The sequence below is a fragment of the Corynebacterium ihumii genome (assembly GCF_028609825.1).
Taxonomy (GTDB): domain Bacteria; phylum Actinomycetota; class Actinomycetes; order Mycobacteriales; family Mycobacteriaceae; genus Corynebacterium; species Corynebacterium afermentans.
On sequence record NZ_CP063190.1, the window covers coordinates 281,904 to 336,548 of the forward strand.

The 54,645-nt window shown below is 66.0% G+C and carries 60 protein-coding genes (2 of these 60 running past the window's edge); 39 read left to right on the forward strand and 21 right to left on the reverse strand.

Annotated features, from left to right (window positions below; translation table 11 throughout):
• The 10 genes from CIHUM_RS01375 to CIHUM_RS01420 all read left to right on the forward strand — a co-directional run.
• Nucleotides 1-955 carry the 3' portion of a glutamyl-tRNA reductase gene (locus tag CIHUM_RS01375; protein ID WP_074431962.1) on the forward strand. Its footprint begins 371 nt before the window's first position, so only the last 955 of its 1,326 coding nucleotides appear in the window; the start codon falls outside the window, past its left edge; it ends in the stop codon at nt 953-955.
• Complete coding sequence (hemC, locus tag CIHUM_RS01380) at nt 956-1,837, forward strand: hydroxymethylbilane synthase (protein WP_034997098.1); 882 nt, start codon at nt 956-958, stop codon at nt 1,835-1,837.
• Nucleotides 1,838-2,148: 311 nt separating this feature from the next.
• Entirely contained in the window at nt 2,149-3,885 is a 1,737-nt protein-coding gene (locus tag CIHUM_RS01385; protein WP_034997100.1) for a uroporphyrinogen-III synthase, read from the forward strand.
• Nucleotides 3,886-3,933: 48 nt separating this feature from the next.
• The gene (gene hemB / locus CIHUM_RS01390) at nt 3,934-4,935 is read left to right on the forward strand and encodes a porphobilinogen synthase (RefSeq protein ID WP_392389854.1); all 1,002 of its coding nucleotides are present in this window, start codon (nt 3,934-3,936) and stop codon (nt 4,933-4,935) included.
• Nucleotides 4,936-4,945: 10 nt separating this feature from the next.
• Entirely contained in the window at nt 4,946-5,542 is a 597-nt protein-coding gene (locus CIHUM_RS01395) for a hypothetical protein (RefSeq protein ID WP_148363820.1), read from the forward strand.
• A gap of 12 nt (nt 5,543-5,554) precedes the next feature.
• Nucleotides 5,555-6,067 (forward strand): DUF7144 family membrane protein, encoded by a 513-nt coding sequence (locus CIHUM_RS01400; RefSeq protein ID WP_051106245.1) that lies wholly within the window; start codon nt 5,555-5,557, stop codon nt 6,065-6,067.
• Nucleotides 6,064-8,670, forward strand: coding sequence for a heavy metal translocating P-type ATPase (locus CIHUM_RS01405; RefSeq protein WP_081634357.1), 2,607 nt, complete (start codon nt 6,064-6,066; stop codon nt 8,668-8,670). Before CIHUM_RS01400 ends, CIHUM_RS01405 begins: the two co-directional genes overlap by 4 nt.
• An 11-nt stretch (nt 8,671-8,681) precedes the next feature.
• Nucleotides 8,682-9,731 carry a uroporphyrinogen decarboxylase gene (hemE, locus tag CIHUM_RS01410; RefSeq protein ID WP_034997104.1) on the forward strand — a complete coding sequence of 350 codons (1,050 nt, stop codon included), beginning with the start codon at nt 8,682-8,684 and terminating at the stop codon, nt 9,729-9,731.
• On the forward strand, nt 9,731-11,164 hold the full coding sequence (locus CIHUM_RS01415) for a protoporphyrinogen oxidase (RefSeq protein WP_034997106.1): 1,434 nt from the start codon (nt 9,731-9,733) through the stop codon (nt 11,162-11,164). Before hemE ends, CIHUM_RS01415 begins: the two co-directional genes overlap by 1 nt.
• A gap of 31 nt (nt 11,165-11,195) precedes the next feature.
• Nucleotides 11,196-11,957: a DedA family protein gene (locus CIHUM_RS01420; protein ID WP_051106246.1), complete on the forward strand. Its 762-nt coding sequence runs from the start codon at nt 11,196-11,198 to the stop codon at nt 11,955-11,957.
• Between the two features lie 201 nt (nt 11,958-12,158).
• Here CIHUM_RS01420 and CIHUM_RS01425 read toward each other — a convergent pair whose 3' ends face one another.
• A complete protein-coding gene (locus tag CIHUM_RS01425) occupies nt 12,159-12,995 on the reverse strand; it encodes an NAD(P)-dependent oxidoreductase (protein WP_034997108.1) in 837 nt (278 codons plus the stop codon).
• 20 nt (nt 12,996-13,015) lie between these two features.
• Here CIHUM_RS01425 and hemL point away from each other — a divergent pair, with 20 nt between their 5' ends.
• The 8 genes from hemL to CIHUM_RS01465 are packed head-to-tail and all read left to right on the forward strand — an operon-like array spanning nt 13,016 to nt 20,230.
• The gene (gene hemL, locus CIHUM_RS01430) at nt 13,016-14,341 is read left to right on the forward strand and encodes a glutamate-1-semialdehyde 2,1-aminomutase (RefSeq protein ID WP_034997110.1); all 1,326 of its coding nucleotides are present in this window, start codon (nt 13,016-13,018) and stop codon (nt 14,339-14,341) included.
• Nucleotides 14,342-14,944, forward strand: a complete 603-nt coding sequence (locus CIHUM_RS01435) for a histidine phosphatase family protein (RefSeq protein WP_034997112.1) — start codon at nt 14,342-14,344, stop codon at nt 14,942-14,944.
• Between the two features lie 8 nt (nt 14,945-14,952).
• Nucleotides 14,953-15,525: a TlpA family protein disulfide reductase gene (locus CIHUM_RS01440; protein WP_034997114.1), complete on the forward strand. Its 573-nt coding sequence runs from the start codon at nt 14,953-14,955 to the stop codon at nt 15,523-15,525.
• Entirely contained in the window at nt 15,526-16,299 is a 774-nt protein-coding gene (locus tag CIHUM_RS01445) for a cytochrome c biogenesis CcdA family protein (protein WP_034997116.1), read from the forward strand.
• Complete coding sequence (gene resB / locus CIHUM_RS01450; RefSeq protein ID WP_034997118.1) at nt 16,300-17,949, forward strand: cytochrome c biogenesis protein ResB; 1,650 nt, start codon at nt 16,300-16,302, stop codon at nt 17,947-17,949.
• Nucleotides 17,950-17,979: 30 nt separating this feature from the next.
• Nucleotides 17,980-18,957, forward strand: coding sequence for a c-type cytochrome biogenesis protein CcsB (gene ccsB, locus CIHUM_RS01455; RefSeq protein WP_034997833.1), 978 nt, complete (start codon nt 17,980-17,982; stop codon nt 18,955-18,957).
• A complete protein-coding gene (galE, locus tag CIHUM_RS01460) occupies nt 18,957-19,976 on the forward strand; it encodes a UDP-glucose 4-epimerase GalE (protein ID WP_034997120.1) in 1,020 nt (339 codons plus the stop codon). The genes ccsB and galE overlap by 1 nt, the downstream gene beginning before the upstream one ends.
• A complete protein-coding gene (locus CIHUM_RS01465) occupies nt 19,973-20,230 on the forward strand; it encodes a helix-turn-helix domain-containing protein (protein ID WP_034997122.1) in 258 nt (85 codons plus the stop codon). Before galE ends, CIHUM_RS01465 begins: the two co-directional genes overlap by 4 nt.
• A 295-nt stretch (nt 20,231-20,525) precedes the next feature.
• On the opposite strand, the gene CIHUM_RS01470 is transcribed toward CIHUM_RS01465, so the two are convergent.
• The 3 genes from CIHUM_RS01470 to CIHUM_RS01480 all read right to left on the reverse strand — a co-directional run bounded on the left by CIHUM_RS01470 (nt 20,526) and on the right by CIHUM_RS01480 (nt 22,576).
• Complete coding sequence (locus tag CIHUM_RS01470) at nt 20,526-21,446, reverse strand: DDE-type integrase/transposase/recombinase (protein WP_187370399.1); 921 nt, start codon at nt 21,444-21,446, stop codon at nt 20,526-20,528.
• 71 nt (nt 21,447-21,517) lie between these two features.
• A complete protein-coding gene (locus CIHUM_RS01475; protein ID WP_148363865.1) occupies nt 21,518-22,204 on the reverse strand; it encodes a hypothetical protein in 687 nt (228 codons plus the stop codon).
• A gap of 105 nt (nt 22,205-22,309) precedes the next feature.
• Nucleotides 22,310-22,576 (reverse strand): hypothetical protein, encoded by a 267-nt coding sequence (locus CIHUM_RS01480; RefSeq protein ID WP_034997834.1) that lies wholly within the window; start codon nt 22,574-22,576, stop codon nt 22,310-22,312.
• A gap of 40 nt (nt 22,577-22,616) precedes the next feature.
• Between CIHUM_RS01480 and CIHUM_RS01485 the strand changes: the two genes are divergently transcribed.
• Nucleotides 22,617-22,928, forward strand: coding sequence for a DUF4229 domain-containing protein (locus CIHUM_RS01485; RefSeq protein WP_074431963.1), 312 nt, complete (start codon nt 22,617-22,619; stop codon nt 22,926-22,928).
• Nucleotide 22,929: 1 nt separating this feature from the next.
• Here the strand turns inward: CIHUM_RS01485 and CIHUM_RS01490 are convergent, their stop codons facing one another.
• The 5 genes from CIHUM_RS01490 to CIHUM_RS01510 form a co-directional block, all read right to left on the reverse strand.
• On the reverse strand, nt 22,930-23,688 hold the full coding sequence (locus CIHUM_RS01490; RefSeq protein ID WP_034997126.1) for an ATP-binding cassette domain-containing protein: 759 nt from the start codon (nt 23,686-23,688) through the stop codon (nt 22,930-22,932).
• On the reverse strand, nt 23,689-24,705 hold the full coding sequence (locus tag CIHUM_RS01495) for an ABC transporter permease (RefSeq protein WP_051106247.1): 1,017 nt from the start codon (nt 24,703-24,705) through the stop codon (nt 23,689-23,691).
• Nucleotides 24,702-25,700 (reverse strand): substrate-binding domain-containing protein, encoded by a 999-nt coding sequence (locus CIHUM_RS01500; RefSeq protein ID WP_034997128.1) that lies wholly within the window; start codon nt 25,698-25,700, stop codon nt 24,702-24,704. Before CIHUM_RS01500 ends, CIHUM_RS01495 begins: the two co-directional genes overlap by 4 nt.
• A gap of 45 nt (nt 25,701-25,745) precedes the next feature.
• Nucleotides 25,746-26,648 (reverse strand): AEC family transporter, encoded by a 903-nt coding sequence (locus tag CIHUM_RS01505; RefSeq protein ID WP_034997130.1) that lies wholly within the window; start codon nt 26,646-26,648, stop codon nt 25,746-25,748.
• Nucleotides 26,649-26,723: 75 nt separating this feature from the next.
• Nucleotides 26,724-27,683, reverse strand: coding sequence for a 1,4-dihydroxy-2-naphthoate polyprenyltransferase (locus tag CIHUM_RS01510; protein WP_126857373.1), 960 nt, complete (start codon nt 27,681-27,683; stop codon nt 26,724-26,726).
• Nucleotides 27,684-27,722: 39 nt separating this feature from the next.
• Between CIHUM_RS01510 and CIHUM_RS01515 the strand changes: the two genes are divergently transcribed.
• The 3 genes from CIHUM_RS01515 to CIHUM_RS01525 are packed head-to-tail and all read left to right on the forward strand — an operon-like array spanning nt 27,723 to nt 30,628.
• Nucleotides 27,723-28,562, forward strand: a complete 840-nt coding sequence (locus CIHUM_RS01515) for a hypothetical protein (RefSeq protein WP_034997132.1) — start codon at nt 27,723-27,725, stop codon at nt 28,560-28,562.
• Between the two features lie 10 nt (nt 28,563-28,572).
• Nucleotides 28,573-29,949, forward strand: coding sequence for a TrkH family potassium uptake protein (locus tag CIHUM_RS01520; RefSeq protein WP_034997134.1), 1,377 nt, complete (start codon nt 28,573-28,575; stop codon nt 29,947-29,949).
• On the forward strand, nt 29,942-30,628 hold the full coding sequence (locus CIHUM_RS01525; RefSeq protein ID WP_034997136.1) for a potassium channel family protein: 687 nt from the start codon (nt 29,942-29,944) through the stop codon (nt 30,626-30,628). The genes CIHUM_RS01520 and CIHUM_RS01525 overlap by 8 nt, the downstream gene beginning before the upstream one ends.
• A 62-nt stretch (nt 30,629-30,690) precedes the next feature.
• Here CIHUM_RS01525 and CIHUM_RS01530 read toward each other — a convergent pair whose 3' ends face one another.
• The gene (locus tag CIHUM_RS01530; protein WP_051106248.1) at nt 30,691-31,038 is read right to left on the reverse strand and encodes an ArsR/SmtB family transcription factor; all 348 of its coding nucleotides are present in this window, start codon (nt 31,036-31,038) and stop codon (nt 30,691-30,693) included.
• An 82-nt stretch (nt 31,039-31,120) separates the two neighbouring features.
• Here CIHUM_RS01530 and arsB point away from each other — a divergent pair, with 82 nt between their 5' ends.
• Together arsB and CIHUM_RS01540 are read left to right on the forward strand one after the other, a co-directional pair.
• The gene (gene arsB, locus CIHUM_RS01535) at nt 31,121-32,209 is read left to right on the forward strand and encodes an ACR3 family arsenite efflux transporter (RefSeq protein WP_034997138.1); all 1,089 of its coding nucleotides are present in this window, start codon (nt 31,121-31,123) and stop codon (nt 32,207-32,209) included.
• Entirely contained in the window at nt 32,206-32,613 is a 408-nt protein-coding gene (locus CIHUM_RS01540) for an arsenate-mycothiol transferase ArsC (RefSeq protein WP_034997140.1), read from the forward strand. Before arsB ends, CIHUM_RS01540 begins: the two co-directional genes overlap by 4 nt.
• Before the next feature lie 4 nt (nt 32,614-32,617).
• On the opposite strand, the gene CIHUM_RS01545 is transcribed toward CIHUM_RS01540, so the two are convergent.
• From CIHUM_RS01545 to CIHUM_RS01555, 3 genes are all read right to left on the reverse strand, one after another.
• The gene (locus CIHUM_RS01545; protein WP_153257560.1) at nt 32,618-32,773 is read right to left on the reverse strand and encodes a hypothetical protein; all 156 of its coding nucleotides are present in this window, start codon (nt 32,771-32,773) and stop codon (nt 32,618-32,620) included.
• Nucleotides 32,774-32,867: 94 nt separating this feature from the next.
• Nucleotides 32,868-33,704: an Abi family protein gene (locus tag CIHUM_RS01550; protein WP_273680250.1), complete on the reverse strand. Its 837-nt coding sequence runs from the start codon at nt 33,702-33,704 to the stop codon at nt 32,868-32,870.
• 60 nt (nt 33,705-33,764) lie between these two features.
• On the reverse strand, nt 33,765-34,943 hold the full coding sequence (locus tag CIHUM_RS01555) for an IS1249 family transposase (RefSeq protein WP_273680227.1): 1,179 nt from the start codon (nt 34,941-34,943) through the stop codon (nt 33,765-33,767).
• A gap of 380 nt (nt 34,944-35,323) precedes the next feature.
• Between CIHUM_RS01555 and CIHUM_RS01560 the strand changes: the two genes are divergently transcribed.
• Nucleotides 35,324-35,584: a hypothetical protein gene (locus tag CIHUM_RS01560; RefSeq protein WP_034997142.1), complete on the forward strand. Its 261-nt coding sequence runs from the start codon at nt 35,324-35,326 to the stop codon at nt 35,582-35,584.
• Between the two features lie 555 nt (nt 35,585-36,139).
• On the opposite strand, the gene CIHUM_RS01565 is transcribed toward CIHUM_RS01560, so the two are convergent.
• Complete coding sequence (locus tag CIHUM_RS01565) at nt 36,140-36,631, reverse strand: hypothetical protein (RefSeq protein ID WP_063937656.1); 492 nt, start codon at nt 36,629-36,631, stop codon at nt 36,140-36,142.
• A 226-nt stretch (nt 36,632-36,857) separates the two neighbouring features.
• On the opposite strand from CIHUM_RS01565, the gene CIHUM_RS01570 reads away from it, so the two are divergent.
• Together CIHUM_RS01570 and CIHUM_RS01575 are read left to right on the forward strand one after the other, a co-directional pair.
• Nucleotides 36,858-37,235 (forward strand): hypothetical protein, encoded by a 378-nt coding sequence (locus CIHUM_RS01570; RefSeq protein WP_034997839.1) that lies wholly within the window; start codon nt 36,858-36,860, stop codon nt 37,233-37,235.
• 18 nt (nt 37,236-37,253) lie between these two features.
• Complete coding sequence (locus tag CIHUM_RS01575) at nt 37,254-37,472, forward strand: hypothetical protein (RefSeq protein ID WP_034997146.1); 219 nt, start codon at nt 37,254-37,256, stop codon at nt 37,470-37,472.
• 13 nt (nt 37,473-37,485) lie between these two features.
• Here the strand turns inward: CIHUM_RS01575 and CIHUM_RS01580 are convergent, their stop codons facing one another.
• Genes CIHUM_RS01580 through CIHUM_RS01590 form a run of 3 tightly spaced genes read right to left on the reverse strand, consistent with a single transcriptional unit; the run spans nt 37,486 to nt 39,582 of the window.
• Nucleotides 37,486-37,626: a hypothetical protein gene (locus CIHUM_RS01580; RefSeq protein ID WP_158293357.1), complete on the reverse strand. Its 141-nt coding sequence runs from the start codon at nt 37,624-37,626 to the stop codon at nt 37,486-37,488.
• Nucleotides 37,627-37,636: 10 nt separating this feature from the next.
• Nucleotides 37,637-38,776, reverse strand: a complete 1,140-nt coding sequence (menE, locus tag CIHUM_RS01585) for an o-succinylbenzoate--CoA ligase (RefSeq protein WP_034997148.1) — start codon at nt 38,774-38,776, stop codon at nt 37,637-37,639.
• A complete protein-coding gene (locus CIHUM_RS01590) occupies nt 38,773-39,582 on the reverse strand; it encodes a YhfC family glutamic-type intramembrane protease (protein WP_034997150.1) in 810 nt (269 codons plus the stop codon). The genes menE and CIHUM_RS01590 overlap by 4 nt, the downstream gene beginning before the upstream one ends.
• A 69-nt stretch (nt 39,583-39,651) precedes the next feature.
• Between CIHUM_RS01590 and CIHUM_RS01595 the strand changes: the two genes are divergently transcribed.
• The 5 genes from CIHUM_RS01595 to CIHUM_RS01615 all read left to right on the forward strand — a co-directional run bounded on the left by CIHUM_RS01595 (nt 39,652) and on the right by CIHUM_RS01615 (nt 44,538).
• Complete coding sequence (locus tag CIHUM_RS01595; RefSeq protein WP_034997152.1) at nt 39,652-40,560, forward strand: hypothetical protein; 909 nt, start codon at nt 39,652-39,654, stop codon at nt 40,558-40,560.
• A 53-nt stretch (nt 40,561-40,613) separates the two neighbouring features.
• Nucleotides 40,614-41,726 (forward strand): sensor histidine kinase, encoded by a 1,113-nt coding sequence (locus CIHUM_RS01600; protein WP_051106249.1) that lies wholly within the window; start codon nt 40,614-40,616, stop codon nt 41,724-41,726.
• Nucleotides 41,723-42,361 (forward strand): response regulator, encoded by a 639-nt coding sequence (locus tag CIHUM_RS01605; RefSeq protein WP_034997154.1) that lies wholly within the window; start codon nt 41,723-41,725, stop codon nt 42,359-42,361. Before CIHUM_RS01600 ends, CIHUM_RS01605 begins: the two co-directional genes overlap by 4 nt.
• A 66-nt stretch (nt 42,362-42,427) precedes the next feature.
• A complete protein-coding gene (locus tag CIHUM_RS01610; RefSeq protein ID WP_034997159.1) occupies nt 42,428-43,129 on the forward strand; it encodes an ATP-binding cassette domain-containing protein in 702 nt (233 codons plus the stop codon).
• Entirely contained in the window at nt 43,129-44,538 is a 1,410-nt protein-coding gene (locus tag CIHUM_RS01615; protein ID WP_034997160.1) for an ABC-2 family transporter permease, read from the forward strand. The genes CIHUM_RS01610 and CIHUM_RS01615 overlap by 1 nt, the downstream gene beginning before the upstream one ends.
• A gap of 6 nt (nt 44,539-44,544) precedes the next feature.
• Here the strand turns inward: CIHUM_RS01615 and CIHUM_RS01620 are convergent, their stop codons facing one another.
• Complete coding sequence (locus CIHUM_RS01620) at nt 44,545-45,537, reverse strand: hypothetical protein (RefSeq protein WP_148363821.1); 993 nt, start codon at nt 45,535-45,537, stop codon at nt 44,545-44,547.
• 63 nt (nt 45,538-45,600) lie between these two features.
• Nucleotides 45,601-46,533, reverse strand: coding sequence for a 1,4-dihydroxy-2-naphthoyl-CoA synthase (locus CIHUM_RS01625; protein WP_034997164.1), 933 nt, complete (start codon nt 46,531-46,533; stop codon nt 45,601-45,603).
• A gap of 16 nt (nt 46,534-46,549) precedes the next feature.
• Between CIHUM_RS01625 and CIHUM_RS01630 the strand changes: the two genes are divergently transcribed.
• From CIHUM_RS01630 to CIHUM_RS01660, 7 genes are all read left to right on the forward strand, one after another.
• On the forward strand, nt 46,550-47,578 hold the full coding sequence (locus tag CIHUM_RS01630) for an o-succinylbenzoate synthase (protein ID WP_273680228.1): 1,029 nt from the start codon (nt 46,550-46,552) through the stop codon (nt 47,576-47,578).
• Entirely contained in the window at nt 47,563-49,143 is a 1,581-nt protein-coding gene (locus tag CIHUM_RS01635) for an SLC13 family permease (RefSeq protein WP_034997166.1), read from the forward strand. Before CIHUM_RS01630 ends, CIHUM_RS01635 begins: the two co-directional genes overlap by 16 nt.
• A 68-nt stretch (nt 49,144-49,211) precedes the next feature.
• Nucleotides 49,212-49,742 (forward strand): hypothetical protein, encoded by a 531-nt coding sequence (locus CIHUM_RS01640; protein WP_051106250.1) that lies wholly within the window; start codon nt 49,212-49,214, stop codon nt 49,740-49,742.
• Nucleotides 49,743-51,380, forward strand: a complete 1,638-nt coding sequence (gene menD, locus CIHUM_RS01645; protein ID WP_034997168.1) for a 2-succinyl-5-enolpyruvyl-6-hydroxy-3-cyclohexene-1-carboxylic-acid synthase — start codon at nt 49,743-49,745, stop codon at nt 51,378-51,380.
• Nucleotides 51,377-51,787, forward strand: coding sequence for a DUF3592 domain-containing protein (locus CIHUM_RS01650; protein WP_034997176.1), 411 nt, complete (start codon nt 51,377-51,379; stop codon nt 51,785-51,787). Before menD ends, CIHUM_RS01650 begins: the two co-directional genes overlap by 4 nt.
• A 64-nt stretch (nt 51,788-51,851) precedes the next feature.
• The gene (locus CIHUM_RS01655) at nt 51,852-53,075 is read left to right on the forward strand and encodes a glycosyltransferase family 4 protein (protein WP_034997177.1); all 1,224 of its coding nucleotides are present in this window, start codon (nt 51,852-51,854) and stop codon (nt 53,073-53,075) included.
• Nucleotides 53,076-53,107: 32 nt separating this feature from the next.
• Entirely contained in the window at nt 53,108-53,785 is a 678-nt protein-coding gene (locus CIHUM_RS01660; RefSeq protein WP_034997178.1) for a metal-dependent transcriptional regulator, read from the forward strand.
• Here CIHUM_RS01660 and CIHUM_RS01665 read toward each other — a convergent pair.
• Together CIHUM_RS01665 and CIHUM_RS01670 are read right to left on the reverse strand one after the other, a co-directional pair.
• Nucleotides 53,686-54,609: a metal ABC transporter permease gene (locus tag CIHUM_RS01665; RefSeq protein ID WP_051106251.1), complete on the reverse strand. Its 924-nt coding sequence runs from the start codon at nt 54,607-54,609 to the stop codon at nt 53,686-53,688. The two genes, CIHUM_RS01660 and CIHUM_RS01665, sit on opposite strands and share 100 nt — an antisense overlap.
• Nucleotides 54,606-54,645, reverse strand: partial view of a metal ABC transporter ATP-binding protein gene (locus tag CIHUM_RS01670; RefSeq protein WP_034997179.1) — the 3' end only. Its footprint extends 686 nt past the window's final position; 40 of the gene's 726 nt are visible here — the last part of the coding sequence; its start codon lies off the right edge, out of view; it ends in the stop codon at nt 54,606-54,608. The genes CIHUM_RS01665 and CIHUM_RS01670 overlap by 4 nt, the downstream gene beginning before the upstream one ends.

Genomic DNA, 54,645 nt, shown 5'->3' on the forward strand with positions numbered 1-54,645 from the left:
CTACGTCGACGCCGTGGAGCGGGGCACCGTGGGCCCGAATCTGCACTCGCTGGCCCAGGCGGCGCTGCACACCGGCAAGCGCGTCCACACCGAAACGGGCATCGACGACTCGGGCGCGTCCATGGTCACCGTCGCGCTCGAGGAGGCGATGGAGCTCATGCGTATCGACGACCTCCGGGGCAAAACCGCACTCGTCCTAGGCGCCGGCGCGATGAGCTCGCTCGCCGCCACGCACCTGGGCAAAAACGGCATTGACAAGCTGGTGCTGGCGAACCGCACCCGCGACCGCGCGGAGCGCCTCGCCGAGCACTCCCGCGAGGCCGGCGTGCCCGCCGAAGTCGTGGACTTCGCCGACCGCGCTTCGGTGCTGGACCACGTGGACCTGGTGGTCTCCGCCACCGCCTCCGACGAGTTCACCATCTCCCCGGCCGACATCCCGGGCCCGCTGGTGCTCGCGGACCTGTCGCTGCCGCGCGACATCGACGACGCCGTCGCAGACATCGAAGGCGTGCACCTGGTCAACATCGAGTCACTCCACGAGAAGATGCGCGGTAGCGACACCGCGGATTCCCGCTCGCTGCGCCGCGCCGAAGCGATCGTGGCCGACGAGGTGGACACGTTCGGCTCGGAACAGCGCGTGCGTGAGGTGGCCCCGGCGGTGACGCGCCTGCGCCGCAACGCCGCGGAGATTTCCGGCCAAGAGCTGCAGCGGCTGAGAACCCGTCTGCCGGAGATGTCCGAGGACGACTTTGATCAGGTCAGCCGCATGGTCAAGCGTGTCGTCGATAAGCTTTTGCACGCGCCGACAGTGAAGATCAAAGAGCTGGCGGCGACGGCGGAGACGGTGAGCGTGGAAGAGGCGGTCACCGAATTGTTCGGGCTGGAAAGCCCCTCCGTGGCGGTGGACGCGCAGAAGCTGCCGCTGCCCGAGGAACTGCACGGCAAGGAGAAGTAGATGTTCAAAATTGGCACACGCGGATCCCACCTGGCCACCACCCAGACCGGGCACGTCCGCGACGCGCTGGGCGAGCACGGCCACGCGGCTGAACTGCAGATCGTGACCACCCCGGGCGACCTGTCTCAAGCACCCGTGGAGCGCATCGGCGTCGGCGTGTTCACCTCCGCGCTGCGCGACGCACTCTTTCACGGCGAGGTGGACATCGCCGTCCACTCGTTCAAGGACCTGCCCACCGCCGACGAGCCGCGCGCCCACATGATTGTCCCCACCCGCGAGGACAGTCGCGAAGCGCTCATCGCCCGCGACGGACTGACCCTGGCTGAGCTGCCCGAAGGCGCGCGCGTGGGCACCTCCGCGCCGCGCCGCGTCTCCCAGCTCAAGGCGACGCGCCCTGACCTGGACATCCGCCCGCTGCGCGGCAACATCGAGCGCCGTATGTCGTATGTGGAAGACGGCGAGCTGGACGGGATCATCCTGGCCTACGCAGGCCTCGTGCGCGGCGGCTACGGCGACCGCGCCACCGAGGTCTTCGCACCCGAGGTGTTCATGCCGGCTCCCGCCCAGGGGGCGCTGGCCGTGGAGTGCCGCTCCGACGATGCTGTGGTGCGCGAAGCAATTGACAAGCTTGTCGACGCCTCCGCCACCGCCGAATCCACCGCCGAGCGCGCCGTGCTGGCCCGTTTGGAAGCGGGCTGCACCGCGCCGGTCGCAGCCTCGGCCGTGTTCGACGGCGCGGGCGTGACCCTGCGCGCGGGCGTGTTCGCCCTGGACGGCTCCCGCCAGCTGGTGGAGGAAGCGCAGGGGGCAGACCCGGCCGAGCTGGGCCGCAAGGTCGCCGAGGCGCTGCTGGAGCGCGGCGCCGCCGACCTGATCGAGTAGCGCTGGGCCGCGCTTTCATCGTTTCGCCTGTCTCTACCTGCGGATCTGCTAGTTCGTGCTTGATGGGTGTCCGGGGGAACTAGCAGATCCGGTGGAGTGGGTGTGCATCGGTGGCCGGGGCGGCGGGGAAGCGCCAAGAAGCGCTGGAATGTAGCGCTGGTTTTGTTCTTGGGCTGAAGCATTTTATGGTGGAGATACCATACGTTCGATACCCTCCGCGCAATCGGGTCGGTGGGCCACTTTCAGGCCGATCAACACCGCGAACCCAGCCGCGCGGGGGCGGTTTATTTGTGCCTAGAAGAGATTTCTCCATGACAGAGCCCACTCACACCCCCCAGCCGGGGAAGGTGATCTTCGTTGGCGCTGGACCGGGCAACCCAGAGTTGCTCACGGTTCGCGCCCGCGAGGTAATGGAATCCAATTCTATCGCCCTCGTGGACCCTGAGGTGTCAGCGGGGGTCCGAAGCGTCATCGGGTCGGCGCTGCCAGTGCCGAAAGCCAAGATGGACGCGGCGAACCAGCGATACGAGCAGATGTGCGCCGAGGCGAAGGCTGCCGGTGCGAGGCGTAAACCGCCCCGCCCCGAGGACCCGACTGCTGCAGAGCTGCAGGAGGTTGGGCTGGACGGCGGCGTGATCGTCGAGAAGCTGAAGCTCGCGCTGACAGAAGCCGCGGACATCGTGGAGCGCGGCGAGGCTGGCGACGGCGACGTGATCCGCCTGGTGTCCGGCAACCCGCTGACGCGCGACAACGTGATGGAGGAGATCTCCGCGGTCGCGGCCGAGGGCATGGAGTTCCAGGTCGTGCCGGGGATGTCGCTGCCGTCGACGGTGCCGTCGTTCGCCGGTATCGCGCTGGGCTCGACCTACACGGAAGCCGACCTAAACAACGGCGACGTGGACTGGGACCAGCTCGCCGCCGCCCCGCAGCCGCTGGTGCTGCAGGCGAACCAGGAGCACCTGGCGGATATGGTGGAGCAGCTCACGCAGCGGGGCCTCCAGGCGTCTACGCCCGTGACGGTGACCACGCGTGGCACCACCCGCCTGCAGCGCACGTTCGACGCGACGCTGGGCACCGTGGGCAAGCTCGACGCCGAGCTGGAGGGGCCGCTGGTTGTCACCCTCGGCACCGCGGCGGACGACCGCTCGAAGTACTCGTGGTGGGAAAACCGACCGCTATACGGCTGGCGCGTGCTCGTGCCGCGTGCGAAGTCCCAGGCGGGGCCGATGAACGCCCGCCTGTCGCAGCACGGCGCGATCCCGCAGTCCGTGCCCACGATCTCGCTGGAGCCGCCGCGTAACCCCGCGCAGATGGACCGCGCGATCAAGGGCATCGTGGAGGGCCGCTACCAGTGGATCCTGTTTACGTCGGTCAACGCCGTCGACGCGGTGTGGTCGAAGTTTGAGGAGCTGGGCCTGGACGCCCGCTCGTTCGCCGGCGTGCACCTGGGCGCGGTGGGGCAGAAGACCGCCGATGCGCTGATCGCCCGCGGCATGCAGCCGGAGCTTCTGCCGCACCGCACGAAGCAGAACGCGGCTGGCCTGGCGGAGGCGTTCCCGGAGTACGTCGAGGACATCGACCCGGTCTCGCGCGTGCTGCTGCCGCGCGCGGACCTCGGCTCCGACGTGTTGGTGGACGGCCTGCGGGAAAAGGGCTGGGAGGTCGACGACGTAGTCGCTTACCGCACCGTGCGCGCCGCCCCGCCGCCGCCGGAGACGCGCGACATGATCAAGACCGGCGGCTTCGACGCCGTGTGCTTCACATCGCCGTCGACGGTGAAGAACCTCGTGGGTATTGCGGGCAAGCCGCATTCGCGCACGATCATCGCCTGCATTGGCCCGGTCACCGAGGCGGAGGCGCGCGAGCAGGGCTTGCGTGTCGACGTCGTCCCGGAGGTCGCCGACATCCCCAACCTCGTCGACGCCCTGGCGGAGCACGTGGCTGGCCTGCGCGCGTCGGGGCAGCTGCCGCCGCCGCGCAAGAAGCGTCGGAAGGCAGCGAAGGCTGACAAGAGCACCGGCGGGGATACCGCGGCTGCGGCTGGCTAACAACGCGCCAGCTGGGTCGTGTCGGGTGCGCGTTCTAAGATGTGGCGCATGGCTGATTACGACTTGACTCGACGCCCCCGCCGCTTGCGGCAAACCCCCGCTATCCGTGAGTTTGTCACGGAGACGCGACTGCACCCGGCAGACTTCATCCTCCCGCTGTTCATCGCTGACGGCATCGACGCCCCGCGGGAGATTCCGTCCATGCCGGGCGTGTACCAGCACACCCCGGAATCGCTGGTTGAGATCTGCCGCGAGGCACTCGACGCCGGCGTGAAGTGCGTGGATCTGTTCGGCGTGCCGCGCGATGAGGACAAGGACGCCACCGGTTCCGTTGCGGTTGCTAACGACGGCGTGCTCAACCGCGCGATTGCGCTGCTGCGTAAGGAGTTCGGCGACGAACTGATCATCATGGCGGACACCTGCCTGGACGAGTTCACCGACCACGGCCACTGCGGCGTGCTCACCACCGACGCACACGGCAGGGAGGTGGTGGACAACGACCCCACCGTGGAGATCTACTGCGAGATGGCGGTGGCCCAGGCGCGCGCGGGCGCGCACATTGTCAGCCCGTCCGGCATGATGGACGGCCAGATTGAAAAGATTCGCGGGGCGCTTGATCGCGCAGGCTTCGCCGATGTCGCCATCATGGCCTACTCCGCGAAGTACGCCTCCAAGTTCTTCGGCCCGTTCCGCGACGCGGTCGGCTCCTCGCTGAAGGGCGATCGACGCACCTACCAGCAGGACCCGGCGAACGTGCGCGAGTCGCTTTTGGAAACGGAGCTGGACATCGCCGAAGGCGCGGACTTTGTCATGGTCAAGCCCGCGCTTCCGTACCTGGACGTGCTGGCCAAGATCGCGGAGATGTCCCCGGTTCCGGTGGCCGCCTACCAAGTCTCGGGCGAGTACGCCATGCTCAACGCCGCTGGCCAGCACGGCTGGATCGACTATGAGGACACGATGATGGAAGCGTTGGTATCCATCAAGCGCGCCGGCGCAGACCAGATTTTCACCTACTACGCCATCGAGGCAGCAAAGAGGCTCAATGGTTAGCTTGCCGCCAATGAATCCGGGGTCGCCGAGCAGGGTGGAACCGGAGGCCGTCGAGAAGCAAAAAGTCTCCATGCCAGAAGCCGTGCGCTACATGCTCGCGGCCTGGACCGTGATGATCGGCGGGGAACTGCTGCACCAGATTCTTGCTGTGGCGGCGAGCGTGATCGACCCGTCCGCGCTGCGCGAGGTGGCCAAGGAACGCGCCACAAAAGGCGACGGCGAGGTCTCCGAGGCGCTGATGAATGCCAGCGTGTACGGCTCCATCTTCATCATGGCGCTGTTGCAACTCGGCATAATCCTGCTGTTCGTCTTCGCGCTGCGGGCGGTGCAAAAACAGGCGAAGTGGGCGGAAAACGCCCGTCGGCTGCTACAGATCTTCTCCGTGTTTTTCGCGCTGCGCATGCTCACGCTGTTCATGATGGTCCCGGCCTCCACCACGGTGCCGACGGCACTGTTCGGCGTGGACGGGGTTATCCAGATCGTCCTTGGTGTTGCGGGCGTGATGGGCGTGATCTATTCAGTGGATAAGGACTCCGTGGCGTGGACCAAACCGCCCAAGGACAAAGACAGCAACGCTGCGGAGCCGGCGGAGAAAAAGGAGCACTAAACCGTGGCAGGGATGTTCCCGACGATGGTGTCGGACCCGAACGACAGGAACCGGCGCTTTACCGGCGAGGTCGGGCAGGCGTGGCCGAAGCCGCTGAAGATCGGCTACTACCTGATCCTGGCGGCTGCCGTGCTCATGCTTGTCATCGGGTTCGTGTCCCTGGCCAACGGTGTGCCGGACAGGCTCCCGGACACCTGGATGATTGAAGGGGCCGACGAGGAGCTGTACGACCGCTTCGCGTTTAACCTGCGTATTTTCGCCTGGGGCAGCATCATCCTCGGCTCCCTCATCACATCGTGCTGCGCCTACTTGCCAAAAGGCTCGAAAGTCGCGCGCCGCTGGCTGGCCGGATTCATTGGCCTGGCGGTGTTTTTGCAGCTGGCCAGCTTCTTCGTCGGCGTGGCGGGGCTGGCGTCCGTCGTCGTGGTTGTCGTTCTGGTCTTCGCCCTGTTTTTCGTGTTCCGCCCGGCCGCAAACGCGTTTGTGGATAAGCGCAGCGGCGATGTTTGGGAAGGGGTGGAATGAGCAAGTACGAGGGCGAGGACCTGGAAAAGCTCAGCGCCACCGGGCGCGAAGGCGCCAAGCTGGAGGAGCTGAGCGGAGAAGAGCTCGACGACTACATTGAGGCCGCCCGCGACGCAGCCAGGGAAGCCGGGGTCGACCCGGCCACTGCCCGTCGCGACCTGGACGGCGAGCTCGTGCGCCCCAATGCGTCCTACGCCTTTGAACTGCGAGGGCTGGAGGACGGCCCGCAGCTGACAGAGATCGAAGACGCCCTCGAATCCCTCGACGGCGTTTCCGCCCGCCTGGTGTACCCCACCCGCATGGCGTGGGTGACGGCGCCGGCGACCATGCCGCTGCCGCAGCTGATCAAGACCATTGAAGAGTTCGGCGTGACCCCCGTGGTCACGGACTCCACTCTGCAGCGCCGCGCCCACGGTCGCTACTGGACGGAACACCCCATGCCGCGGCGCGCCAAACACCACCGGAAAGAAGAAGCGGCGCACCTTTTGGCCCGCGCCCAGGGGTTCGTGCAGAACAAAACCCGCGCGGAGCGCCGCAGCGGCGACGTCCTGTTTACCGCCCGCGACCTGGTCACCCCGGGCAGGCTGTGGCTGGCGGTAGTGCTGACCATCCCGGTGCTGCTGCTGACCTACGTGCCTGCCCTCGGGTTCCCCGGCTGGCAGTGGGTGGCGTTCGCGCTGACCACCCCGGTGGCGCTGTGGTGCGCCTCCCCGTTCCACCGCGCGATGGCCGGTGGCGTGCGCCGCGGGCTCTCGGCGCTGGACGGTGCGAGTTCCATCGCCATTTTGGCGTCCTACTTGTGGTCCTTTGCCATGCTGTTGTTCACCGACGCCGGGCGCATCGGTTACCAATCCAGCGGCACCTGGGTGCCGTTGGAGATCGGCCGCGGCCCAGAGCTCTACCTGGAAGTCTCCTGCACCGTGACGACGTTGCTGCTGCTCGGCCGCTTCTTTTCTATGCGGGTGCGCACCAACCTGCTGGACGAGCTGGAGGCGCGCCGCCCCGGCGCCGAGTCGACCTACGAGGTCACTCACCGCAAGAAGGGCGGCGGCTGCGAGCAGCTCCCAGCGACCGAGATCATGCGTGGCGACGACGTCCGCGTCCGCGCAGGCCAGGTCATCCCCGTCGACGGGGAAGTGGTCGGCGGATCCGGCACGATCGGCTGGGAGCTGGTGAACACCCATGACAGCCCTCAGTTGAAGGTGGGCAAGCGCGTCGTGGCGGGCTCTGTGCTGCGCGAGGGCGACATCAAGGTCCGCACGATCCGCGTCGGCCACACCACGCTACTGACGGCAGTGCACCGATGGCTGGAGGATGCCTCGCGCCACCAGAACGCCGCCACGATGGTCTCCACCCGCTCCGCCAGCATGCTCATCCCGGCCGCGTACGCGATTGCGGTGCTGGACTTCGGTCTGTGGTTGTTGTTTACCGGAAACGTCAACACGGCGGCGTCGACAGCATTGGCGATTTTGGTGGTGGTTGCCCCGTTTAGCCTTGCCATCTCGCCGGCGCTGGCGATCCGCCAGGGCATCGAGGCCGCCGTGCGCAACGGCGTGCTCATGAGAGACGGCAACGCTTTGAGAGTCCTGTCCAAGGTGGACACCGCCGTGTTCAACCGTGTGGGCACCCTGGTGCTGCCGGAAATGCACGTGGAAACGGTCACCGCCGCAGACGGGGAAAGCAGCGAACTGGTAGTCCGCATCGCCGGTGTGCTTTCTGCGGATTCGGACCACCCGGCCTCGCGCGCCATTGTGAAGGCAGCCCGCGAGGTGCGCGACGCCCGCTCCGGAGACCCGCGCCTGCCGGATTGGATTGAGGTCGGCGACGACACAGTCACCCCCGACGGCGAATTCGGCGGCCGCCTCACCGCCACCTGGGGCTCCGGGGAGAACGCCCGCACCCATACTTTCGACGCCTCCCTGTGGCGGCCCACCAACCTGTCCCAGCTCAATGGCAAGTTGTTGGTGGCCGCCACTAATGGCGGCACCCCGGTGGTGGTGCGCTGGGACGGCAAAGACCGCGGCGTGATCACACTTTTCGACCCCGCCAAGGAAGACGCTATCCAGGCGGTGGACACCCTGGAATCCATGGGTGTGGAAACGGTGATGCTCTCGCGCGACACCTATCCGGTAGCGCGCCGCTTCGCCGACTTTTTGGGCATCTCCCAGGTGCTCGCGGGCATCCGCTCCCACCAGAAACCCGCCTCGGTGCGCGCCCTGCACACCCAGGGCGGCATTGTGGCGATGGTGGGCGATTCCAGCGTGCTGCCGGTGCTGCGCGTGGCGGACTCCGGCATCCTGTACGCCGGCGAGGACCTCTATGGCACCAAGGCGCCGAGTTGGAACAACGTCAGCGACGTGGTGCTCGTGCGCAACAACGTCATGGCCGTGCCCCAAGCTATCGAGCACGCCCGCCGCGTCAACCGGATCGCCGACAGGAACCTGTGGTTCGCCGGCGTCTACAACGCGACCGCCATCGTTCTCGCTGCCGCAGGCGTGCTGCCCCCGGTGGGCGCAACCCTGCTCATGCTGGGAAGTTCCCTGCTCGTGGAGTACAGCTCGCGCCGCGCCAGCCGGTTCCGGGTTCAGGGTCTGCGCCGGTAGGCTTGGGTGCCATGACCAGACGCGATCTCACCAACGCACCCCTGCTCGAGGCGGCCTGTGGCCGTACCCCCTCGCGCACCCCGGTGTGGTTCATGCGCCAGGCCGGCCGCTCCTTGCCCGAATACCGCGAAGTGCGCGAAGGCATCCCCATGCTGGACTCGTGCTTCAAGCCGGAACTTCTTGCGGAGATCACGCTGCAGCCGGTGCGCCGCCACGACGTCGACGCCGCGATCCTGTTCTCCGACATCGTGGTCCCGCTCAAGGCGGCGGGCGTGGACGTGGAGATCGTGCCCGGCCGCGGCCCGGTGATGGCGGAGGCGGTGCGCACGCGCAGTGATGTGGAGAAGCTGCCTGTGCTGGATAGCGAGGTCGCCGCCGTCGCCGACGGCATCCGCATCATCCTGGACGAGCTGAGCGATACCCAAGCCCTGATCGGCTTCGTCGGCGCGCCGTTTACCCTGGCCAGCTACCTCATCGAGGGCGGTCCGAGCAAGAACCACGAAAAGACCAAGGCGATGATGCACGCCGAGCCGGAAACCTGGCACGCGCTGATGCGCCGCCTGGTGCCCACGATCATCGCGTTCCTGCGCACGCAAGTCGAAGCCGGCATCGACGCGATGCAGCTGTTCGACTCCTGGGCGGGCTTCCTCACCGAAGCCGACTACCGCGAATTTGTTCTGCCGTACTCGGTGGAGATCCTCGAATCCGTCGCAGGCGAGATCCCACGCATCCACTTCGGGGTGAGCACCGGCGAGCTGCTCGGCGCGATGTCCGAGGCCGGCGGCGAAGTCATGGGCGTGGACTGGCGCGTGCCGCTGGACACGGCCGCGACCCGGTTTGCCACCCCGCGCGTGCTGCAGGGCAACCTGGACCCGGCCATGCTGTTCGCCGGCACCGACGTCGTGCGCGACGAGGTCGCGCGCATCAAGGCGGAAGCCGCCCGCGCAATCGCAGCGGGCGACGCCACTGGACACATCTTCAACCTCGGCCACGGCGTGCTGCCCACCACCGACGCGGACGCGATCACCGAGGCTGTGCGCATCATCCACGAGGAGAGCTAATGAACATCGCCATCATCGGTGCCGGCCTGGCGGGCCTGACCGCCGCGTACGAACTTCGCAGCACGGGCTCCGCCCGCGCCGGGGCAGAGGACGACCTGAAGGTCGACGTCTACGAGGCCACCGACCGGCTCGGCGGCAAATTGCACACCGTCGCTTTTGAAGCCGGCCCCACCGACATGGGCGCCGAGGCGTTCATGGCGCGGCGCCAAGACGCTGTGGACTTCTTCACCGAGCTCGGCCTTGCCGGCTCACTGGTGGAACCGTCCGGCCTGCGCTCCCTGGTGTGGGTGGACGGCGAGACGCGGGGGCTGCCCACCGGCGGCGTGATGGGCATCCCGTCGACGTCCGAGACTGTCGCACACCTGGTCAGCGAGGACACTGCCCAGCGCATCGACACCGAGGCCGACCGCGAAGGATTCGCCTGGGAGGTCGGCGGTGACGTCAACGTGGGCGCGCTCGTGCGCGAACGCTACGGCGACGAGGTGGTGGACAACATCGTCTCCTCCCTGCTCGGCGGGGTGTACTCCTGCACCGCCGACGACCTCGGTGTGCGCGCGACCATCCCGCAGCTGGCCGAGGAGCTCGACCGCCTCGCCGCCGCAGACGCAGACGGCAAGGTCCACCTGTCCACCGCCGTGGCCAACCTGGAGCGCTCCCGCCGCGAGATGCCCACCGGCCAGGGTGCGGTGTTCAAGACCTTCCGGGACGGCTACCAGGAGGTCTACGAAACGCTCGCCGAGAAATCCGGCGCGGACATCTACATCGACGCGTTCATCTCCGCCATCGAGCTCGAGGGCTCGAAGTACCGCCTCAAAGGCGGCGAGGACACCGCCTACGACCACGTCATCCTCGCCGTGCCCGCCCCGACTGCGGCGCTGTTGCTCAAAGAGGTTGCTCCTGAGGCATCCGGGGCGCTGAAAACTGTGAAGCTGGCCAACTCCGCGGTGGTGGGCATGCGGTTTGCCACCGACGAGGGCTTGCCGCAGAACTCCGGCGTCCTCGTGTCCACCGGCGCGGAGGACGTCCACGCGAAGGCGTTCACGTTCTCCTCGCGCAAGTGGCCGCACCTTGCCGAGCGCGGCGGCGCACTCGTGCGCGCCAGCTTCGGCCGCTTCGGCGACAACGTCGCCATCACCGCCACCGAGGACGATCTCGTGGACTGGGCCCTCGACGACCTCAAAACCATCACCGGCTTCGACGGTCGCGCTGCCGGCCTCGAGGAGATCTACGTCCAGCGCTGGCTCGGCGGCCTGCCCCGCTTCGACGAGAACCACCTCGCCACCGTGGCCAAGGTGCGCAGCCTGCTTCTCGACGAACCAAAGGCATCCCACATCTCCCTCACCGGCGCGTGGGCCGGTGGGGTCGGCGTGCCGGCAGTGATCGCCGATGCGAGGGCCGCGGCGGCAGCTGCCGTCGATAAGCAAAAGCCCTAAACCCACGGGGCGTGCGCTAGGTTGATCACCTATGGAAGAACACGCGGATCCACGCGAGACCACCGCCGAGAAGGAGTGGTGGGAAGAAGACGGCCTGCCGTGGAACGGCAAACCCACCAAGGCTGACTACTGGTGCCTGGGCTGGTTCGGCTTCGTCGGCATCTTCGGCCTGGCCATGATCCCGCTGCGGGCCTGGCTTCTGGGCCTGGACCCGCCGATCCTTTTGGCGCTGACCGGCTCGCGCATCGGCGCGGCTTCCACCGGCGCGCTCGCCGCGGTGGGGGAGGCACCGAACTGGCTGTGGTTCTTGCTCATCGGCTCGATCGTGAACATCAAGTTCGATTGGATCTACTGGTGGGCTGGCAAACTCTGGGGCCGCGGCATCCTAGACGTGCAGGCCGCCAACTCACCTCGCGCCGCGAAAAACATCGCGCGGGTGGAGCAGTGGGCTATCAAGCTGGGCTGGCTGGGCATTTTCGTCGCCTACGTGCCAATCCCGCTGCCGATCGCGTTCGTGGTGTTCGTGCTCATGGGAATGACCGGGATGCCGCTGTGGAAGTTCATGGTCCTGGACTTCATCTCCAAGACGCTGTGGTCGTTCCTCTACCTGGGGCTGGGTTGGTGGATCGGCGAGCCGGTGGTGATGGTGCTGGAGCAGTACGCCAAGGTGGCCAACTGGATCGCCATCGTTCTGCTGGTGGTGGTGTTTTTCGGCATCTTCCGCAACCAGAACAAGAAGAAGCCGGCGGTGCAGCCCGAGGTCGTGGGCAACGAGTTCGAGGCCGGGCGTTAGGCCGGCCGGGCGGCGCCAAAAGTCGAGCGGCGGAGGTCGAGTACGCCCTGTTTTAGGCCCGGACTCGACCTCCCGTACTCGACTTTCGCGTCGGTGGGCGAAGGGGGGCCTGACAGATTCCGCCAGGCGTCTGCGTCGACCTGGGGGGGTAGGGCCGTCTGACAGATTCTGCCGCGAAGTGTCGGACCCCAGGGCCCGCCGCTAGCGGTTGACCACGACGGTGGAGAAGTCCTCGTCGCCGCGGCCGGCGTCCTGCTGGGCCTCCAGCGACGCCAGGGCGGCGGAGACGGCGGGCAGGTCCTTGTCCGAAGACGCGAGCATCAACCGGGCGTCCTTGGCGATGGCGTCGGCGGTGAAGTCGCCGGGCGAGGTAGAGCGCTCGCCCAAAAGGAACGGCGACTTCATGTTCACGATGAACTCCAGGCCGGTGGAGCCGAGCATGTCCACCACCTGCTCCGGCGACAACCCCTGGGATTCGCCCAGGTAGAGCGCCTCCTTGAACCCTTCGATGGTGACGGCCAAGGCGAGGTTGGCAAGCAGTTTGCCCACGGCGGCGCCGGTGGCGGTGTCCACTTCCTTGAGCCGTGAAGGGTTGGCGGCGGCCCAGGGGGAGACGACGTCGGCGACTTGAGAACGTCGAGAGGCATCGGCGCCTCCGACGTAGACGCCGAGCTTGCCGGCGCGGGCGGGCGGGAGCGACCCGACGACCGGGGTGTGCACGTAGCCGGGCACGGCGTCGGCGAAGGCGGCGGCGTCGGCGGGGGAGATGGTGGTGGCATCGGCCCAGGTCACGCCGTCGGGGATCAGCCCGGGCTCGATCACCACCTCCCGGACGACGTCGGGGCCGAACAGGCAGGTGATCACCAGCTCGGCGCCTTCGACCGCCTCCGCGGGCGTCGAGGCGGCGGCAGCCCCGCGTGAGACCAACGGCTCGGTCTTCTCGGCGGTGCGGTTCCATACGGTGAGTTCGTGGTCGTCGACAAGCTTGAGCGCGAGCTCAGTGCCCATGCGACCGAGGCCTAAAAACGCGATTTTCATATGGCCTAGGATAGACAATCATGACTGCGGAAAAGCCGACTTCAGCTAATACCCAGCGCTCGCACGAACTGTTCGAGCGGGCGCAGAAAACCACCCCGGGCGGCGTGAACTCGCCGGTGCGCGGTTTCGGCTCGGTGGGCGGGCAGACCCGCTTCATCCAGAGCGCGCACGGCTCGCAACTCATCGACGTGGACGGCAACTCGTACGTGGACCTGGTGTGCTCCTGGGGCCCGATGGTGCACGGCAATGCCCACCCCAAGATCGTCGAGGCGGTGGAGAAAGCCCTGCGCAACGGCCTGAGCTTCGGTGCGCCCACGGAGGCGGAGATCCAGATCGCGGAGCACATCGTCAAGCGCACGTCGGTGGAGGAGGTGCGCATGGTCAACTCCGGCACGGAGGCCACCATGTCCGCCGTGCGTCTGGCACGCGGGTTCACGGGCCGGCCGAAGATCATCAAATTTGAGGGCTGCTACCACGGCCACGTGGACGCGCTGCTGGCGTCCGCGGGCTCCGGCATCGCCACGTTCTCCCTGCCGGATTCCCCGGGCGTGACTGGCGCGCAGGCGCAGGACACCATCGTGGTGCCGTACAACGACATTGAGGCGGTGGAGCGCGCGTTCCGCGAGAACGAGGGCCAGATCGCCGCGGTGATCACCGAGGCGGCCGCGGGCAACATGGGCACCGTCGCCCCGCGCAACGACTTCAACGCCAAGCTCAAGGAGCTCGCGCATCTCGACGGCGCGCTGTTGATCCTGGACGAGGTGATGACGGGCTTCCGCACCTCGTATGCCGGCTGGTATGGCGTGGATAACGTCGCGGGCGACCTGACCACTTTTGGCAAGGTCGTCTCCGGCGGCCTGCCGGCGGCGGCGTTCGGCGGCCGCCGCGACATCATGGAGCACCTCGCGCCGAACGGCCCCGTCTACCAGGCGGGCACCCTGTCCGGTAACCCGGTGGCGATGGCATCCGGCCTGGCTTCGCTGGAGCTGGCGAGCGAGGACATCTACCCCACGCTGAACAAAAACGCGGATTTGCTGGAGCGTTTGCTTCACGACGCCCTCACGGCCGAAGGGGTCACCCACCACATCCAACGCGCGGCGACCATGCTGTCCATCCGTTTCGGCGAGGGCGAGGGCCACAACTTCGCCGACATGCAGGCCGCCGACACGTTCCGCTACGCCCCGTTCTTCCACGCCCTGCTGGACGCTGGCGTGTACGCGCCGCCGAGCGCGTTCGAGACCTGGTTCGTCTCCACCGCGCTGACGGACGAGGACTTCGGCCGCATCGAGGACGCGCTGCGCGGCGCCGCGAAGGCCGCCGCGGCGGCGCAACCCGCGGAGGCCTAGATGACGAAGACGACGGTGCACCTGGTGCGCCACGGCGAGGTGTACAACCCGAAGAAGATCCTCTACGGGCGCATGCCGGGCTACCACCTGTCTTCACGTGGCAACTCCATGGCCGTGGCCACCTCGAAGTTCTTCCGCGGCCGCGACGTGGTCTACCTGGCGGCGAGCCCGCTGGAGCGCGCGCAGGAAACGGCGCGCCCGATCGCTGAGGTCACCGGCTGCGAGGTGGACACCCGCGAGGACATCCTGGAGGCCGGCAACACGTTCGAGGGCTTGCGCACGAAGGGGTGGCGCTCGCAGCTGATCAACCCGATCCGCTGGCGGCACATGACCAACCCGCTCGAGCCGAGCTGGGGCGAGCCCTACCAGGAGATCTTCGAGCGCATGTGGTCCGCGGTCGAGGCCGCCCGCAGCAAGGCCGAGGGCCACGAGGCTGTGATGGTCAGCCACCAGCTGCCGATTGTGATGGTGCAGCGCCACGTGCAGGGCAAGCGTCTGGCGCACGCGAGCCGCAACTGCGACCTGGCGAGTGTGACCTCACTTGTGTTTGACGGCGGCAGTGTTGTTGACTGGGCCTACAGCACTCCTGCCCAGCACATTTGAGAGGTACTATGCGCAAGCTTTTCGCCGCGCCGCTTTGCGCGGCCGCGCTTTTGCTGGCTTCCTGCTCCGGCGCGGAAACCGGCGGCAACTTCGCGTTCCACTCGCCGGGCGGGCAGACTGAAATCTTCTACGAGGAGGCGGACCGCAAGCCCCTGGCCGGCTTCGAGGGCGAGTCGCTTCTCGACGAAGGCCAGACCATCGCCCTGAGTGATTTCGAGGGCGAGATCGTTGTGCTCAACGCGTGGGGACAGTGGTGCGCGCCGTGCCGCGCGGAGGTGGACGACCTGCAGCACGTGCACGAGCACCTCCAAGCGCAGGGAAACGGCACCGTGCTGGGCATCAACGTCCGCGACCCGAACCCGCAGATCGCGCGGGATTTCCTGGCGGATAACGGGGTGACGTACCCGTCCATCTACGACCCGCCGTTTAAGACCGCCGCCTACTTGGGCGGCGTGCCGTCCTCGGTGATCCCGACGACGATCGTGCTGGACAAGCAGCACCGCCCGGCCGCGGTGTTCCTCCGTGAGATCACCGCGGACGATCTGCTCGAGGTCGTCGACCGTCTCGCCGGGGAGGCATAGGTGGGCTTCGCCGATCTTGTCGCCGACGGCCCGCTGCTGCTCGGCCTGTTCGCCGCAGCGATTGCCGGGTTAGTCTCTTTCGCTTCGCCGTGCGTGATCCCGCTCGTGCCTGGCTACATCTCGTACCTCACCGGTGTGGTTGGCGGTGAGATGACACTCGACGAGGACGGGCCCCGCGTGTCCCGCAAACACTGGGCGGTCGCCGGTGCCGCCCTGCTGTTCATTATCGGGTTCACCGTGGTGTTCCTGCTGGCCACCGTCACCGTGTTCGGCGCGGTCAGCGCCATCGCGCTCAACGCGCAGACGCTCACCCGCATAGGCGGGGTAGTCACCATCCTCATGGGCCTGGTGTTCATGGGCGCCGTGCCCGCGCTGCAAAAAGACACCCGCATGAGCCCGAAGAAGTGGACCACCATCATCGGCGCGCCGCTGCTCGGCGGGATCTTCGCACTCGGCTGGACACCGTGCCTGGGGCCCACGCTGGCCGCCATCATCTCGGTGTCCGTGGGCACCGAGGGCTTCACCGCGGCGCGCGGCGTGGTGCTCGTCATCGCGTACTGCATCGGGCTGGGCTTGCCGTTTCTGCTTGTCGCATTCGGCTCGGCGAAGGCCGTGCGCAGCATCGACGTGCTGCGCCGCCACTCCCGCGCCATCCAGATCGCCGGCGGTGTCGCCATGATCGTTGTCGGCATCATGCTGCTCACCGGCGCCTGGGACGTGTTTATCGGTTGGTCGCGCCAACTCGTCGACGGATTCGGAGGGACGATCATCTAAATGCGCACCGCTTCGACTTGGCTGAAAAAGGCGTGGCACTGGCTCACCAGCATGCGCACCGCCTTGATGCTGCTGTTCGTGCTGGCGGTCGCCTCCATCCCGGGCGCATTGTTGCCGCAGCGCACCGTGTCGTCCTCGCTGGTGGACGACTACCTCAAGGCCAACCCCACCACCGGACCGATCTACGACAAGCTGCAGCTTTTCGACGTCTTCCAGTCCACCTGGTTCCTCGCCATCATCCTGCTGCTGACCATCTCCCTGGTCGGCTGCATCATCCCGCGCTCCATCGACCACTGGCGCGCGTACAAGGCCAAGCCGACGCGCGCGCCCAAGTACCTGGGCCGCATGCCGCACCACGTGGAGGGGGAGGTCGCGGGGACACCGGAGGACGTCGAGAAGCAGTTGCGCAAGCAGCTGAAACGCTGGCACGTGGCGTCCTACGAACCGGACGAGGACCGCGCCGGGGCGTACTCCATTTCGGCCGAGCGCGGCTACACGCGAGAGCTGATGAACCTGATTTTCCACATCGGCATCGTCGCCATGATCCTCACCTTCGTGGCCGGCCGCATGGTGTTTTACGAAGGCCAGGTCATCGTGGTCACCAACTCGGAGGCCGAATCCGCGGTGCCGGTGGAGCAATCGCGGGTGTTCTGCAACACCAGCCCCGCCAACTTCGACGTGTTCCGCGCAGGCCCGCTTTTCGACGGCACCGGCCTGACCCCGTTCTGCTTCGAATCCCAGAACTTCTCGGCCGCCTACCTGAATAACGGGCAGGCCAACGAGTTCTCCTCCGACATCACCTACACCGACGACCTGACGGTCCCGCAGGACCAGTGGAAGCCGGCGAGCCTGGCGGTGAACCACCCGCTGCGCGTGGGCGGCGACCGTGTCTACCTGCAGGGCCACGGCTTCGCCCCGCAGATCACCCTGACGTGGCCGAACGGGGAAACCCGCACGCAGATGATGCAGTTCCGGCCCACGGACGTGTTCACGTTCCTGTCCTCCGGCGTGATGCGCTTTGACCCGCCCGCCGGCATGTACCCGGACCTGACGGAGCGTCGCCAGCACCAGATCGCCATCGAGGGCAACTTCGCGCCCACCGCCCGCTGGGCCGGGCCGAACGGCGACCAGCTGCAGTCCGCGTTCCCCTCCATGGACGACCCGGCAGTGTCCGTGGACGTCTACGTCGGCGACGCCGGCCTGGACACTGGCCGCCCCCAGAACATCTTCGTGCTGGACCAGTCCCTGGTGGCCGACGGGCGCCTGGAAAAAGTCTCCCGCGTCCAGCTCACCCCCGGCTCCGTAGCCACGGTGGACACCGGCGACGGCGAGGTGAAGGTGCGCTTCGACGGCGCCGCCGAATACGCCAACTACCAAATCTCCCGCGACCCGACGCAGGTGTGGGCGCTGGTCTCCACCGCGATCATGCTCGGTGCGCTCGCCGGCTCGTTGGCCATCAAGCGCCGTCGCGTGTGGGTAAGAATTCGCCCGGGTACCTCGGGCCACACCCGAGTCGAAATCGCCGGGCTCGCCCGCACCGACCGCGCCGGGTGGGGCCGCGAATTCGACGACATTGCCGCCGCTATCCTCGGTCTCGAACCCGACGACGAAGAGGGCGAGCAGGGGGAGTTCAACCCCTATGACCTTTGATAACGCCTGCTAGTGGGGTAGGTTATGGGCATGCTCGTCAACACAACCATGGCGGAGCTGTCTGACCTGACGTTCCGCACCGCATTCATCGTCTACATCGTGGCGCTGATTCTGGCGTTCATCTACTACGGCCGCGTCAACAGCATCATCGAGGCGCGACGCGAGGCCCTGGCAGAGCAGAAGGTGCTGGTTGGCGCGGGGGGACCGGAGGTCGTCGAGAAGCAAAAGTCCGACGAGGACATGATCGCCAACGCCCGCAAATGGGCAGGCATGACCCAAGCTCTCGTTTGGGTCGGCGTGGCGCTGCACCTGGTGGCGTTTGTCACCCGCGGGCTCGCCGCGGGGCGGTTCCCGCTGGGCAACCTGTACGAGTACATCCTGTTCATGACCGCCGTGATCATGGTCGTCGCCGCCGTAGTGGTGCAGCGCAAGAACTGGCACACCGTCTGGCCGTGGCTGCTGTTTCCTATGGTCATCGCGATGTTTTTGAACTCCACGGTGTTCCATATGCAGGCCGCGCCCGTGGTGCCGGCGCTGCAGTCCTACTGGCTGCCGGTGCACGTTTCCTCGGTGTCCATCGGCGCGTCCGTGGGACTGGTCTCCGGCGCGTTCGCGCTGCTGTACCTGCTGCGTATGCACCAGCCGCGCGGTAAAGAGCACGGTGTCCTGGGTGCGATTGCCCGCCCGCTGCCGGACGCGAAAACGCTGGACCAGATCGCGTATAAAACCGCGGTGGTGACCCTGCCGCTGTTCGGCATCGGCATCGTCTTCGGCGCCATTTGGGCCGAGGTGGCCTGGGGCCGTTTCTGGGGCTGGGACGCCAAAGAAACCGTCTCCATGGTCACCTGGATCCTCTACGCCGCCTACCTCCACGCGCGTGCGACGGCCGGCTGGAAGTCCACCGCCGCCGCCTGGATCAACGTGTTCGCCATGGCCATGACGATCTTTAACATGACTTACGTCAACACCGTGATCGCTGGCCTGCACTCCTACGCGGGGCTGAACTAGTGAAAGTCCTGATCACCGGCGGGGCCGGCTACATCGGCTCCACTATTGCGTCCTGCTGCGCGGACGCCGGGTTCACCCCGGTGATTGTGGACGATTTTTCCACCGGCCTGCGCGTCTTTGGCCAGCGCTTCGCCTGCTACGAGGGCGACGTCGCCGAGGTTGATCTGCTGGAGCGGGTGTTTACCGAGCACCCGGACATCGACGCGGTGATCCACTGCGCCGCCAAAATCGTCGTGCCCGAGTCCGTGGAGCAGCCCTTGATGTACTACGACAACAACGTGGGCAAGGCCATCACGCTGTTGTCGGTGATGGAGCGCTTCGGAGTGCGCCGGTTCGTGCTGTCCTCCACCGCGTCCATGTACGAGCCGGGCGAGGACTACATGGTGGACGAAACCAGCGCGGTGAACCCGCAGAGCCCGTACGCGGCGTCGAAGTGGCTGCTGGAGCGTGTGCTTCGCGACGAAGCCGCCACCGGCCGCCTCGGCGTCGTCGCGCTGCGCTACTTCAACCCGATCGGCGCTGACCCGGCGCTGCGCACCGGCCTGCAGAACCCGCACCCCACCCACGCCATGGGCAAGATGATCGAAGCTCACGCCGCCGGCGAGCCCTTCACCGTCACCGGCGTGGACTGGCCCACCCGCGACGGCTCTGGTCTGCGCGATTACATCCACGTCTGGGACCTTGCCCGCGCGCACGTCGCGGTGCTTCAGCGCTTCGACTCTGTGGTGGGGGAATCCGGCTACGACGTGATCAACCTCGGCACCGGCCAGGGCACCACCGTCTTCGAGCTCGCAGAGGCGTTCGGCGAAGCCACCGGCACCCCGCTTGAGGTTCGCACTGGCCCCGCCCGCCCCGGCGACGTGGTCGGCAGCGCGTCGCGCACCGACAAGGCCCAGTCGGTGCTGGGGTGGTCCGCGGAGCTCTCGCTTGTCGACGGCGTCCGCCACGCCCTCGCCTGGTCCAAGAAACTGCCCGCAGTGCTCACCGAGGAAGCCGGACGGAAGGAGGCGGGCCGATGAGCGACGCCCACCACAAACCCCGCAACAAGCAGGGCAAACCCGCCAGCGACGACCCGGTGCTGATCGCGCTGGGGGAGCAGATCGCCTCCCGGCGCCGCGCCGTCGGCCGCCTCCAGCAAGACGTCGCCGACGCCGCCGGGGTGTCCCGCTCCACCCTGCACACCATCGAGCACGGCGGCGCCGGCGTGCGCTGGGAGAAGGTCATCGCCGTGGCCGAGGCTCTGGGGCTGCGGATGGGGTTCACGGAGGCGTAGGTCGGGCTTCTTCCACTCGTCGCGGCCGTGTCCCGCCCCCGCCGCTGACAGATCGCGGCGCATCTGTCAGGCAGCCGGAAACCCCCAGGTCGGGGCAAGCGTCCGTCGTAATCTGTCAGGGATCCGGCGCCGGTGTGGAATAGTTCACCCGCTGAGGTGCTTCCGATGAACTATTCCGCAGCCGGATTTCGACGACCTGGGCAAATGTGGGCTATGCGGCCGTCCAACTGCAAGAAAGTTCACGAGCTGGGTCTGCGGACTTCCTGTGAACCACTCGTTGCCGTTGTGTTGTTGGCTAGGTGGTTTTGGCTAGGTTTCTTTGCTTAGCCAGGGTTGTGTATTGCCCGTCTGGTCCGGTGGTGAGTCTGTCAAAGACGAACCAGTCCAGGTAGTCGTCAAGATACTCCATAAACTCCTCGGTCGTGAGCTTTTCAGGTCGAATCCCATTGGCATAAAGTTCGCGCTTGACGGTGCCGAAGAAGCCCTCGACTCGGGCGTTGTCGCCGCTGTTGCCAAGCCGCGATAGGGACGGCACCATCAACCAGGCGTTATCGCAGGGTTTTTCCTGCGTGCATTGTTCGCATTGTTGCCTGTCGTGGCTGGTGTCGGTGAGTCGATCGACCCAGTCGGCGTGGCGGTAGTGCCAGCCGCGGTCGGTGTGCAAGCCGGGGCGTTGCCCCGGTTGTAGTTGCTCGAGCCCCGCTTCAAGCATGGTGTTGGTCAGCAACGCCGCTGGTCGTGTTGCGCAGGTGTATGCGATGGGCATGTTGTCGTGGAAGTCGATTAGCGGGCTAAAAAAGACCTTGCCGTCAGCGCATTGAAACTCGGTGATGTCGGTGCCGAGTTTTTGGTTTGGTGCGTCGGCGTAAAAGTCGTGCACCAGATCCTTCCTGCCCGCCTGCCTGCGACGATCCGCTTGCGAACGATATCTTTGCGAGACGTGGGTGCCATTTTTGACGACAGTATCGATATCTCCAACCAGACATCGATTCGCTGGACGATGGGCAGTTTCACCCTTATATGAGCTGTAGCGCTTTGTGTGTTTTGTCTTCGGCTGCAGGTGTTCCTGGCTCATGATCGTGCGAATCGATTTTTCACCGAGTGAAAGACCGTTCGCTTTGCATACTTCAGTCACGCGGCGGTAGCCGTAGGTCATGCGATTGTCCTCACAAACAGCCGAAACCAATGCCTTGGCCTGGGCTTTGCGGTCGACCAAAGGGTGATCCAACCGTCGGCATGCCGACTTGTACGTGCTGTAGTTCAATCCGTAGTAGGCGCAGCAATGTGTTACTTGGTATCCGACGTCCCGGAGTCGTCTGACAGCCGTAGCGACGACCACGCTGTCGAGCGTCTCCGGGTTTGCGCTTTTCCCTCAGATTCCATCACCGCCTCAAACAGCGCTTTATCCGCCAGACGCATAAACCGCTCTTGACGCAACAGGTCTTTGAGGGCCTCAACATCATCCGGCAACGCTGCCTCATCAAACGGAGTTGTTGGCTGCTCATGGTTGCGCAAATGCGCACTCTCATCGCGCGGGGTGCGTTGTGATTGACGCTGTGTCTCGGTCTGCTTGCGCTTGCGTTTTTGGGTTTCGTGGTGTTCTTTCACACGCGCCAGTGTCGCCTGTTCTATCTCCTGCGGCGTCATCCCACGCCGCGAACCCGCATCCGGAGCGAACTTGTGCGTCCACGCCGCCACGGAACTCGCAGCGACTCGAAAACGCCATCCAATCTCGCGGGTGGATGCCGACGTTGTCACATTCACCCGGACGACCTCAGCGATCAACTCGGCGCAACGCCAACCCTTATCGACGCCGTTGCCATGACGGGCGTTGCGTACCCATCCCGAAATTGAAGCTGCAGAAGGAACAGACCTACAGTCCTCCCGAATCAACTGCGCACGAATCTGCGAAGCAGCAAGCCCTTGCTCTGAAAGCTCAACGGCACGCTGCCTCACCTCCGGTGGATAACTCATCCTCGAACTCCGATCCCGACAACCGGTGGTTCACAGGAAGTCCGCACAGCCAGCTTGTGAACTTTCTTGCACGGGGCAGCCCCCAACCGCAGATCCACCCGCCCGTCAGCTGTCACCGCGGCGTCGGCGGCGTTCCTCTTCCTCCCGGCGCTTGCGCTCGGCCTCTTCACGGGCGCGGCGCTCCTTGAACCGGTTCTTCTCAATGTTCCAGAGGAACTCTTCGTCGTCGTCAGGGCCTTTGATCTCCGGCTTCTGACCGGGCTGCGGCCCGCCGCGCAGCGACCCGTAGCGCTCGGCGGAGCCGGGGCCGAACGCGCGCCAGAGCAGCGCGACGGCCAGGACAACCAATGCGAGGAGTAACAACCTTCCCATGGTTTTAAACATACTTGGCCACCGGATAGGCTGAACAACCGTGACTGATCAAGTTTCCCCGCAGGTAGACCCGGAGGCGAAATCCCGGGCGAACAAGGCCGTGGCGATCTACGGGCTGGACCGCCTGCTGTTGTTCATCGCGCTGACGGTGGTGATCCAGCTGCTTGCAGTGCTCATCGGCGCGCCGGTGCCGGTGATCATGTCGGCGCTGTTGGCGCTGATTGTGGCGTTTCCGCTGTCGATGCTGCTGTTTAAGCGCCACCGCCTGGAGGCCAATGAGGCGGTCGCGGAGCTGAAGCGCCAGCGGGCGGCGCGCAAGGAGTGGATCCAGGCGGAGCTCGCGGAGCGTTAGCTTATCGACGCAACTCGTGGCTGAGCGCTTCCAGCTCTCCACCCCCGGCCATCTGGTGGGTCAGCTCCTCGAGGGTGACCTGGGACCGCGGTGCGTCGAGTTCTTGGTGGCCGAGCTTCAGGATGGTGAAGTGGTCGCCCACCAAGAAGGCGTGGTGGGGGTTGTGGGTGACTAACACGACGGCGATGCCGCGCTCGCGGGCGGTGGCGACCATGCGCAACACTGCGCCGGACTGTTTCACGCCGAGGGCGGCGGTGGGCTCGTCAAGGACCAGCACCCGGGCACCGAAGTAGACGGCACGGGCGATGGCGATGACCTGGCGTTGGCCGCCGGAGAGGTTGCCGGCTTCGACGTCCACGTCGGGGATGTCTATGCCCATCTTTAGAAGCTGCTCGGAGCAGATCCGCTTCATCTCGGCCTGGCGCAGCACACCGAACGCGCCGGTGAGTTCTTGGCCGAGGAAGAAGTTGCGCCACACGCTGAGCTCGTCGACGATCGCCAGCGTCTGGTGGACGGTGGCGATGCCGGCGCTGATGGCGTCGCGGGGGGAGGCGAGGGTGGAGGCGGAGCCGTCGATAAGCATGGTGCCCGAAGTGGGTTGATGCAGGCCCGACAGGATTTTGATCAGGGTGGATTTGCCGGCGCCATTGTCGCCGAGCACGCAGGTGACTTCGCCTTCGCGCACGGCGAGGTTGACGCCGCGCAGCGCCTCGAAGCTGCCGTAGGACTTGGTGATGTTTTCCAGTTCGATGACAGCCACTTAGCGCCCCTTGGTGTATTTGGCGAAGGAGGTGTTTGCGAGCACCGCCACCAGCAGTGTCACGCCGAGGAAAAACTTGAACCAGTCCGGGTTCCAGCCGGCGTAGACGATGCCCTGGTTGGTCATGCCGAAGATCAGCGCGCCAATCGCGGTGCCGACGGCGGTGCCGCGCCCGCCCGTCATGGCGCAGCCGCCGATGACCGCGGCGATGATGTAGAGGAACTCGTTGCCCACGCCCTGGCCCGCCTGGATGGAGTCGAAGGCGAACAGGGTGTGCATGCCGACGAACCACGCGGCGAAGCCGACGCCCATGAACAGCAGAATCTTCACGCGGCGCACCGGCACGCCGACAGCGCGGGCGGCGTCGGCGTTGCCGCCGACCGCGGTGATCCAGCCACCGAACTTGGTGCGGAACAGCACGAACGATGCCACGGCGACGAAAAGGATCCACCACAGCACCGTCACGGAGATGCGCACGTTGCCGATGTGGAACTCGCCGGCGAACACGGCGTGGGCGGACGGGAAGCCCTCCATGTCCGCGATGGTGGGGGTGGCCACCTGGCCGGTGACCAGCTTCGTCACCGCCAGGTTGAGGCCTTGGAGCATGAGGAAGGCCGCCAGGGTGATCAGGAAGGAATCGATGCCGGTGCGCGTGACCAAAAAGCCGTTGAGCGCGCCGATGGCCAGCGAGATCCCCAGCGCGAGGAATGCGCCCACCCACGAGTTTAAGTGCAGGTTGTAGTTCAGCATCGTCGCGGCGAGCGCGGCGGTGGTCACGGCGACACCGGAGGAGAGGTCGAACTCCCCGCCGATCATGAGCATGCCCACCGCAAGCGCCACAATGCCCAAGGTGGAGCTGGCGTACAACGTGGTAGCCAGCGCTTCAAACGAGCGGAACGCCGACGCCACAGAGAGAAAGAATACGAAGATGGCGATGAAGCCGAGGAGGCTGGCAAACTCCGGGCGGCGGATCAGGCGTGCGAACCCGGTGCGGGTTTTCAGGCGGTCGTCCCTCATCGCATGCCCGCCTTCGCGGCGTCTTCGACCTTGTCCACGTTGCTTTGGTCCACGAAGCTCGGGCCCGTGTAAACGGGGCGGCCGCCGCCGAGGGTGCCGCCGTTACGTTTTGCAATCCACAGCGAGTCCACCGCCAGGTAGCCCTGCAGGTACGGCTGCTGGTCCACGGCCCACGCCACGCGGCCGTCCGCGATGGCGCCAACGAGCTCCGCGTTGGTGTCGAAGGTGGACACCTGCGCCTGCGCGCCGGACTGGTTCACGGATTCCACGGCGCGCATCGCCACCGGCGCCTGCAGCGCAAACACGGTGTCGAAGGAGCGGTCCTGGGAAAGCTTCGAGGTGATGGTGGACTGCACGGCGGTGAGGTCTTGGCCGTTGACGTACAGCAGCTCCACCGCGTTTGCGCCGCCGCCGAGGCCGTCGCGCACGCCGTCGCAGCGCGCCTCCTGCGAGGAGTTGCCCTGCTCATGGATCACACACAGCACCTTCTTCTTGCCTTCCTCCTTGAGGCGCTCGCCGGCGGCGCGGCCGGCCACGGTCTCGTCCTGGCCGAAGAAGCCGGTCAACCCGTAGTCCTGGTACGCGGTCATGCCGGCGTTCAGGCCGACCACGGGGATGCCGTGGTCCACGGCGTCGCGCGCCGCTGGGCCGATCGCCTCGGCGTTGGGCATGGTCACAGCGATTCCGTCCACGCCCGCGTCCACCGCGGAGCGCACGAGGTTCGCCTGGTTGGGCGCCTGCGGGTCGGAGGAGTAGCGCAGCTCGATGTTGTCCTTCTTCGCAGCGTCCTCGGCGCCCTTGCGCACGAGGTCCCAGTAGGTGTCGCCGGGCGCTCCGTGGGTGACCATCGCCACCACGTACCGCGGGGTGTCCACGCCGCCCGCCGTGCCGCCGCCGTTTTCGTTGCGGGGGGCGCCGCCTGTTTGCGAGCATCCGCCCAACACCGCCACCACCGCAAGCAACACGGCGGCCACCGTTTTCCGCGCCTTGTTCATTGCCAAAGTGTGAACCACTCCACTCGCTCCGTCAAGCGAAGGCACCTAGAACACCCCGGCGATGAGCAGCATCGCGGGCAGCGCCAGGAACGTGGTGAGGAAGACCGTGTCGCGGCAGATCACCTCACCGGAGCGGTACGTCGCCGCGTAGTTGTACACGTTCTGCGCCGTGGGCAGTGCGCACAGGATCAGCGCGGCGTACATCTCTTGGCCGTCAAGGCCCAGCAGCGTGGCGACGAGCCACGCCACCGCCGGCATGCCCACCAGCTTCAACGCGGCGGCGGTGAGCGTGGGGCCGCGGTGGCTTTGCAGCACTTTTTCGCCGGTCAGCGAGGCGCCGAAGCTCATGAGGATCAGTGGGATGGAGGCCCCGCCCAAGATCTCCAGCGGCGCGAGCACCGGCTCCGGCACCGTCCACGAGGCCGCGGAGACGGCAAACCCCGCGAACGCCGCCACCACCACGGGCGCGGTCAGGCCGGCCACCACGGACTTGCCGACGCCCTTCGCGCCCCGGTCCAGCCCCGCGATGACGATGGGGGAGAGCACCGCCATCTGGAGGACGAGGGCGGGCACGACGAAGGTGGCGTCGCCAAGCACATAGGTCGCGATGGGCAGGCCGATGTTGACGGAGTTGTAGTAGCTCGAGGACGCCGCGCCCGCCATCGTCTCCGCGGCGTCCTGGTGGAAGAAGACCGCACTGATCGCCCAGTAGATGAGCATGGTCACCACCGTGGCGACGGCGATGACCAGGATGACCGGGGAGAAGAACGCGTCCGTGTCCGAGACCGCCACCGAGGAGAAGATCAGCGACGGGGTGGCCACGTAGAACGCTATGCGGTTGAGCTGCAGGCGCTCCTCGCCCGGCCCGATGACGCGCTTGTGCGCGAGCCACCACCCCGCCGCGATGACGGTGAAGATGATGGCAAAACCGGTGAGGACGTCAAGCATGCGGCTGAGTGTATCGCTGGGGGTGGTCGCGTTTGGGAATGCGGCAAATATTTGCCACATTCCCAAACGCAACACTTAGGACAACGGCGCGTACGGCACGGCCTCGCCCATACCGCCGCCCCAGAACGACCAGCCGAACCACGTGAACGCCACCGCGGTGACCACGGCCCACAAAAGCATCGTCTTGCCGTTAAACCCCAGCACCGGGATCAGCTCCTTGCCCGACGCCCCGCCGCGCACCTTCTGCACGCTCGCCACCGCCAGCGGCAGCGCCACCAGTGCCGCAAGCGCAGACACGGTGGTCATCGACAGCACCACGGAAATGAAGAACGGGAACAAAGTCAGGACGGTGAAGAGGGTGCGCGCTTTATCGTCGCCAAGCCGCACCGCGAGTGTGCGCTTGCCGGCGGCCGCATCGGTGGGGATGTCGCGGATGTTGTTGGCCAGGTTCACCGACGCGGAGATCGCGCCGACGGCCAGCGCGCACAGGAAGCCTTCCCACGACACCATCCCGGACTGGGTGTACTCGGTGCCCATCACGGCGACGAGGCCGAAGAACACGAACACCGACACTTCGCCGAAGCCGGAGTAGCCGTAGGGGCTGTCGCCGCCGGTGTAGAACCACGCCGCGGCGATGCACAGCGCGCCCACCAGCACGAGCCACATCGCGCCCGCCACCGCGGACAGGATCACGCCGAACACCGCGGCGGCGCCGAACGCGATAAACGCCGCCAGCTTCACCTGCTCCGGCGCGGCCAGCCCGGAGGCGGTCAGGCGCGTCGGGCCGGTGCGGTCGTCGTCGGTGCCACGGATGCCGTCGGAGTAATCGTTGGCGTAGTTCACGCCGATGATCAGCGCCCACGCCACCAGAAGCGCCAGCACGGCGCGTCCGGGGTGGGCCTGCAGGGTCAGGGCCGCCACGCCGGTACCGGCGATGACGGGGGCGAATGCGTTGGGCCAGGTGTGGGGGCGGGCGGCTTCCCACCAGTCGCGGGGTGTGGCGGTGTGAGTCCCAGTGTCAGTCATGCCCTCCATCATGCACCCTCCCGGGCCGGTGGGCTAGGGTAATGCGCCATGTGGATTGACTACGCCGTGCGCCAGGGGTTCGTGGCTACCGGCGCATTCGTCCGTCTTCCGTTGCTGCTCAACGCGGCGCACAACTCGGATAAGCGTTTCCCGGAGGACAGCGAAACCGTCATTTCTTTGACCACCCACGGCACCCGTTTGCGCTCCGCGTCCGCTGCGATCGCGTCGCTGCTGGTGGGCACGGTGCGCCTGCCGGTGCACCTGTGGCTGGATCCCGTAGATTTTCACGCCCGGTGGCCGGACGCGCTGAGGGCGTTGGCGGATCGCGGCCTGCAGGTGCACGAATCCACCGGCGGCCTGGGCCCGCACACCAAGTACTACGGCACGTTCCAGCAGTATCCGGACTGCAACGTCATCACCGTCGATGACGATGTGCTTTACCCGCGCACCTTCGCGCAGAAGCTAATCTGCGCCCCTTCGGCCACCACTATCACCGCCTACCGTGCTCACAGAGTCGTGCTGGATGACGAGGGTATTGCCCCGTATAAGAAGTGGAAGCCGGTGCGCAGCGCCGAGCCGTCGATTCTGCACTTCGCCACCGGCGTGGACGGTGTGCGCTACCCGAAGGAGATGGTGCGCTACGTCGCCGAGCGCGGCACGGAGTTTTTGGACCTCGCCCCGCGCGCCGACGACGTGTGGCTGAACCACTGCGCCCTGCGCGCCGGGTTCCCGGTGAAGCAGGTTTCGGAGCGCTCCGCGAACTTCCCGCTGGTGCCGGGCTCGCAGCGTGTGCGCCTGTCGCGGGTGAACCTCTCCGGCGGCAACGACGTCCAGATCGCGGCGACGTATTCAGCAGAAGACGTAGCCAAGCTGCGCGCCGCGGAGTAGCGTTTGGCCGGTGAATGACACAGCCTCCTCGAGGTGGTTCGGCCCCGCGCAACTGACTGCGCTGGGCTTTATAGCCCTGATCCTCACCGGCACAGCGCTGCTTTCCATGCCGTTCGCTTCCGCTGACGGCGCGCCGACAGCGCTGATGAGCGCGCTGTTTACCGCCACGTCCGCGACCACTTTGACCGGCCTGGTCACCGAGGACACCGGCAGCCACTGGAGTCTGGCCGGACAGCTCATTGTGTTGGCGCTGATCCAGGCTGGCGGCCTGGGCATCATGAGCATTACCTCGCTAACCGGCATGTTGCTCACCGGCCGGGTGAAGCTGCGTTCGCGGTATGCCACGGCAGCCGAGGGGCGGCCGATTTTGGAAGGTGGGGTGAGACGGACGCTCGTGGCAACGCTGCTGCTCACCTTCTTCTTTGAGGGGGTGGTAGCGGTGATCTTGGGCATCCGCTTCGGCACCGTCTACGGCATGGCGCCGGGGCGCGCCGCATACGAGGGCGTGTTCCACGCCATCTCCGGGTTCAACAACGCCGGCTTCGGACTGCGTCCGGACAGCCTGGTCTCCTACAACACGGACGGGTGGATCCTCATCCCGTTGGCGGGTGCGCTGATGATTGGAGGGCTGGGCTACCCGGTGCTCTCCGAGCTGGTGCGCCGCGGCCGCGAGCGGGCGCGCGGCCTGGTCCACGGCGCGCCGGTGAGCTCGCGGCGGCTGTCCATCACCACCCGCATGACGCTGAAGGCGACCACGTTTCTGGTGGTCAGCGCCACGCTCATCATCGCGCTGCTGGAGTGGCGCGGCTTCCTCGCCGGCATGACAACCAGCGCCAAGTGCCTCAACGCGTTCTTCTCCGGGGTGACGCCGCGCACCGCGGGGTTCAACTCTGTCGACTACGCCGAGGCACACCCGATCACGCTGATGGTCACTGACATTTACATGTTCATCGGCGGCGGGTCCGCGGGCACGGCCGGCGGCATCAAGATCACCACCGCGACCGTGCTGCTAGCGGCCATGCTCGCAGAATTCAAAGGCCGCGACGCCACCACCGTGGGCCACCGCACCGTGCCAAAAAGCGTGGTGCGACAGGCGATGACGGTGGCCGCGGCGGGGCTGGTAGCGGTGACCGCAGGCGTGGCCACGCTGCGTATTTGCGACCCCCAGTTCACCGCCGACCAGGTCAACTTCGAGGTCATTTCGGCGTTTGCCACCACGGGGCTTTCCACTGGCATCACCGCGGACTTGTCCGCCCCGTCCCAGCTCGCGCTGTGCCTGCTGATGTACCTCGGGCGCATCGGTCCATTCACACTCGTCGCGGCGCTGGCGCTGCGCACCGTTTCCCGCAGGTTCGACTACCCCACAGAAAGGCCGTTCATTGGTTAACTTCCCTCGTTTCACGTCCACGCAGCGTTTGAATATCCCGCCCGTGGTGGTCATTGGCCTGGGCCGTTTCGGCGGCGCGATTGCCCAGGAGCTCACCCGGTACGGCGTGGAGGTCTTAGGCGTCGATGCGGATGAGCGGTTGGTACGCGAGCATGCGCCTTTGCTTACCGACGCCACCGTCGCCGACACCACCGACCCCGAAGCCTTACGCCAGCTCGGTGTACACGACGTCAAACGCGTGGTGATCGGCATCGGCTCCGCGTTGGAGGCGTCCATCCTGACCGCCTCCAACCTGGTGGATCTGGGGGTGCCCGACATTTGGGCGAAGGCAGATTCGGAGTCCCACGCCCGCATTTTGCAACGCATCGGCGTGCACCACGTGGTGCGCCCGGAGCACGACACCGGCCGCCGGGTGGCGCATCTGCTCGGCGGGAGGTTCCAGGATTTCGCAGAGCTGGCGGAGAACTACGGCGTGATCAAGATGGCCCCACCGCGTGCGCTGCTGTCCGGCCCCTGCGACGCGGAAAAGCTGTGGGACAAGCACCGCGTGCAGGTGGTCTCCGTGCGCAACAGCAACGGCGAGTGGCAGCCGTTTGTGCCGGGCCAGGAGCTCTCCCCGTCGGACCTGATTGTGATGGCGGGTGCGCCGGACGACTTGGAGCGTTTCTCCCAGCAGTAGGGGGCATGTGGCAGTCTTTGGACCAGTTCTGCTGGGAGTGGTTCTGTTTCAGCTGGTGAGTCTCAGTCCATCTGCAGCACGGTGCGAAGTTCCGCGAACAGCTCCGGGCGCAGCCGGTGGAGGACCGACCTGCCCAGGCGGCTCTTTTCTAGGAGACCGGCCTCGGTAAGTTTTTTGAGGTGGTGGGAAACCGTCGGTTGGCTTAGTCCAGAGCGTTGCGTCAGTTCGCTCACGCTCATCGGCTCGCAGCCCTCTTCGGCGAGCCAGGAGAGTAGTTGCAGCCGGCCGGGGTCCGCCAAAACTTTGAACAGGGCCGCGTAACGCGTCGCGTCGTCTGCGGAGAGCAAGCCGGAGCCCAGCGAGCAGCAGTCGAGGCCAGCGTCTGCTGTCGTGGCGACAGAATCTTTCATGCTTCCTACCTTTTCATATTGACAGCGATAAATGTGCCTTTTAGTGTTCGTATTGATAATCGTCAATAGATAAGGATTCCACATGGAAGACACAACCTCTCAGCCAGTAGAGCGCATGTCATTTCTTGACCGCTTCCTACCGGTGTGGATCATGCTCGCCATGGCGGCGGGCCTCGCCATCGGCCGAGCGGTGCCGGGGCTTTCGGGCGCACTCGAGCGCCTTGAAGTCGGCGGGATCTCGCTGCCGATCGCGCTCGGCCTGCTGGTGATGATGTACCCGCCGCTGGCCAAGGTGCGCTACGACAAGACCCGCGAGATCGCCACCGACAAACGGCTCATGACCGTGTCCATCATCTTGAACTGGATTGTCGGCCCCGCGTTCATGTTCGCGCTCGCCTGGATCTTCCTGCCCAACGAGCCCGAGCTGCGCACCGGCTTAATCATCGTCGGCTTGGCGCGCTGCATTGCCATGGTGCTGGTGTGGTCCGACCTCGCTTGCGCCGACCGGGAAGCCACCGCCGTGCTGGTGGCCATCAACTCGGTGTTCCAGGTGCTCATGTTCGGTGTGCTCGGCTGGTTCTACCTGCAGGTCCTGCCGTCCTGGCTGGGCTTGGAGACCACCTCGGTGGAGTTCTCCTTCTGGGCGATCGTCTCCTCCGTGCTCGTCTTTTTGGGCATCCCCCTGCTGGCCGGGCTGCTGTCCCGCATCATCGGCGAGCGCACCAAGGGCCGCGACTGGTACGAGAACACGTTCCTGCCCCGGATCTCCCCGCTGGCGCTGGTCGGCCTGCTGTACACGATCGTGCTGCTGTTTTCCCTGCAGGGCGACCAGATCCTGTCCAGGCCGTTGACCGTGGCCACGGTGGCGCTGCCGCTGCTGTGCTACTTCGTGGGCATGTTCGCCGTGGCTCTTGTGGTGGCCAAACTCTCCGGCATGGATTACGCCCAGTCGGCCTCGGTGGCATTCACTGCCGCCGGCAACAACTTCGAGCTCGCCATCGCGGTGGCGATCGGCACCTTCGGCGCCACCTCCGCCCAGGCGCTGGCGGGCACGATCGGCCCGCTCGTTGAGATCCCGGTCCTCGTCGGTCTCGTGTACGTCATGCGTGCGCTCGGCCCGAAACTCTTCCCATCAGACCCGACCCTGCCTAACCAAAGGAGCCTTACATGAAGCCCTCAGTCCTGTTCGTGTGCGTCGGCAACGGCGGCAAGTCCCAGATGGCGGCGGCGCTCGCCGAGAAGCACGCGGGTAGCCAGCTCGGCATCCACTCCGCGGGTACCAACCCCGGCACGAAGCTGAACCAGGAATCGGTCGAGGCGATCGCAGAGGCTGGCGCCGACATGGCGCACGGAACGCCCAAACCCATCGATCCGGAACTGCTGCGCAGCGTTGATCGCGTCGTGGTGCTCGGCGAAGACGCGCAGGTGGAAATGCCTGACGGCGCCCGCGGCACGCTGGAGCGCTGGCGCACCGACGAACCCTCGCACCGCGGCATCGAGGGCATGGAGCGCATGCGCCTGGTGCGCGACGACATTGACACCCGCGTGCGTTCGCTTATCGACGAACTCCTGTAGCGCTTTAATACGCCGGGATCATCGGGATTCGCTGTTTGTTGCGGAACCGCGACGCCTGCAAGCGCGCCGGCGACGTGCCGCGGTAGTGGGTGGTGGAGGGGGAGGTTGCGTACTTCGGATTCGTGGACGGTTTGCGGGAGCGTAGCTTCTCGTGCCTCACACCACCGCATTGTGGCACGAATTACACGATTGTGCTTTGCGAGCGGTTGGCTATCGACGGACCTTCGGTAGCAGTCCTTATTCTGGCTGCATGCTTAAGAATGGCTAGGGCGGGCAATGCCGTCTCGGTACGGGAGTGAAGAAGCCGAAACTGCAAGGTAGTCCTTCAGGAAACCCTCCCAAACTCCGGCTCGGTAGAGAAAGTTATCCAAAGCGACGATGACCGATAGCACTGAATTGCTGTCGTACTCCCCGCCAAGCATGCGCTCCGCTCGCCGACGCACGCCGTCTGCAACTGCTGGTTGGTCAAGTACAAAACAGTTCCACAGCCGTGCGGAGTGCGCGCATTTGTTTCTCACGAAGGTGAAAGATCGCAGCTGGCTGGTGAGAAACTGTTTCTTCGTTCCGAGAATCGAGCAGGTCCTGCTGTACACCGCGTTGCCGTCGTTGCGAAAGCTGATCGCCTTCGACAGTGTGCCGAGTGAAAGAGCTTCAACCGCTGCCCAAACCGGTACGTCATAGATCCATTCCCGGCCTTCATCGGATGCGTCCCGACGGTACTTAGCAAGATATGGCTCCTTAGAGCGCCTCAATTCACTGATGATCAATTCATTTGTCGCTTTTACCGACGGGAGCTTGGGAACTTTGTAGGCAGTCGGCTCTAAGTACTCTTCATACGGAGAATGGAGAGCACCTTCGCTGAGGGCGAACGCTGCTCGGGCCGCGATTTCGGCTGCTTGAATGCCCCGCAGAAGGAGAGCTCGAACTGCTATGTCGGTGTTGTAGATTTCAACAATGTCGTCCCAATGAGCGTCTGGCTTAAAGCGCGGGTCACCGTTTGAGGGGGCGTTTTGAAAGTAGCGCGCATACCCAGAAAAACGGTAGTAGTTCTGTCGCTTTAGAAAATTTGCGGCATCTTCTCTGGTTGGAATACTGAGGCCGCGAGCGGGTTAAGGGTCAAAAAGTGTGTCTGGACCGGCGTGTCGTGGGGGTTAGATTTGGCCTTTTTGGATGCCGATTGAGTGGGTGTAGTCGGTGTCGATAGCGTTGTCGTAGAGGGCTGGTCGTCCGGTTTCTTGGTCGGCTTGGTTCTCGTTTCGGGTGAGGGTGGATACTTTGGCGAGTTGGCCCTGGCCCCAGTCGGACTGCCTGGCGATTCGTACTGGATCGTCAGGCAGCTCCGTTTTGAGGTAGAGCCACCAGTCCAGCATGCGGCGTTGTCGTTCACCGGACCTGCCGCGGTGGGTTCTGGCGAGCAGTTTGATCTGGGCGTTGATCCCGCCTTCCAGGCTGTTGGTGGTGGATTTGATCCGCTCGGGCGCAAGGACTGCTGCTGGTGGGGTGAGATAGACAAACAGCAGCTCGGACCGGAATAGGTGGTTGAGGCTGTTGTAGGCCTTGCGCACGTTGTGATGCGTCCACACCCGTGTCCATGCACCGGTTTTGGGGTCTTTGACCATGGTTTTCTCGTCCATCCATGACCGGTAGATCGTGGAGAACTCGTGCAGTTGCGCACCCCATGCGGCGGCTTCATCCAGCGTGGTGATCCGGGTCAGCTTCAGCGCAAGTCGGTAGATGGTGCGCCCGGCATCGGTGCGTGGGTTGCTGGTGGTGTAGCGGCGTACCACGCGTTGGGCGTGGACGAGGCAGCGTTGGATTTTCGTGGTCGGCCAGCATTYTTTGATTGCGCTGTATGYKCCTTGGCCGCCGTCGATGACGGCGATGRGTGGGGCTTCGATGCGTTCAAGCAGCAGTTGGTAGTCGCGGGTGGTTTCGTGTTTGCACCAGTGCCAGGCAATCACGTGGTCGATGGTCGCCGCGACGATCAAGCAGCCGCCAGCGGTGTAGGTGCCGTCAAGGAAGATCTGGTCGTAGACCCGCTTGTCGTGGCCGGCGGTGGGGTCAGGCACATCAACGAACCAGCACCACTTGAAGCGCCGCTTCATGGTGGCGCGGCTAACACCGTTTCGTTTGGCTAGGTCGTCGAGTGATGTCGCGGTGGTGCAATGCTCGATGAACTGGGTGAACACTGCCGCGTTGGTGATGTCGCCGCGGTGTTTCACGCTGGAGGCGCCGCATTGTTTGCAGCGCCATCTGGTGGTGCCTTTGCTGGTAGTGCCGTTGCGTTTCATTTCACCGCCGCAGTAGCAGCGAGGTTGGTTCTTTGACATTGCGACACCACACCACGCCGCACATAGCACACCACCGCTGCCACACCGAGGATTTCCCGTCGGGGGCTAGATATATGCTTCCGGAGCATATACTTTCCGGAAACCTACAGGTCAATCCGTGAAAATCCGCGATTCCGGACACACATTTTGACCCTTAACCCCCGCGAGCAACCAACAGGTCCACCTGTTGTCCGATTGTGAGAAAATTTTTCCGGCGATTTATTGAAGTCAAAGTAACAAAGCCCCCCTCTCATATGACGCTGATCTTACGGGAAGCTTGGAGGGGGTCTCGATTGATTCCAATATAACCAAAGTTGCGTAACTTAGGCAACGGTAGGTGCGGTCCAAGAAACCAGGCAATTCCGGAGGAAGGGGCAACGATGAACGAGCAGCAGTTGGAAAAACTACGTTCCTATTACGACAACACCGACACCTCCGATCTCATGGAAGATGCCCAACCAGGCGACCTGGGCAATGTCGCAGACCCCGAAGCTAGCGTTGCGTTTACTGTCACCATGCCCAATCGCATGCTCCGCGCCGCGCGGGGAATGGCCGCAGCCGAGGGGATCTCTACCAACGATGTGCTCCGGCGGTTCATTAAAGCCGGAGTGAATGATCGGGCTGGGGCCCCGGGCGCGTAACCTCGAGCGCCTGCCACAGGGACTTGTGCTTATCGACGACCCTTCGGTTCCCGCCGCAAACCGGCACAGGTTCGTAAAAGTTAACGAGCCAAAAATCTGACCTGGGGTTTTAGAGCCCAAGAATCGGAGGATCGTCAACTTCTGCGAATCGCGGTCTTCTAGCCCGCGCAACCACCAGTGGAACCACTCACTCGGCGAGATCGCCACCGCGCTCATCGACGCCGGCCTGACCATCACCGCCCTCGAAGAAACCCCCTACTCCGCGTGGTGCTCGTGGCTCGAGCTGATGGTGGAAGACTCCCGCGGATTCATCCTCCGCTGCAACCCCGAGCGCCTGCCGCTCCAATTCGCCATCACCGCAACGAAGCCCTGGGGGGCCTTTGACTATCGACGGGCCTTCGGTGGGCCACGCAAAGCGCAAGGCCCGGAACGCGATGGTCCAGATCGGGATCCGAGCCTTAGGCGGGCTACTGAGCTGGCCAGATAGCTAGTCTCGTCAAGCCCCCGCAAATGGCATTGCAGTGTCGCGGGGGCATTCTCTTTTTGCTTACCCGGCTACTTTCCTCGGAACAAGTTAAACAGCGCCATCACTCCAGAAATCGCTGCGGTGAGGCCTCCGAAGAAGAAGCCGATTGCGAACACCCCGGCGATGAACGACTCGGCGTCTGGGTCGAAGGTCTCGATGCACAGGCCGAACAGGAAGAAGCACAGCACGCCGAGGCCCGCAGACCACTTGAACACCTTGGCGGCCTTCGGGCGTTTGACCGGCGCGGGAGCGGGTTCAGTCGGGGCTGGTGTGCTCCAGGACGACGGCACTGGCGCCGGGGTGTAGGGCGGAGTTTGCGCGGAGGTGAGGAACTCTTCCGGGGCTGGGTCGGAAGCTGCGGATTGTTGCGGTTCCGAGACGGGCGTTGCCGCTGCGGGCTGGAGAGGTTGTGTAGTGAGGTCCAGCTGGATGCCGTGGGGAGGCAGGGGTTCCGGAACTCGGCTGAACACGCTGCCCTGCGGATCGCCCGGCTGCCCCGTGCGCGTCGTCTCCTGGTTCATTCCTGCTCCCTCCGGTGGTGGGTTGTGATTCTTCTCCGAGAGTAGGGCAGTAAGCGGCCTACTGCGCTGCTTCTTTGGCAGTGGTCGAGCTGGAGTGGCTGGACCGTTAACCGTTTGTCAATCTCGCATTGACAAACAAACGCCGTATGGGGTTGAACCATCCTGCGCCATGCAGTAATCAAGAAGCTGCGAACGGAAGCGCGTGAATTAGGAAAGGGTGGTGGCGATGAAAGCGTTCACGGTGACCGCAGAGCGTGGGCGCAGCGGCGCATGGGTGCTGGAATGCGACGAACTAGGGGTGGTTTCGCAGACCCGGAGGCTCGACCGCGCGGACGGTGAGGTCGCTGAGGCGATCGCATTTCAATCTGGGGTGCAACCGGGCGAGTTTAAGATCGAGGTCGTGCCTATCCTGCCTGCTGAGGTTGAGTCGTTGCGTAAGCGTGCCGACGAACTCGGCGTGAAGGCGAAAGCCGCATCGGATGAGGCTGCGGCGGCGAGGTCTGCGTTGGCCCGCAAAATGAAGGACGAGGGGTTCACGCTCCGTGAGATGGGGCAGGTGCTCGGAGTGTCGTACCAGCGGGCGTCGGAGTTGGCGGCGGGGTAAGGAAAAGGAGCGGCGAAGATGCGGTATAGCTACAAGGAAATCAAGTCTCTCGACGGACTGCGCCTCAAGCGTCCGCCGCACCAGGGGGAGATCGCGGCTGCGCACTTAGTGATCAAGCAGATCAACGAAGGGAAGCGCCCGGGCGAAGAGATCACGCCGTTTCTCCGGTGGGTGGCTGACTACGGCTCGCCGGGCTTCCAGGTTGCGCCCGTGGTCATTGAGAACCCGAACGGCTAGGGGTGTGAGAGCATCATTCTTCCCAACCTGGGATCAGGTCCAGGGGGAGATCCGCGGGCTCTTCAAGCTGGTCAGCCCAACCATCTGGTAAGCCGTTTGTAATCGAGTCGAGCACGTCCTTGGCTGACTTTGGAACGTCGGCGGGGTCTTTCATACCAGTCACCCTAAAACAGCTCCTTGACGGTCGCGCGGTCCACCTTGCCCGGGCCGAGCTGCGGCAACGCCGCCACCACCTTGAGTTCTTTGGGGATCTGCCAGTGGGCGATGCGGCCGGCGTCCTCCGCGTCGGCGAGCGCGTCCAGGATGTCCGGCACCGACGCGGAGCCGGTGTAGGCGGCGCAGATGCGCTGGCCGAAGCGGTCGTCGTGTTTGCCGATGACGGTGGCGGCGGTGACGCCGTCGATAAGCAAAAGCTCCTCTTCCAACACCTCGGGGTGGAGTTTGAGGCCGCCGGAAGAAATCACGTTGTCCGTGCGGCCGAGGACCGTGAGCACGCCGCCGTCGAGCTCGCCGGCATCGGAGGTGCGGAACCAGCCGCCTTGGAGATCGGGGGAGTCGAAGTTGTGGTAGCCACGGGCGACCATGGGGCCGCCGAGGCGGATGCGGCCGTCCTGGACTTTCACGCGGGCGCCGGCGATGGGGCGGCCGTTGTAGATGCAACCGCCGGAGGTTTCGCTGGAGCCGTAGGTGGTGACCACGTTGATGCGCAGCTTGCGGGCGGAGTCGAGCAGGCGCGGGTTGGTCGCGGCGCCGCCGACGAGGACTGCGGAGAACGTGCGCAGCGCGTCGATGCCCTTGAGGGTGGAGGTGGCCTTGGCCAGCTGCATCGGGGTTAAGGCGGTGTAGGTGCGCTCGCCCGTTTGCGCGAGCTCGTGGGCGCGGGCGGCGAACTCGGCGACGTTGAAACCGCGGGTCAGATCGACGTATGCCGGTTCGACCCCGGCGACCATGCTGCGGACGAGCACCTGGATCCCGGCGATGTAGGCGGCCGGCATGGCCAGCAGCCACTGGCCCTCGCCGCCGAGCGCCTGGTGGGTGGCGTCCGCGCTGGAGATCAGGTTCGCCGGGGTGAGCATCGCGCCCTTCGGCTTTCCTGTGGAGCCGGAGGTGGAGACCACCAGGGCGATGCCTTCGTCGATGGGCGCGCCGGGTTTGAGAGTGTTGCGCAGCAGGTTCGTGCGCGCCGGGTCGTTGGCGGGCACGGGCAACAGCGTGCGCTGGCCGGTCAGGGCCTCCTCGAGCGCGGGCATGATAGCCAGCGGGTTCGCGGGGTCGACGGGGAGAAGTTCCAGCAGGTGGGTCACTTGGTGGGCGTTTCGTTCTCGAGAGGGTTCGTAGGGGCGGTGCGGGCGAAGGCCTTGCGGGACAGTGGGCCGTCGATAGCCGCCCAAAGCCCCGCGGCGGTGAGTGCGGTGAGCAGCACGTACATCACCGGCACGCTGTGGGGTGCGACAAGCACGGCGACGGCGTTGAATCCGATGTGGCACACCACAGCCAGCGCCCAGAGCTGCCAGCGGCGCTCGCGCACCGCGCGCAGCACGATCAGTGTGAACACGACGTGTGCGGCGATTGCAAGCACGCGCTCGTACCAGCTTGTGGCGATCATGCCGACTCCGATGTTCTGCAGCGCCTCAATCTGTTCGGTAATGGCTTGCGCGGTGGCGGGGTCGTCGTTCCCAGTGGCCTGCGCTGTGATTGCGTCGCCGGTGGTCAACAGCATGACGTTGCCGACAAACAGGTTGGCAAAAAGCAGCAGCGCCTCTATGCCACCGTGGCCCAGGCCGAAGCCGACGCCGTCGTTCCACTCGCGGGTGTTCTTGTCCCAGAAACGCAGCACGATCCAGCGGGCGGTCTCCTCGAATAGCCCTGAGGTGACCAGGAACAGCGCAGTGGTCAGGGCGGTGGCCGTCGCTGGATCGAATGTTTTGCTGAACAGAAACTGCAGCGGGATCACCAACGCGAACCTGGCCACCTGGGACAGTGGGAACGCCAGTGTGCCCCAGCCGAGCGACGCCCACCTGAAGCCGAGCCTGCGCCTCCCTACGAACCACGCGGCCAGCACGAGGGCGACCATGCCCACGAACTGCAGAATGAGAAGGCCCATCGTCATGGCCACGACGATACCGCTGCGGCGACCGCCCTTTCACTCACCGTCCCTGCCACTGCTACCGCCGCCACCTTGACCCCGTTTACCAAGGACGGCACCAACTACTGTCGCGTCACGCTCAACGACGTCGAGCGCGGCCCCGCCAACCAAGCCGAGCGCGCCGCGAAAACGCTCACGCACGGTATGTACGCAACCTCGGTCACCGAGGCGTTCGAGGCAACGTTCCCGGAGCTGAAGAAGCTTGGCGACGATTACGTGGCTGACCCAGCCGTCATCAAGCATCTGCACCTGCTGCTGGACGACAAAATGTCCCAGGAAGATGTCCGCGCCGACACCCGCGCCGCCACGAAAGAGAAGCTGGCGCCGCTCGGCCTGCACACCACCGACGCTGACTTCTACCTGGACATGAAGGAAATCTCCCAGGTGCCGCTCAGCCCCGCGGCCAAGGCGCTCAAAGGCACCGCGGACTGGTTCGTGGGTATCGACGGTGGGGTACCCAAGGTGCAGCCGCTTGGGGACGACTACGCGTTCGGCCGCAACGGCGACAACACCGCACGTTGGCTGCGCCACGTAGAAGGCTGGCAGCGCAGCGAGTTCGCCCGGAACATGAGCAAGACCTACTTCGCCCAGGTGCAGGACACACTCGAGAGCTCGTACTACTACGCACTCGAGGAGGCCAAGACTTGCCACGACGGCACCACGCACGTCATCTTCCCCACGCAGGATCTGAAGCTGCCGAAGGCGCCGGAACTGGCCAACGCCGATCTGGGCGATACCGCTCCTGAGCCGGATCCAGCCCCGAAAGACCCGGAGGAGAAGCCCGACACCAACGCCCCGGAGACCTTCGACGCCAAGCTGGCCAAGATCTTGGGCATCGTCGCCGCGGTGTTGACGGCACTGGGCGCGCTGTTCGGCCTTCTACAGAACATGGGCGTCAAGGGCCTGCCCGCCATTCCGCAGATCCCGGGGTTGACCAAGTAGGTCCTCCTCGAGGAGGAGGTGGGGGCGCGGAGCCGCGAATAAGCTAGGCGCCCGTGCATATCAAACCGAGCGACGCGGTGCTCGCGGTGGCTGCGGCGGTGCTCGCCGCTTTCTACACCGTGAGCGCGATCGGTGACCCCACCAACGTTTACGGTTGGGTGCAGGCCGTGTTGTCCTGGGGGTTTGCGGTCTCGTTTGGTGTGCTGACCAGCCGGCCGAAAACCGCTGCCGCGGCATTGATTGCGCTGAACGCGGCGTGGGCGGCGGCGTGGTTGGCAGCGCCGGTAAACATCGGCTACACCTTTTGGGTCCTCGCGGTGCCGGTGGCCGTGTTTGTGGCCAGCCGTTACGCGGACAAACGCTTCGCGCTGGGGGTGCTGGCGGCTGCGTGCGCGTGGGCGTTTGTGTCGCCGTTTATGTGGACATGGGATGAGCAATTCACGCTGTTTTACCGCCAGGGCTCCGACAAGGCGGTCTCATTAGGACTGCACTGGGCGGTAGCAACGGTGGCGTACCTGTTGGGCGCGAACCTTGCGGCCGAGCACGGCGCCCGTGCCCGCGAAGCGGAGGCGAAAGAGACCCGCCGCGCCGCCGCCCGCCAGCAAGAGCGCCAAGATATCGCGCGCGAGATCCACGACGTGCTCGGGCACTCGCTCACCTTGATAAAGGCGCAGGCGAACGCCGGGTTGGCATCCGGCCGCGAGCAAGAGGCGCTGCGGCAAATCAACGCGGCTGCGGGGGAGTCGTTGGCGGAGATACGCATGCTGGTTCGGGGCCTGCGCGACAGCGACCTTGGGTTCGCGCCGGTGGCCGGGGTGGGCGATGTGCCTGCGCTGGTGCAGCGTTTCCGCGCTGCGGAACTTGAGGTCACACTTGATGCCATGCCCATCGACGTCCCTCCGGTCACCTCCCACGCCATCCACCGTATTGTCGCCGAGGCATTGACTAACGCCACGCGCCACCAGATAGACCCGCAGGTGGATGTGCGGATTGCGGGTGGCGACCCCGTCGTGGTGGAGGTAGCTTCTACCGGTCGGGTGCGCCCGCAGCCGGGCACCGGAGTGGGGCTGGAGGGGTTGCGAGAACGCGCTATAAGTGCCGGCGGCACGCTCGAAACCTCGCTGACAGGCCAGACGTTTACGGTCAGGGCGGAGCTGGCCGCATGATTAAAATTCTCCTCGCAGATGACCAACCGCTGTTGCTGAGCGCCCTGGAGACGATCCTGGGAGCCCAGGCGGACCTCACCGTGGCGGCCACGGCCGCCAACGGAGCGGAAGCGGTTGAGAAAGCCCGGGCGCACCGCATCGACGTGGCAGTGCTGGATATTCGCATGCCGGTACTGGACGGTATCGCCGCAGCCACGCAGATCATGGAGCTCGGCCCGAAAGTGATCATGCTGACCACCTTTGACGACGACACCCTCGTCCGTGCCGCTATTGACGCCGGTGTGGATGGCTTTCTGCTCAAAGACGCCGAGCCGGAGGTGCTCGCCGGTGCCGTACGCGCCGTCGCCCGTGGTGAATCCGTGCTGGCCCCCGGCGTGACCGGGCGGGTGATGGCATGGGTGCGTGGCAGCACGGGCTCCACCGAGGCGGCTGCAGAGTTGGAGGGGCTTACCTCCCGGGAGCTGGAGGTGCTGGCGGAGATCGGCCGCGGCGCTACCAACGCCGAGATCGCAAGGGCACTGTTCATCGCGGAGACCACGGTGAAAACGCACGTGTCCAGCCTGCTTACCAAGCTCGGGGTGCGCGACCGGGTGGCGCTGGCGCTGACGGCGCAGCGCGCCGGGCTCTCCTCCTAAGGGAGGATGCGGAATTGGTCCCGTCGGCCGATCCGCAACGAAGGCGGTGGCGGAACAATTGGGTGCATGACTGCAACCCAACTCGCATGCCGCTCCGTGGCCGTGTCCTTCGGCGGCCACCAGGTGCTGCGCGACATCACGCTGACTACCACCCCCGGGCGCGTCCACGCCTTACTGGGGCCAAACGGTGCAGGTAAATCGACCTTGATGTCGGTACTGCTGGGCCTTGTCGCTCCCGACGCTGGAGAGGTCACGCTGATGGGGCGCCCGTTCGAGCGGGCTGCGCTGCACCACGTGGGTGCCTCCATCAACGACCCGGCCTTCTACGCGCACTTGAGCGCGCGAAGCAACCTGCGGGTGCACACTGCGCTGTTGGGCCTGCCGGATGCGGAAGCGGACCGGGTGCTTGAACTTGTCGGCCTCGCTGGGGCAGGACGCAAGAAGGCGGGCAGCTTCTCCACCGGTATGAAGGGCCGTCTCGCCCTGGCTCAGGCTCTGCTTGGTGAGCCGGAGGTGCTTATCTTGGACGAGCCGCAAAACGGACTCGACCCTGAGGGCATCGCCCACCTGCGTGCCTACCTGCGCGAGTACGCCCGCGCCGGGCGCACCGTCTTGGTCAGCTCCCACCAGCTCGGTGAGGTGCTGCACATGGCTGACGACGCCACCGTTATCGCCGGTGGCCGCGTCCGCTTCACCGGCGAACTCGCAGAGCTTGGGCCAAACCTGGAAGAGTCTTTCTTCCGCCTCACCTCGGGGGTGGACGTCTAATGGCAGCGTTGCGCGCCGAATGGATCCGCGCCCGTGGCTCCACGCTGTGGTGGCTCGCCAGCGCCGGGCTGTTAGTTGGCCTTGTGCTGACCGCGTTTTCCCTGATGGGGAGAGCAAACGATGCGTCCGGTCTGCTCCATCCTCAGGGCGTGCTTCTGACCGGCATGTCAGCGCCAATCGCCGCGATCTTTGCAGGTGTTGCCGAACACCGCGAGCGTGACGCCCGCTCCGGCGGCACGCTGTGGCGCCCCGCCGCACCTATAGCCGCCCGGGCGGCCCGCCTGGTGGTGGTCTGGGTGGCGTTGGCGGCATTTGTCATCCTCGACTTCGCGGTGCCGCTTGCGGCCACGGTTGCGTTCGGGGTGGACGGTGCCGGCCGGGTTGCGCTCGTCGGCCTGTTCATGTTGCTCGGCATGCTTGGCCCAGCAGGCTTAGCTGCGGCTGCGACTCGCCGCGTTGGGTTGCTTCCCACGCTCTTGGTCGCATTCGCTTTCACTATCGAGTTGGGGTACTTCGCCGAGCGCGACTGGTGGTGGGCCAACCCCGGCGCCTGGCCCGCCCGCCTGGCTTTGCCTTCGTTGGGGTTGCACTTCAACCTGCTTCCGCTTGAGCCGGATTCGCCACTAGCCGACGAGTCTCCCGTGCCCGCACTCGCCCTCACCCTCCTGTTGGCCGCTGTCGGGTTCGCCGCCGGTGTGCTCACCCCGCGGCGCACCACACCGCTGTGGCGCCGCCTGACCGTCCACGCCGTGACCGCGCCAATCGAAGCGGGGCCTGCCGCGTCGCGGCCTGGGACAGCTGGCTACGCGTTACAGGGTGTGGTCAGGGCGGCGCGGATGCCGTCGATAGGCGTGCTGCTTGTACTCACCGCACTGGTGTTGGCGTTTGCAACCCGGTATCCGGAAGATGTGCGTCAAGCGCTTTTCGCGTACGCGATCCTCCCGGTCGGTGCGGGCGTGTTGCCCACGCTAGTGTGGCCGCGGATCCGCCCGGCATGGGCGTTGATGCAGGTGGAGCACCCGCGAGTTGGTGCCGCGTTGATGGGCTGGTTTACCAGCATTGTTGCGCTGGTTTGCCTGTTCGCAGGTGTCGTGACGGCAAGTGCGAGGTTCGGCGCGCTCTCCCTTGTTGCCGGTACCGTTCTTGCCTTGGCGGCGTTAGCTGTGACCGTGCGCTTCGGCGTGATGTGGACGTTGGCGGCGACCGTTTTGGTCACGATTGTTTCCGCCACGATCGGCGGCGACGTGTTGGCGGAGTCCTGCCTGTGGATCGCCGCAGTGCCCGCTTGGCCGGTGACAGCTACCGGCCCGCGCGTCTGGGTCGCGCTAGCGGTTGGCGCAGTCTTGTTAGCCGCGCTGTTGGTTGAGCTGCACCGGGGACTGCGGGGAATACGCCCGGTTCGTCGCTGATCCGTGCTAACCGGAGCGGTTCAGCGGCCCCTCCGCGTGGTAGCGCCCGGTGGGGGCGTTGTAGGTGGCGCGCTCGCGGGAGTCGTTGATGGCAAAGTGCCACGTGCCGCCGTTGTCGCAGGTACCTTCCGTGATGGTCTCGCGGAAACCGTCCTGGATCTCCTCGCCGGCGGAGGCGTTCACCGGCTCGAGGAAACCGGTGCAGCCGAGGTCCGGGTAGGTCACCGGGACGCGGCCTTCGCCGTGGCGGGCGCCGAACTGCACGCGGTAGGACTGCCCGTTGAGCTCCGGGATGTCGGAGACTTGCTTCATGGAGCCTTCGCGCGGGACGGTGAGCGGGTCGGGCTGGTCCAGCTCCGCCAGCTGCGCGGCGTCCGTGGTTGGGGTCCAGTGGATCAAGGTCACGCCGCTCAGCGGGTTGCCCACGACGGTCTCCTCCGGGCCGTAGACCTTGACTAGGCGGTTGCCGTGCAGCTCGAACTGGGTCGCGGTCAGCCGCGCGCCGTCCGACTCGTACTGCGTCAGTCCCGGCTGCATACCGGCGGTGAACACGGTGGGGTAGGTGTCGTCCGCCGAATCGACCAGGTAGTCGGTGGTGGCCGTGAGGGTGCCGTCGACAAGCTGCAGCACGCGCACAGGCGCCGGGCCCTGTGTGCCGGCGCGCAGAAGTAGCTCGAGCTCGGTGTCGCCGTCGACGTCGACGAGGTCGTAGGCGAAGGTGCCGTCGAGGCCGTCGATGTCGGCGAAGTATTGCGCCGGGTCCGCGAGAGCCGCGGTGTAGGCGTCGCGCGAGGAGGCCGGCGGTGCGGGGAGGTTCTCTTGCTCCGCCACCGGCGCGACGTCGTCGCCAGCGGGCGGGGCCGCGGAATCGGCGGGCGGTGGCACCTCCTCCTCGGAGGCGGCGTCAGCGGTGGTCGGGGTGTCTGGAGTGTTTCCGTCGCACGCGGCCAGAGTCAGCGAGGCGGCGACGATTGTTGCTGTCATCGTGCGTCTCAACATGCCTGGAGCGTAACCCGCGGACCTGGCAGAGCCGTGAAAATTCCGTACAGATGTCTAGCAAACCTAGTAGTAGAAGGGGAACTCGTCCCAGCGCGGCGGGCGCTTCTCCAGGAACGAGTCGCGGCCCTCCACAGCCTCGTCGGTCATGTATGCCAGACGGGTGGCCTCGCCGGCGAAGACTTGCTGGCCCATCAGACCGTCATCCACAAGGTTGAACGCGAACTTCAACATGCGCTGCGCGGTGGGGGACTTGCCGTTGATTTCGCGGGCGACCTGGATCGCCTCGTCTTCAAGCGACGCGTGCGAAGCCACGATGTTTACCGCGCCCATGCGCTGCATCTCCTCCGCGGTGTATGCGCGGCCGAGGAAGAAGATCTCTCGCGCGAACTTCTGTCCCACCATCTTGGCCAAGTACGCCGAGCCGTAGCCGGCGTCGAAGGACCCCACGTCCGCGTCGGTCTGCTTGAACCGGGCCTCCTCGCGCGAGGCGATGGTCATGTCGCACACCACGTGCAGCGAGTGCCCGCCGCCGGCCGCCCAACCGTTCACCACGGCGATGACCACCTTCGGCATCGTGCGGATCAAACGCTGGACCTCCAAGATGTGCAGGCGCCCGCCCTCGGCCTTCACGCGCGCTTCGTCGACGGTTTCTGCGGTCTCGCCGCCGGCGTACTGGTAGCCGGAGCGGCCGCGGATGCGCTGGTCGCCGCCGGAGCAAAACGCCCAGCCCCCGTCTTTCTCAGAAGGCCCGTTGCCGGTGAGCAGCACCACGCCTACCGACGGATCGCGCCGGGCGTGATCCAACGCCTGGTAGAGCTCATCCACGGTGTGGGGGCGAAACGCGTTGCGCACCTCAGGCCGGTCGAAAGCGATGCGCACGGTGCCGTCGGCACGCGTGCCGCCCACGTGGCGGTGGTAGGTGATGTCCGTGAATTCGAAGCCCTCGACCTCGCGCCACTGGCTGGGGTCGAAGGGCTGGGCGGTGGAGTAACTCATGCCTACACTTTGCACCATGCTGCCTTCCGCCGACGAGATCCTCGAGCGCGCCCACGTGGTCGCCCTGCCCATGGCCGTGAAATTCCGCGGCATCACCACCCGCGAGGCCCTGCTCATCGACGGCCCCGCCGGCTGGGGCGAATTCTCCCCGTTCACCGAATACGGCGCGCAGGAATCCGCCGCGTGGCTGGCCGCCGGCATCGAAGCGGCGTTCACCGGCCTGCCTGAAGCGCACGGCGAAGTCGAGGTCAACGGCACCATCCCGGCGGTCGAGGACGTCGAGCCGGTGCTCGCGCGCTACCCCGGCGTTTCCACCTTCAAAATCAAGGTGGCGGAGAAGGGGCAATCGCTTGACGACGACCTCCGGCGCGTCAACGCCGTCCGCCGCTTACGCCCCGACGCGACCCTTCGCGTGGACGCCAACCGCGGCTGGAGCGTCGATGAGGCCGTCGAGGCCGCCGAGAAGCTCGGCGAGCTGGAGTACATCGAGCAGCCCTGCGCCACCGTGAAGGAACTCGCGGAGGTCCGGCGGCGCACCAGCATCCCGATCGCTGCCGACGAGTCCATCCGCCGCGCCGCGGACCCATACCGCGTGGCGGAACTTCAGGCGGCTGATGTGGCGGTGTGCAAGGTGGCGCCGTTAGGTGGCGTCGATAAGCTTCTGCGCATTGCCCGCGACCTGCACCTCGATGTGACCGTGGCCAGCGCGTTGGATACCGCCGTCGGCATGGATGCGGGGCTGGTGGCCGCGAAACTTACGGGCTCGCGCGCGGCTGGGCTGGCCACGCAGCGACTGTTTATTGAAGATGTCGCGGAGCCTCGGGAGATCACGGACGGGCGTATGGCGGTTAATCGCACTACCCCCGATCCGGACAGACTGCACGCGCTGCAGGCGCCGGCGGCGCGCCGCGACTGGTGGTTCGACCGCGTCCACGCCTGCGTAGACGTGCTAAAGCAGTGCCCCCCGAATCTGGGTGTAATTTCGGAAACGGGTGTGTGGGATAGGGGGTGTCCGCTAACCTTTCGCCCATGTCGACTCCCGTGATCCACGAATCCGCCGCGCTTTCCGACGGCGACCTCGCCAAAGCGCCCGAACCCGGTGAGTGGCGCCGCCAACTCATCGGCCTGATCACCGGCGTGATCCTCGCCGCGCTCGTCTACTTCTTCTTCCCCTCCGGCGCGGCCGATACCGTTGCCCAGTCCTCCGGCGCGAAGGAAGGCGTGGAGTACTCCGCCGACACCATGCGTATCGTCGCCGCCACCACCGTGCTGATGGGCGCGTGGTGGATGACCGAGGCGATCCCGCTGGCCGCCACCGCGCTGCTGCCGATTGCCGTGTTCCCGCTGGCAGGCGTGGCGCCATTTAAAGACGTCTCTTCGCCCTACGCGTCCGCGACGATCTTTTTGTTCATGGGCGGCTTCCTGATGGCCCTGGGCCTGCAGCGCTGGAACCTGCACCGCCGCCTGGCGCTGATGGTGGTCAAGGTGGTGGGCACCAGCCCGAAGCGCATCATTTTGGGCTTCATGCTCGCCACCGGGTTCATGTCGATGTGGGTGTCCAACACCGCAACCGCCGTGGTGATGCTGCCCATCGGCACCTCCGTGCTCATGCTCACCGCGGACACCGTCGGCGGGATGAAAAACCAGAAGCGCTTCGCCACCGCGCTCATGCTGGCGATCGCGTACTCGGCGTCCATCGGCTCGCTGGCAACGCTTATCGGCACCCCGCCGAACGCGCTGCTGAAGGGCTACATGGAAGAAGCCCACGGCATCGTCATCGGCTTCGGCGAGTGGATGCTGGTGGGCCTGCCGGTGGCGGTGGTGTTCACCTTCATCGCGTGGTGGGTGCTCATCACCGTGTTCAAGCCTGAGGTGGACACCATCCCGGGCGGGCGCGAGCTCATCGACGACGAGCTGAAAAAGCTCGGCCCCTGGACCTTCCCCCAGGTCGCAGTCGGTGTGATCTTCCTGGTGGCCGCGCTGGCGTGGATCTTCATCCCGCTGGGCCGCAACCAGTTCGGCTGGGACTTCCCGTACGACGACGCCATTGTGGGCATCATCGCCGGCCTGCTCATGTTCATCGTGCCCGGCACCGCCAACGGCAAGCGCCTGTTGGACTGGGAGACGGCCAACGAGATGCCGTGGGACGTGCTGCTGCTGTTCGGCGGCGGGCTTTCCCTGTCGGCCATGTTCACCGCTACGGGGCTGTCCCTGTGGATCGGCGAGAAGGCGAAGGGGCTGGCGTCGCTGCCGATGATCCTGCTCATCTTCGCAGTCGCCGCGCTCGTGCTGCTGCTGACGGAGCTGACCTCAAACACCGCCACCGCCGCAACCTTCCTGCCGATCATGGGCGGCGTTGCAGTGGGCGTCGGGCTTACCGACGCCACGGAGATGAACGTCATGCTGCTTGCCATCCCGGTCGCGTTGGCTGCCACCTGTGCGTTCATGCTGCCGGTGGCGACCCCGCCGAACGCGATCGCCTACTCCTCCGGCTACGTCACCATGGGCGAGATGATCAAGGGTGGTGTTTGGCTCAACGCCATCGCGCTGGTGCTGATCACGCTGGCCACCTACTTCATCGCAGTGCCGGTGTTCGGGCTCGTTCTCTAAAGCCTCTAGAGCCCGACACCTTCGCGCCCCGTCAAGAGCATTTGGCGGGGCGCGCTAGTGTATTTCGCATGGATAACGAGACGAGACAGTACGGCCCCCAGGGTGGCGAGCCGCGCCGCGAGCGGCCCCGGCAGTACTTCCCGGACCAGTCCCAAAACCAGTACCAGCAGCCGCAGCCCCGCTACGAGGAGCACTACGCCCAGCCCGCCTACGAGCAGCCCTACTACGACAACGGCTACGATCCGGAAGCCGAGAAGGGCACCTCGGCGGGAGCGATCGCGCTCGGCGTGTTCGCGGCGCTGAGCTTCATCGCCGCGGTGGTGCTTGCCGTGCTGTGGCGCGGCGCCGCCGCGGAGGCGGACAAGCCGCCGGTGACGGAGACCAGCACGGTTACGCAGACCACCACGGAAACCAAGACGGAGACCACCACCAAGTTCCCGTCCATTTTCCGGGACCGGGACAACCCCACCGCGACGCTGGAGCCGGAGCCCGTGCCGGCGCCGGATCCGGGCGAGCTCGAGCGCGAGATCCGCGACGGCGCCCGCGACATTTTGGACCAGTTGCGCGGCGGCGCGGACGAGTACTTACAGGAGCAGTAGATGGCAGCTATGGAGATCGCGGCGGCGGTGGCGGAGCTCGTCGCGAAGCATTGCACCGATGTGGTCATGAGCCCGGGCTCGCGCAACTCGCCGCTGACCTACGCGCTTTTGGCGCGCCGCGACGTGCGCGTGCACATGCGCATCGACGAGCGCTCCGCCGCCTTCACCGCCCTAGGCCTCGCGCGGGTGCAGCGCCGCCACGTCGCGGTGGTGATGACCTCCGGCACCGCCGTGGCCAACGCGTACCCGGCGGTGATTGAGGCGCACATGTCGCACACCCCGCTCGCCGTGATCAGCGCGGACCGCCCGGAGCGCCTCGTGGGCACCGGGGCGAGCCAGACCATCTGGCAGCAGGGCATCTTCAGCCGCTACGCCGAAACGCAGCAGGTGCAATCGCTTGACGACGCCCACGCCGCCTCCTTTGCCACCCCCCAGGTCCACATCAACGTGGCCCTGGACACCCCGCTGGTGCCGGAAGCGTTGCCGGAGCCGGTGGGCGCGCCGCGCCGCGTCGGCCCCGGCACCCTCGCAGGCTCGGGTGCCGGGGTCAACGGAGCTGCCGGGTACGCCGACCACGGCGCGGTGGATGTGGACCTGACCCGCAACACCCTGGTCATCGCCGGCGACGAGGCATGGGAGGTGCCGGGACTCGAGCACGTGCCCACCATCGCAGAGCCCACCGCCCCCACGCCGTTCCACCAGGTGCACCCGCTGGCCGCACGCTTTTTCGCCCAGTCCGAGGTGTCCATCTCCCACGACGGTGGCGACTTCGCCGCCGACACCAAACCGGAGCAGGTCGTCGTGGTGGGCCACCCGACGCTGCACCGCGACGTGATGGCGCTTTTGGCCGACCCGGACATTGAAGTCATCGGCATCTCGCGCACCGAGACGTTCACCGGCCAGCCCGACAAGCGCGGCTCGCGCGTCAACGCCACCGGCCAGCCCACGGACACGTGGCTGAAGATCTGCGAGGCGGCCGGCGACGTCGGCGCCGAAACCGTGCGCCAGGCGCTCACGGAAGATGAGTTCGGCTTCACCGGCCTGCACGTCGCCGCCGCCGTGTGCGACACCCTCGGTGTCGGCGACACGCTGGTGCTCGGCTCGTCCAACCCGGTGCGCGACGCGTCGTTTGTGGGCATGCCGTTCGACGGCGTGTCCACCTACGCCGCGCGTGGCGCCGCGGGCATCGACGGCACCGTCTCACAGGCCGTGGGCGTGGCGCTTGCCACCCAGGCGCTGCGGCCCGACGAGATCCGCGCCCCGCGCACCGTCGCACTCATGGGGGATCTGACTTTCCTCCACGACGCCAACGGCCTGCTCATCGGGCCCGACGAGCCGCGCCCGGGCAACCTCACCATCGTGGTGGCCAACGACGGCGGCGGCGGCATCTTCGAGGCTCTCGAACCAGGCGCAGACAACCTCCGCAGCGCGTTTGAGCGGGTGTTCGGCACGCCGCACGGAACGGACGTGGAGAAGCTGGCGGAAGCGTACGGGGCCGACTACCGCCGCGCCGACACCCTCGCCGAGCTCAACGAGGTGCTGCTGGAGCTCGAATCCCAGCCGAACCCGATCACCGTCGTGGAAGCCGCCACCACCCGCAGCACCCGACGGGTGCTGGCGGCGCGCCTGAACCGATGAGGTGGCGCCGCCGCGCGCACCAGGTGGTGCTCGCGCTCTACGCCTTTGCCACACTCGGCAGCGTGGCAATGGTCGCCGGCCCCGCGCTCAACGACGCCCGCATCCAGGCCAACCCCGGCCGCGGCACCGCCACCGTCACCGAAGCCGGGCGCATGCGCACGTTCGTGGAGTACCAGACCGAAGACGGCCAGTTGGTCTCCCCGCCGCGCGGGCTGTTGTACCCGACCGGCCTGGGCGAAGGGCAGCACGTGTGGGTGACCTACGCGAAGTCCGACCCCGACCTGGTCAAGGTGGAAGGCCGCGGCTGGGCGCTGGCGCTTACCCCCGCCCTGTCGACGTGGGCGGTGGCCACGCTCGTCGCCGCCGGGGCGTGGTTCGCCGTCGGACGGTGGGTACCGGAGGGGTAAAAATTCATGTTTGGTTCAACCAAAATTGGCGGCAAATTTGGATTGCAGTGGGAGAGTGCCTGATATGCGAGTGGGAATCGTGGCGGAGTCTTTCCTGCCCAACGTCAACGGAGTGACCAATTCGGTGCTGCGCGTGCTCGAGCACCTCAAGCGCGAAGGGCACGAGGCCATGGTGGTCGCCCCCGGCGCGCGCGACTTCCAGGACGAGATCCCGGACTACCTAGGCTTCGAGATTGTCCGCGTGCCCACCGTGATGGTCCCGCTGGTGGATTCCCTGCCCATCGGTGTGCCCACCACCACCGTCGCCGCGGCGCTTTCCGAGTTCAAACCGGACATCATCCACCTGGCCAGCCCGTTCGTCCTCGGCGGGGCGGGCGCGTTCGCCGCGCGCCAGCTCGGGGTGCCGGCGGTGGCGCTCTACCAGACGGACGTCGCGGGCTTCGCCACCAAGTACCACCTGCCCATGGTGGCGAATTTGGCGTGGGACTGGACGCGCACGATTCACAATATGAGCGAGATGACGCTGGCGCCGTCGTCAAGCTATATCCGCATGCTCGAATCCCACGGCATCAACAACGTGCGACACTGGGGCCGCGGCGTGGACACCGAGCTGTTCAACCCGGCCAAGCGCTCCGACGTGCTGCGCCGCTCCTGGGACCCCACGGGGACGAAGAAGATCGTCGGCTTCGTGGGCAGGCTCGCCGCGGAGAAGTCGGTGCACCGCCTCGCCCCGCTACACGACGACCCTGCGGTCCAACTCGTCATCGTCGGCGACGGCCCGGAGCGCGACTGCCTGGCCGAGACGCTGCCTTCGGCGGTGTTCACCGGGGCGCTGTCCGGCGAGGAGCTCGCCCGCGCGTACGCGTCGCTGGACCTGTTCGTGCACACCGGTGAGTTTGAGACGTTCTGCCAGACCGTACAGGAAGCGCAAGCCTCGGGCGTGCCCACGATCGGCCCGCGCGCGGGCGGCCCCATCGACCTGATCAAACACGGCGACAACGGGCTTTTGCTCGAGGTGGACACCTTCGAGCAGGAGCTTTACGACGCCGCACGGTGGATCCTCGACGACGCCCGCCACACCACGCTGCAGGCCGCCGCGCGCGAGTCCGTGGCGGACAAGACCTGGGCCGCGCTCGGCGACCAGCTGCTGGGCTACTACTCCGAGGTCCTGGACGCCTACGAGCGCAACGTGGTGCACCTGTTCGGCCGCGATGTGGCCCTGCCGCGCTGGGCGCCGGCACGCCTGGGCCAACCCCGAAGGCAAGCGCGGCGCGACGACACCGCGTAGGCGCATGCGCGCCGCCAAGTAGAGTGGCGAGCATGTCCGTCGGCGACCTATCCACCAGCACCCAGAACTACCTCAAAGGCATCTGGGCGCTTTCGGAGTGGTCAGATACGCCGGTGACGCCGTCGTCGGTGGCCAAGCACCTTGGACTGCGCAAATCCACCGTCTCCGACGGGGTGCGCAAGCTCGGCGAGCAGGGCCTGGTGGAACACAAGCCTTACGGCGCCGTCGAGCTGACCGACACTGGCCGCACGTACGCGGTGGCGATGATTCGCCGCCACCGCCTGATTGAAACGTTTTTGGTGGAGGCGTTGGGCTACACCTGGGATCAGGTGCACGACGAGGCCGAAAACCTCGAGCACTCGGTGAGCGACTTCATGGTCGACCGCATCGACGCGTTTTTGGACTACCCCAGCCGCGACCCCCACGGCGACCCCATCCCCTCAGCCAGCGGCAGCGTCGAGACCCCCGCGGCGGTGCCGCTGACCGGTGTGCAACCCGGGCACACGGCCACGATCGAGCGCATCGCGGACGAGGACCCGAAGCTGCTGAAGTTCCTTGACAGCCATGGGCTCGTCGTCGGCGCAACCCTCGAGGTGGGAGAGGGTGCCCCTTACTCCGGCGCGGTCGCGGTCCGGCTTGCCGGCGCGGCGGAGGCGGTGCCGCTCGGCGAGGAAGCCACGGATTCCGTCTTCGTGCGCGTGGATGCGTAACGACGACCCCGCAGCACCCCATGCGGGCCGAACAGGTACACCACACCAAACACCACACCTTGGGCGAGCACAATCATGCCGCCAGAGGCTGTGTCCAGGTAGTAGGAGCAGTACAACCCCACGATTGCACACGCTGCCGACATGGTCGGGGCGATGACCAGCATCGTGCCGAACTTGTTGGTGAGCAGGTAGGCGGTCGCACCCGGGATGATCAGCATCGCCACCACCAGGATCACGCCAACGGCCTGGAGTGCCACCACTGACGTCAGCGCCAGCAGTGCCAGCAGGGCCGCACCGAGCAGGCGCGGATTCAACCCAATCGCGTGTGCATGGGTGGGATCGAACGCGTAGAGGGTGAAGTCGCGCCGCTTGAGCACCAGCACGCTCAACACGATCGCTCCCAGGATGGCCACCTGCAGCAGGTCCCCACGGGACACACCAAGCAGATTGCCGAAGATGATGTGGTTCAGATCCGTGTGCGAAGGGGTTACCGAAATGAGCACGAGCCCCAGCGCGAACATGGTGGTGAACACAATGCCAATGGCCGCATCCTCCTTCACCCGGGACGTATCGCGCACCAGCCCGATCAGTGCCACCGCAAGGAACCCGAACACCACCGCGCCGACGGCAAACGGCACGCCCAGAATGTAGGCCAGCACCACGCCGGGCAGGACAGCGTGGCTTACCGCATCGCCCATCAGCGACCAGCCAACCAACACCAGCCAGCACGACAACAGCGCGCAGACAATCGACGCCACCAGCGAGGTCGCAAGCGCACGCATCATGAACTCGTACCCAAACGGCTCCGTAAGCAGCGCAATCATGCTGACACCCCCATACCGAAGCCCTGTACCAAATTG

What these genes read in the sequence shown, in the direction of transcription:
- hemC (WP_034997098.1), top strand. Translation starts at nt 956, where the DNA reads ATGTTCAAAATTGGCACACGCGGATCCCACCTGGCCACCACCCAGACC.
- CIHUM_RS01385 (WP_034997100.1), top strand. Translation starts at nt 2,149, where the DNA reads ATGACAGAGCCCACTCACACCCCCCAGCCGGGGAAGGTGATCTTCGTT.
- hemB (WP_392389854.1), top strand. Translation starts at nt 3,934, where the DNA reads ATGGCTGATTACGACTTGACTCGACGCCCCCGCCGCTTGCGGCAAACC.
- CIHUM_RS01395 (WP_148363820.1), top strand. Translation starts at nt 4,946, where the DNA reads ATGAATCCGGGGTCGCCGAGCAGGGTGGAACCGGAGGCCGTCGAGAAG.
- CIHUM_RS01400 (WP_051106245.1), top strand. Translation starts at nt 5,555, where the DNA reads ATGTTCCCGACGATGGTGTCGGACCCGAACGACAGGAACCGGCGCTTT.
- CIHUM_RS01405 (WP_081634357.1), top strand. Translation starts at nt 6,064, where the DNA reads ATGAGCAAGTACGAGGGCGAGGACCTGGAAAAGCTCAGCGCCACCGGG.
- hemE (WP_034997104.1), top strand. Translation starts at nt 8,682, where the DNA reads ATGACCAGACGCGATCTCACCAACGCACCCCTGCTCGAGGCGGCCTGT.
- CIHUM_RS01415 (WP_034997106.1), top strand. Translation starts at nt 9,731, where the DNA reads ATGAACATCGCCATCATCGGTGCCGGCCTGGCGGGCCTGACCGCCGCG.
- CIHUM_RS01420 (WP_051106246.1), top strand. Translation starts at nt 11,196, where the DNA reads ATGGAAGAACACGCGGATCCACGCGAGACCACCGCCGAGAAGGAGTGG.
- CIHUM_RS01425 (WP_034997108.1), bottom strand. Translation starts at nt 12,995, where the DNA reads ATGAAAATCGCGTTTTTAGGCCTCGGTCGCATGGGCACTGAGCTCGCG.
- hemL (WP_034997110.1), top strand. Translation starts at nt 13,016, where the DNA reads ATGACTGCGGAAAAGCCGACTTCAGCTAATACCCAGCGCTCGCACGAA.
- CIHUM_RS01435 (WP_034997112.1), top strand. Translation starts at nt 14,342, where the DNA reads ATGACGAAGACGACGGTGCACCTGGTGCGCCACGGCGAGGTGTACAAC.
- CIHUM_RS01440 (WP_034997114.1), top strand. Translation starts at nt 14,953, where the DNA reads ATGCGCAAGCTTTTCGCCGCGCCGCTTTGCGCGGCCGCGCTTTTGCTG.
- resB (WP_034997118.1), top strand. Translation starts at nt 16,300, where the DNA reads ATGCGCACCGCTTCGACTTGGCTGAAAAAGGCGTGGCACTGGCTCACC.
- ccsB (WP_034997833.1), top strand. Translation starts at nt 17,980, where the DNA reads ATGCTCGTCAACACAACCATGGCGGAGCTGTCTGACCTGACGTTCCGC.
- CIHUM_RS01465 (WP_034997122.1), top strand. Translation starts at nt 19,973, where the DNA reads ATGAGCGACGCCCACCACAAACCCCGCAACAAGCAGGGCAAACCCGCC.
- CIHUM_RS01475 (WP_148363865.1), bottom strand. Translation starts at nt 22,204, where the DNA reads ATGAGTTATCCACCGGAGGTGAGGCAGCGTGCCGTTGAGCTTTCAGAG.
- CIHUM_RS01480 (WP_034997834.1), bottom strand. Translation starts at nt 22,576, where the DNA reads ATGGGAAGGTTGTTACTCCTCGCATTGGTTGTCCTGGCCGTCGCGCTG.
- CIHUM_RS01495 (WP_051106247.1), bottom strand. Translation starts at nt 24,705, where the DNA reads ATGAGGGACGACCGCCTGAAAACCCGCACCGGGTTCGCACGCCTGATC.
- CIHUM_RS01500 (WP_034997128.1), bottom strand. Translation starts at nt 25,700, where the DNA reads ATGAACAAGGCGCGGAAAACGGTGGCCGCCGTGTTGCTTGCGGTGGTG.
- CIHUM_RS01505 (WP_034997130.1), bottom strand. Translation starts at nt 26,648, where the DNA reads ATGCTTGACGTCCTCACCGGTTTTGCCATCATCTTCACCGTCATCGCG.
- CIHUM_RS01510 (WP_126857373.1), bottom strand. Translation starts at nt 27,683, where the DNA reads ATGGAGGGCATGACTGACACTGGGACTCACACCGCCACACCCCGCGAC.
- CIHUM_RS01515 (WP_034997132.1), top strand. Translation starts at nt 27,723, where the DNA reads ATGTGGATTGACTACGCCGTGCGCCAGGGGTTCGTGGCTACCGGCGCA.
- CIHUM_RS01530 (WP_051106248.1), bottom strand. Translation starts at nt 31,038, where the DNA reads ATGAAAGATTCTGTCGCCACGACAGCAGACGCTGGCCTCGACTGCTGC.
- arsB (WP_034997138.1), top strand. Translation starts at nt 31,121, where the DNA reads ATGGAAGACACAACCTCTCAGCCAGTAGAGCGCATGTCATTTCTTGAC.
- CIHUM_RS01540 (WP_034997140.1), top strand. Translation starts at nt 32,206, where the DNA reads ATGAAGCCCTCAGTCCTGTTCGTGTGCGTCGGCAACGGCGGCAAGTCC.
- CIHUM_RS01560 (WP_034997142.1), top strand. Translation starts at nt 35,324, where the DNA reads ATGAACGAGCAGCAGTTGGAAAAACTACGTTCCTATTACGACAACACC.
- CIHUM_RS01565 (WP_063937656.1), bottom strand. Translation starts at nt 36,631, where the DNA reads ATGAACCAGGAGACGACGCGCACGGGGCAGCCGGGCGATCCGCAGGGC.
- CIHUM_RS01570 (WP_034997839.1), top strand. Translation starts at nt 36,858, where the DNA reads ATGAAAGCGTTCACGGTGACCGCAGAGCGTGGGCGCAGCGGCGCATGG.
- CIHUM_RS01575 (WP_034997146.1), top strand. Translation starts at nt 37,254, where the DNA reads ATGCGGTATAGCTACAAGGAAATCAAGTCTCTCGACGGACTGCGCCTC.
- CIHUM_RS01580 (WP_158293357.1), bottom strand. Translation starts at nt 37,626, where the DNA reads ATGAAAGACCCCGCCGACGTTCCAAAGTCAGCCAAGGACGTGCTCGAC.
- CIHUM_RS01590 (WP_034997150.1), bottom strand. Translation starts at nt 39,582, where the DNA reads ATGACGATGGGCCTTCTCATTCTGCAGTTCGTGGGCATGGTCGCCCTC.
- CIHUM_RS01605 (WP_034997154.1), top strand. Translation starts at nt 41,723, where the DNA reads ATGATTAAAATTCTCCTCGCAGATGACCAACCGCTGTTGCTGAGCGCC.
- CIHUM_RS01610 (WP_034997159.1), top strand. Translation starts at nt 42,428, where the DNA reads ATGACTGCAACCCAACTCGCATGCCGCTCCGTGGCCGTGTCCTTCGGC.
- CIHUM_RS01615 (WP_034997160.1), top strand. Translation starts at nt 43,129, where the DNA reads ATGGCAGCGTTGCGCGCCGAATGGATCCGCGCCCGTGGCTCCACGCTG.
- CIHUM_RS01620 (WP_148363821.1), bottom strand. Translation starts at nt 45,537, where the DNA reads ATGTTGAGACGCACGATGACAGCAACAATCGTCGCCGCCTCGCTGACT.
- CIHUM_RS01625 (WP_034997164.1), bottom strand. Translation starts at nt 46,533, where the DNA reads ATGAGTTACTCCACCGCCCAGCCCTTCGACCCCAGCCAGTGGCGCGAG.
- CIHUM_RS01630 (WP_273680228.1), top strand. Translation starts at nt 46,550, where the DNA reads ATGCTGCCTTCCGCCGACGAGATCCTCGAGCGCGCCCACGTGGTCGCC.
- CIHUM_RS01635 (WP_034997166.1), top strand. Translation starts at nt 47,563, where the DNA reads ATGTCGACTCCCGTGATCCACGAATCCGCCGCGCTTTCCGACGGCGAC.
- CIHUM_RS01640 (WP_051106250.1), top strand. Translation starts at nt 49,212, where the DNA reads ATGGATAACGAGACGAGACAGTACGGCCCCCAGGGTGGCGAGCCGCGC.
- menD (WP_034997168.1), top strand. Translation starts at nt 49,743, where the DNA reads ATGGCAGCTATGGAGATCGCGGCGGCGGTGGCGGAGCTCGTCGCGAAG.
- CIHUM_RS01650 (WP_034997176.1), top strand. Translation starts at nt 51,377, where the DNA reads ATGAGGTGGCGCCGCCGCGCGCACCAGGTGGTGCTCGCGCTCTACGCC.
- CIHUM_RS01655 (WP_034997177.1), top strand. Translation starts at nt 51,852, where the DNA reads ATGCGAGTGGGAATCGTGGCGGAGTCTTTCCTGCCCAACGTCAACGGA.
- CIHUM_RS01660 (WP_034997178.1), top strand. Translation starts at nt 53,108, where the DNA reads ATGTCCGTCGGCGACCTATCCACCAGCACCCAGAACTACCTCAAAGGC.
- CIHUM_RS01665 (WP_051106251.1), bottom strand. Translation starts at nt 54,609, where the DNA reads ATGATTGCGCTGCTTACGGAGCCGTTTGGGTACGAGTTCATGATGCGT.